Genomic DNA, 57671 nt, shown 5'->3' on the forward strand with positions numbered 1-57671 from the left:
TACGGTCATGGGGTTCTGATCCAGAATGACAAAATCAGCTAATTTCCCAGCAGCCAGTGTACCTTTGCTGTCTTCTTCAAAATATTGATAGGCAGCCCAACTGGTCATGCTTTTCAGCGCAAGATAAGGACTGACACGTTGATCTTCACCTAAAATTTTACCGCTACGGGTCACGCGGTTTACGGTGGTATCCAAAGTCATCATGCTATTTGGAGGAATGACGGGTGCATCATGATGTTCAGTAAATAAAACTCCTTTTCTTAAGGCAGAGCCTGTAGGGGAAATATTTTGAGCGCGTTCTAAACCTAAAGTTTCATGAACGTGCCAATCTCCCCAGTAATAAGTATGTAGTGAGAAGAAAGAAGGAATGAGTTTTAGTTCTTTGGCTTTGTCTAGTTGGTCTTCACGCATGGTTTGTGCATGAATAATCACATTACGTCGATCTTGGATTGGAAATTTAGCAGTAGCTTTTTCAATGGTGTTCAAATACTGATCAATAGCAGCATCACCATTGGCATGCGCTAAAATTTGCCAATTATTCTGGAAAGCCAAGTCAATCAGATTTTGTACTGTGCTCTGTTGTGGAAAAGCGGCATAGCCACGGTAAGATTTTTTTTGACCTTCAGGTGGTATGACATAGGGTTTGGTTAGCCAAGCAGTTTTACCTTGTGGAGATCCATCTAGGCTAATTTTAACGCCCCCAATTCTATAGTGGTGTTTATATTCTCGATTGGTTCCGTGTTGCAGCATATAGTTTTTTTCTGTGCTGATGTCTGGGTAGACCACCAAATCGATAGGTAATTTTCCATTTTGGGCTAAATTGCGCCACATTTCTGAAGTGCCAGCATCGGCTCGGCCTTCCTGAATGGTGGTATAACCATTTTGGGCATAGGTTTGTACCGCAGTGAGTGCCATTTTTTCCATGGTTTCGGGCGGCATATGCTGGAAAATTTGAATCATGGCTTTAAAAACCACACTTTCTTCAAGTACACCATTTGGTTCTTTAGAGTTTGCTTTACGACGGATAACACCGCCAGTTGGGTTTGGTGTTTTGGCATCAATTTTGAGTAGTTCGAGTGCTTTGGTGTTGACCGTAGCCAAATGACCAGATTGATGCAAAATAATGACAGGTTGGTCGGTTGAGATTTTATCTAGTTCAGTCGCGGTAGGGTGGCGCTTTTCAGTTAATTGGGCATCATCATATCCGTTGCCGATAATCCAGCCTGAAGCTTGTTGGATGAAAGTAGGATTATTATTTTTCCATGCTTGCATTGCTTGAATCAGGGAGGGGATGTCTGTAACTTTGCCATCGGGTGGTGAATAAAGATTAGCAACGGTTTGTTGTAATCCAACGCTGTTGGCATGGCTATGTGCATCGATGAGCCCTGGAATAACGGTGTGGTTTTTTAAATTAAAGCGCTGTGCAAGTGGATTGATTTGTTTTGCATTGGCAAGAGTGCCTGTAAATTTGATTACGCCATTTTCGACTAGCATGGCTTCTACGTATGTTGGGGTATCTCCCTGCATTGTAAGAATAGGCCCACCATGTAAAATAAATGTGGAATTCTGTCTAGGGTCTATTTTTTGACCACGATGAGTGTGTTTGGAAATGGAGTAGCTACAAGCTGACAATAAAACCGTACTTAGCAGTGCAAAAGTTTTTAAATGTGAAGTTGTTAAATATTGGGTTGATTTTGTCATTTGATCGTTTTCCCCCACAGGTTGTCGATTTCTTATCTTTTTTAAAATAACATATTAATTAAATTAGAAAATAAAAAAAGCCACTTAAACGTGGCTTTTTGTCAAATGTGTTTTGCACTCGTGAATTAAGAGTTAGGACCTGCAACGCGTTCAATGCTTACTTTTGCTGTCCCTGCATTGGTGATACCAAGTTGTTTAGCAGCACCATAAGAAAGATCGACTACACGGTTGCCATGGAATGGACCACGATCATTCACTTTTACAACCACACTTTTGCCGTTATTTTTATTGGTCACACGAATGTAGCAGTTTAATGGCAGGCTACGATGAGCTGCCGTTAATGCGTTCATGTCAAACGTTTCACCGTTTGCTGTTTTACGACCATGAAACTGACGACCATACCATGAAGCCACACCAGTTTGGCTAAATTGGCGGACAGTGTTGGATGCAACATCATTTAACTTGTCAATGACTGAAGGCTCATTTGCTGGGATTTCGATTTTCGCTGCAATCGTTTCGCGACGAATTTTATCTCCAGAACTCTCAGTAATTGAAAGGCTATTTAGATTTGAAAAGTGAGAGTTAAAGCTCTGAGCATCTTTGTTTAATACACGTGCTGCTAGACGTGAATTATCATTGTCATTGTTTAATGACGATGATTGAACCAATTCGGCCTGTGACTGTGTCAGGGCGAACGTGGTCGCTATGGCAAGAATATATTTCATTGAAGAATGCATAAAATCTCCTAAAGACGGGTTTGCGGAGTAGTAATTCAGCAGTAAAACATTGAATTACAAGCAAACGGGTCGATTTATTCACTTGTGCAACTACATTTGACGAGATGGATAATATTCATGCCGAAGTAAAGGTGTCTAGTCTTTATACCGAAATCTTTACAAAAAGTAGGTAATTAAATTGCTTTGTGATTAAAAAATATACAATATTGTAACATTATGTGTAACTTGATTGTTTTATATACTTTTTTATTAAAAAAAAGATTGACTTATTTGTTTTTGAAAAAAGCTAGCCTTAGCGGCTAGCAATTTCAGTGCCTAATTGCCACACAGCGGTGGCATACATACGGCTCTTATTATAGGTAGTAATCACTTGAAAATTCGGGTAAGTAATATAGTAAATTGAGCCATAATTCTCTTGAAGTTGAATGACGTTAACCATATCTAAATCATCAATTTTTACCACTGGATTGATGGGTGAAATACCCTGCGGTTTTAACACACCATAAGGTGTAGGTTGTTCAAGGTTCTTGGCAATAACGGCATCAGGTGTCGAACCTGTGTAGCGCGCCGCAAAACCAATAGGTTGATTTCTTTGCCAACCATGTTGAGCGAGATAGTTGGCAATAGAACCAATCGCATCGACTGCTGAATTTCTTAGGTCAACATGCCCATTACCATCGTAGTCCATACCGTATTTAGGAATGTTGCTAGGCATGAATTGTGGATAGCCAATTGCACCCGCATAAGACCCTACAATAGAGTTAGTCGGTACACCATCTTTATATGTCCATGCAATCAGTGCAGACAGCTCGTCTTGGAAATAAGCAGCACGACGTTCATAGCCAAATGCAAGGGTTGCTAAGGCATCTCGGGTGATGAAATTGCCTTTATTTGCACCAAAACCTGTTTCTACCCCCAAAATGCCTAAAATCACAGATTGTGGAACACCAAATTGCTGTTCCGCACGGTTTAAGGTATCGGCATATTGATTTTTGAATCGAACTCCACGCTGAATGGTACTTTCAGACATGAAATTGGTTTTATAGTCATACCATGGCTTACTTTCACCAGGTCGGTTCATAATATTGATAATATTGGGAAGATTACGTGAGCCATTCATTGCCCAGTCAACTTGTTCTGCTGTGAGACCATAGCTCCGCATGGTTTTTTCTTTAAAACTGGAATATTGAGGATCATTTGCAAAATCATTGGCTTGGCAAAAACTGGTAGCTGAAAATGTACCAATAAGTAAAAATAAACGCTTCAGTTTTTTATTAATAGACAAATGTGTCATATAGGTTAAATCCTAAAAAATTATCGATGTGTATGAATTGACATCACAACGCCAAAAGTGGCCATTAAAGTAATAATTGCAGTACCGCCATAACTCATAAAAGGTAAAGGCACACCCACCACTGGTAAAATACCACTGACCATGCCTGCATTGACAAAGACATATACAAAAAATGACAAAGCAAAACTGCTTGCCACTAAACGGCCAAAGTTATGAAAACTGTTTAATCCAATTTGAAACGTTCGGCTAATGATCGCAAAGTACAATACAATCAATATGATAATGCCAATTAGCCCAAATTCCTCAGAAAATGCTGCAATAATAAAATCGGTATGACCTTCTGGTAAAAAATGCAGATGAGATTGTGTGCCTAAGAGATAACCTTTGCCTGAAATACCCCCAGAACCAATCGCAGTTTCTGATTGAATAATATTCCAACCTGTACCGAGTGCATCAGCTTCGGGATGGATCAAAGTTAACACCCGTTGTCGTTGATAATCATGCAGTAAAAATTGCCAAGCAATAGGGATAATCAGTACTGCGAGTCCGATTGCAGTTGCAATTAAACGCCAAGACAAGCCACTGAGGAATAAAACAAAAATCCCACTGGAAAGCACCAGTAATGAAGTCCCAAGATCGGGCTGTTCAGCAATTAAAATAAAGGGAATACCAATAAAGATCAGACAAATGCCAATCTGCCCAATTTTTGGAGGCAGAGGGCGTCTTGCTAAAAACCATGCAATCATCAAGGGCATGGCAATTTTCATAAATTCGCTGGGTTGTACACTGCCCAGTCCTGGAATATCAATCCAACGCTGTGCACCTAAACGAACTTCCCCAAAGAGTTTGACCCCAATAAGTGACAACAGTGCCACTATATATAGATAAGGTGCAAAAGATTGATAAACTTTCGGAGGAACTTGTGCCAAACCTAACATGGTGAAAAAACCAATGGTGAAACTAATCGCTTGTTTCGACACTAAACCCCAGTCTTGCTCCGAAGCGCTATACAGCACGGTTAAACCTAATAGGGCTGTAAGCAATAAATAGAGGCATAACCATGGATCGAGGTGTAATTTATGCCACTTCGATGGCAATAAAGTGGTGCTTAAACCATCACGGGGTGCATGTCGTAAGAATTTGGACTGAGGAGGAGTAGTCATGGAAGATATTTGTAGAATAAAGTCTTAGGCCGTATTTTGCGCCTGCTACCTTATACCTGTGTATGGATGCTGTATATCAATATTTTGCAATAAAAAAACCTAGCAAAAGCTAGGTTTCCGATAGTGTAAATTTCTATCAATAATGGAATAGAGTATCGTGATACTCAGCCAAAATAATCAATTCTTCCTTGGTTAAATGTGGGAAGATTTTATCAATTGCGATATGTACGGCTTTAATTACGGCCGCAGAGCCGATATCCGCTGCTTTACGCTTAATCATGCCCAAATCGAGGGTTTTATTAAAATCATTCATGAAATGACGTACAGTGGCTTCTGCGAACTGTTTGTATAATTCGATTAAAACGGCTTTATTGGTATCACCACCTGCACGAATATCAGCAAATGTGGTTTTTAAATTAGTCACCAAGCTGGCATCTAAACTTTCACCTACGCGATATTGACCTTGAGCATCTTTGAACAAGCTTTTTTCAGAAAACTCAATTGATTGTTTCACCACATCATTTGGAGCTTTACTTAAAAGTTGTTTCAATAACACTGCGACAGTTGATTTAATGTAACCTGCTAATTTTTCCGCAGTATCACGTTTATCACTTGGCGGAAAACGACGAACTAACTCCGTTAAAATGGCGTCAATAATTTCATCGTTAATCAATAAAGCAGTTTGATCGCGCAAAGGGTAGAGAGCTTCACTTGAATTTTTTTTCTGCTGACCTGTTTGAATACTATTTAATAGTGTTTCAGAAGGGACAAAACCAAAAAAAGGCATTGTTATTTAACCTCAATATTATTCATTTTATTGTCGCGCCAAGCGAATTGGGCGAGGCATCCATGTTAAATCCGATACACGACAAGGGTTGATATCTAAACCACCTCGGCGAGTATAAGCCGCATAAACCATAAGCTTTTCGGGTTGCAGATTTTGCCAGATATCGGCATAGATCTGTTCCACGCATTGCTCATGAAAGCCATTATGCTGACGGTAGGAGATAATATAGGCTAAAAGTGAGCGATAACAAGGCTTTTTACCCTGATAACGGATAAAAACTGTACCCCAATCGGGTTGACCTGTTACAGGGCAGTTACTGCGCAGTAAATGTGAATAGAGTTGGATTTCCAGATTATCCGTATTTTCACGATCTAAACTGAGTAACGATGCATCAGGTTGATTTTCTAAGCGATCAGGAACCAAGTCATCGATACAGATGCCCTCAGGTTGATCAATAGTCAAAGCATCTACTTGGAACAATTGAATCGTTACTGTAGCGCCCGCAGCTGCGGATAAATCTTTTTCTACAGTGGCGACAAATGCAGATTCAGAATCGAATTGGGTAAAGTTAAGGCTATTAAAGTAAAGCTTGAGTGATTTGGACTCAATTAAATTGGGTGAAGAAGCAGGTAGGGTTAAACGACCAATTGCAACTTGTGGAATACCCTGAGCATTAAGCCAAGAAATTTCAAACACATGCCACCAGTCTTTACCTTGTTGAATGCCCTCAATATGAGCATAGCTTGAACGTGCCTGAGCACGCGCAATTGGAAAAAGAATATCTGGTTGATATGTTGATGGATATTGGGTGTCTTTACCAAGTAAAGAATGTTCTACACTCATTATTCACGCATTCCTGAGCCACGAGAAAGTAAATAATACGCTATACCGTAAAGCACAGCACAACATAAAGTAATCACGGTGAGTGAAATCGAAACGTTCACATCACTATGACCAAGAATTCCGAAACGGAAGGCATTAACCATATAGACAATGGGGTTAATTAAAGACAAATTTTGCCAAAATGGGCTAAGTGCGCTAATCGCATAAAATACACCGCCTAAATAGGTCAGTGGAGTCAGTACGAATGTTGGAATAATAGAAATATCGTCAAAAGATTTGGCATAAACAGCATTAATAAAGCCACCCAATGAAAATAATAACGATGTCACAATGACGGTATATATAGTCACAAACCAATTGGTGATATATAAGTCAGTAAAAAACAGACTCATAGCCGTCACAATAATCCCAACCAAGACCCCGCGACATAATCCACCCAAGACATAGCCCCAAAGAACTAAATGTAAAGGGACTGGGCTCATAATCAATTCTTCAATACTTTTTTGGAATTTGGCACTGAAGAAACTAGACGAAACATTTGCATAGCTATTGGTAATCACCGCCATCATGATTAAGCCAGGCACAATGAATTGCATATAGCTAAAACCACCCATTTGCCCAATACGAGAACCGACTAAGTTACCAAAAATCACAAAATATAGACTCATGGTAATGGCAGGTGGTAATAGGGTTTGTGGCCAGATGCGCATAAAGCGGCGAACTTCTTTATGCACTAATGTGAAAAGAGCAACACGCATTTGAGTCATATTCATGGTGTAGTTCCCTCCAAATTTTTCTCCACAAGTCTGACAAACAATTCTTCAAGGCGGTTGGATTTATTGCGCATACTACGCACTTGAATGCCTTGTGCTTCAAGTAACTGGAATAATTGATTTAAGGTATGCGCTTTGTCCATGGTGACTTCAAGCGTGACAGGATCAATTAAATTGAAGCGAACACCAATAATATCGAGATGCAGTGGTTGAATTGGCTCAGCCAAGTCAAAAATAAAGGATTCTTCGTGTAATTGATTAAGGAAGGCTTTCATTGTGGTATCTTCTTTAATCACGCCCCGGTCGATAATGGCAATACGGCGACACAACATTTCAGCTTCTTCTAAATAGTGTGTCGTTAGAATGATGGATGTACCATTTTCATTCATTTCAGTCAGGAAATCCCACATTGAACGACGCAGTTCAATATCGACACCCGCAGTAGGTTCATCCAGAATCAAAAGTTTTGGTTCATGCATCATGGCACGCGCAATCATCAATCGGCGTTTCATACCACCTGACAACATTCGACCTTGGGTATTACGTTTTTCCCAAAGCCCTAACTTTTCTAAATAATGTTCAGCACGTTGCTCTGCAATTTTACGGGGAATACCGTAATAACCTGCCTGAGTGACTAAAATATCGAAGGTTTTTTCAAACTGCCCAAAGTTAAATTCTTGCGGTACGACACCTAAACATTGTTTGGCCTGAGATGGGTGAGTATCAAGATTATGACCAAAAATTTCGACTGTCCCAGACGTCTTTTTGGTTAAAGAACTGATAATCCCGATGGTCGTCGATTTGCCTGCACCGTTGGGTCCGAGAAGGGCATAAAACTCGCCTTCAGGGACGGTTAAATTGATCCCTTTCAGGGCTTGGAAGCCATTTCGATAAGTTTTGGACAAATCTCTGATCAGTAATGCATCGGTCATGAAGTTCTCACAGCATATAGAGTGTGGCTATTGTGAGCGATCTTGATTAATAAACCAAGTAAATTACAGGGAATACTGCGTTGCATGCTTAGAACATTGATTAAACTCTAAGCATAAAAATGCATGATTTCTATATAGTTGCTTTCACTTCTTTATTTTTTTGCTATGATGTGCACGCGCGGCCATAGCTCAGTTGGATAGAGTACAAGTTTCCGAAGCTTGGGGTCGTGGGTTCGATTCCCGCTGGCCGCACCATTTTTTTATAAAATCAATAATTTAGAATAATTTTGGCGTAAATTTAGTGTATTAGTCTTTCAATGGGATAATTTAAAATTTCTTTAAATCGTATAAGTTGTTCTGAAAATGCTACTTATTTACCAATCGCTGCAAGAACGTTAAAACTATAATTAAATTAAGCCTCCCAGAAAGGCTGAACTAATAAGATCTTTAAAATCTATTCAATCACTTCAATAATGATAAAAAATTAGTGAGCTTAAATTTGTTTATAAATTGAGTATTGAAACCCGAAATTTTGTGATTATGAACCTAATTCAAAGTCATTTTTTTAGGTTCTTTCAAGGGGTTTTATTGGCTGTTGTATTCAGTTGCATATTCTTTTTCTAATGGACACCAAATTTCAAAAACAAATGAACAGAGAGTCGTATCTAACGTGGACACTTTAAATGGGAATAACAACTCAATGTCGTATAAGCACCATTATGTTAACTGAATATAGTTTTTTGAAAATTTTAACTTTGAATCAGAGATTTCATTTTAAATATGATAAAACTCAAGGATAAAGAAGCTTTAGATTTAGGTATGTAATAAGTGAATTTTTCAGGTGATGTAGAAGTTTTTTTATCTTGTCTTGGAACTAAAGAATCAAGTTCAGATATTTTGAAAGCAGTTGTTCTTGTTGCAAGTGATTTTGACAGATCAGAGACTGATTTTTGTGGAGAAAAGCTATCCTATTGGCAATTTTTCAAGAGAGGTGTCACGTTCAGATTTAATGAACATCAGATACTAGATACCGTTTTCATACACGCTAAAGAGAATGAAGAATATTACTCATACCCATTTTTAGAAGATCTTATCATAGGTATTAATCATAAAAGTACGAAGCAATCTGTAGTTAAGCTATTTGGAAATCCAGAAAGAGAAAGTAACAGTTGGCTTAAATATAAAATACTTGATAGCTACTTACATTTTGAATTTGATAAGTCATCAGAGTTAAAGCAAATTACGATGGGAAAATTTTAAAAATAGAATCTGATTTAGTTTAAGATTTCCTAAAATTAACATAATGCACGTTATACGGAATGCTTGAAATTTTCCTTTAAGCATCAATATCTTAGTCAAAGCTGTTCTAGGGTTCAGCGCACTGGAACAGCTTTTTAGTGATTTCTCATGTTCCACGGTCAATAAATAATCAAAACTCCACGGCTTTATGTAGTCTCATTTAACCCTAAAACAGAAAAAAATGTCTAGATAAAATAAGAATAGATGTCTAAGTTGTTATTGATTTTGCATCCAGTCATCAAGCAAGTAAACTTTATGTAGAATTCAACATTTGTTTATAACTGGAACAGATGGAGCTTTTATATTGCACAGACATAATGAGCAAAATTTCTTCTCTAGAATGTAAAGTTCATTAATCAGGCTAAAGCTCCAATCATTTTATCGCTCTAATTTTAGTGATGCCTTGATGCATAGTTGGTGTGAAAATTTTGTGATTTTAATCAAAAAGATACAAATTATTATGATTGTAATTCTGACATTTAGTGCCTAGTATTCTTCTTGAAGTTACTCCATGTAAGCTTCCTTGGTTTCATCCCATACACTTTTAGTATGGGATTTTTTTTAATCTGAGGGTTGTATGAGCATACATTCAAAAGCGTATATTTTTAGAGAGCAGAAGTTACTGGTAGATGAAAATTTTCAATTACCGCAGGTAGAAAGTCTTCAGCATGATTTGAATCTGTCAGAAAATGGCAAGATCATTGCACGGGATTTAAAAGAGGATGAGCCTGTGCCAGAAGGTTATCAGTTGATTCCGATCCGACAATTGGTACAAGTATGGAACCAAAACGAATTTGCAGAAGCTAGCCGCGCAGTACAGTTATTAGAATGGCATCGAAATCACCGTTTTTGTAGTAAATGTGGTCATGCAACCTTTCAACCTACCAATCAGTATGTAATGTGCTGTCCATCTTGTGGTTACAACCAATATCCGCGTGTTAATCCTTGTGTGATTACCATCATTACACGGGGTGAAAATGAAATTTTATTAGCAAAAAATGCGCGTAATAAATCTCAGATGTATAGTTTGATTGCTGGTTTCGTTGAAGTAGGGGAAACCTTGGAAGACGCTGTACGTCGTGAAACTTTGGAAGAAGTTGGGCTTCAGATTAGAAATATTCAATATCTTGCAAGTCAGCCATGGCCCTTTCCAAGCAATTTGATGATGGCATTCAAAGCAGAATATCACTCAGGGGAAATTCAGATTCAGGAAGAGGAACTCAGTGATGCTCAATTTTTCAAGTTTGATAATTTACCTGAGATTCCATTTAAAGGCAGTATTGCGTATGCCATGATTAATCATGTGATAAATGGCACCCCAGTGGCGGATGATACGAAAGAATGGCTTTGAAGGAAAAATGGGCAGAATACCTTTTCTGAAGTGTCAATTATTGAATTTCGTCATCTTATTTTCACACTTAGTTCACATGTAATTTATTTATCATAATCACAGCATCAAGATGAGTGAATTGAAGTTCAGCTTTTGTCTAAAGCTAATATATGTTTTTTGCAAAAGAGAATGACGAGGTGCTACGACTCGGCCTACAGGCTGAGAGTATAAAGTGGAGCTCTAGGCGTATTTTCAAATTACGAGGCATTATGCGTGTAACGACACAGAATTAATCAAAGTATTGTATTTATTTGCTACCCTTTTGCCGAACTGAATATTCTCTCTACAGTTCGGTTTTTTTTATTTCACTTGAAATTAATATCTCACAAGTTTAACTCTAAAGAGAAGGATAGTCATAAGCTGAAATTAGGTGAAATTCTGTTGTAAAGTCTGATGTGATCAAAGATAGTAAATTCAGAATAAAACCGCTAAACATGATGAAAATTACAAAACTCAATGACTGAGATTTTACTTTTTATTCTATTGGATGTGTCCTATCTGGAGGAGATTTAGATAGACATGTTCAGGTTTGTATTTGAATTTATCTGAGTATTTGAACAGCCCAACAAGTTTAATCACGGCATTACTTGGATATCAATATTATTGCCATTGTAATGTCGATAGCCTAAAGAACTTTATTTACCAACACTTGTCTCGGTACAGTTACTTTCACTGTTTATTCTTCTTCTTTAAATAGGTTTAAGCGAATAAAATATGATGATATAAGCGAAAAACCATTCATTGAATATAATTTTTTTAATTTTTTTCTCCAGCCATTAACCAATGAATGATATTCATGACATCACGATTTTCATTATTTTCTCTGACCATTGCATAAAAATTATAGTCACAATAGATAAAACCAAAAGGTGCAATGACCCTGCCATTTAATATTTCTTTTTCTACTAGAATTTGAGGGGCTATGGCAATTCCTAACCCAGACACAGCAGCTTCTATCATCAAATTGAGACTATCAAAATAACGATCATTCGCTTTTGGGGAAAAGTTAATTTTGGACTGATCAAACCATGTATGCCATGCACTTTTATTTGAGTGGGTATGAAGTAATGGATAATTTAAAAGATCATGTTTTGTATGGAGAGGATTTATTTCACGATTACAAATAGGCCCCATGTTATCGGGAAATAAAAGATATTTATTCAAAAAGTTAGGAAGTGTATGGTTTTCATTTATGCTATTGATAAATATGTCAACCTTCTCTTTTTCTAACAATTTTAAGTCATTACATGTCATTAATTTGATATGAATATTGGGATAGATTATTTCGATTTTTTCTAATCGGGGAATCAGCCAATTTGCCATAAAACTATGAGAAGCGCCTATTACAACTTCTACCTCTGATGTTTTATTTGTTAACTCAAAGACGCATTGTTCTAAATTATTAAAAAGTTGCGTACAAACTAGCGATAATTCTTCTGCATCCTTTGTCAGAGAGATGGTAGAGGAATGTCGAATAAATAATTTTTTATCTAACCATTCTTCTAACTGCTTTATTTGATGGCTAATCGCACTATGGGTTACACATAATTCTTCCGCAGCTAAGCTGAAACTTTTATTTCTGGCGACTGCCTCGAATGCTTTTAAAGCATTAAGGGGAGGTAATGTTCTGCGTTTCATGTTGTAAAATTTTCTAACACCATGAGCTCAAAATATATCAATTATCAGAAAAATGAAAATATTTTAAGATCAAACAAGTTTTGATAGTAAAAGAGATATGAGATGACAACCCCTTATACAGGTAATGGTCCTGATGACTTGGGATTTTTTGGTAAATTTGGCGGATGTTACATGCCAGAAAGCTTAATGCCCGCACTTCAAGAATTAGAGCAAGCCTTTAATACTGTTCGGCACAAACCTGAATTTTGGGCTGAATATCAGCAGATTTTAACGGACTTCGTTGGTCGCCCTAGTCCTCTTTTTTATGCAAAAAACCTAACAGCTTATGCGGGAGGTGCTCGAATATATCTCAAGCGAGAAGATTTGAACCATACGGGTGCGCATAAGATCAATAATTGTGTTGGGCAAATCTTATTAGCCAAATTTATGGGGAAAACCAGAATCATTGCAGAAACTGGTGCTGGACAACATGGTGTTGCAACAGCAACTGTTTGCGCACTGTTTAAGATGAAATGTACCATTTTTATGGGAGAAACAGACATTCAGCGTCAACAAATGAATGTTGAACGCATGAAATTACTCGGTGCTGAAATCAGAAGTGTTCAAAAAGGTCGTGGGACTTTAAAAGATGCGATGAACGAAGCATTACGTGATTGGATTCGTCATGTTGATACAACCTATTATCTTTTGGGTACGGGTGCAGGTCCTCATCCATATCCTGTCATGGTCAGAGAATTTCAAAAAATTATTGGTCTAGAAGCCAGAAACCAAATACTCCTCAAAGAAAATAAACTACCTGATGCTTTGGTTGCTTGCGTTGGTGGTGGATCAAATGCATTAGGGTTGATGCATCCTTTTCTACAAGACCCAAATGTCAAAATGTTTGGCGTTGAGGCGGGGGGAAAAGGAACACATACTGGAGAACATGCCGCCTCTATTTGCAAAGGTCAAGTCGGTGTGCTGCATGGCAATTTAACCTATTTATTACAAGATTTAGATGGACAGATTTTAGAGGGGCACTCTATATCAGCGGGCTTAGATTATCCTGGTGTTGGCCCTGAACATGGCCTTCTGTTTGAAACAGGACGTGTGACATATACGGCTATAACCGATCAAGAAGCCGTAAATGCATTTCAGCTTTTAAGCCAACAGGAGGGCATTATTCCTGCTCTTGAGAGTTCTCATGCGATTGCGTATGCGATTCAACTTGCTCAAGAAATGCAGCCAGAACAGATCATTATTGTCAATTTAAGCGGCAGAGGTGACAAAGACTTAAACACGGTCAAAAAATATCTTGCAGGAGCTACAGCATGAACCGTCTAGATCAAAAATTAGAGCAATTGAAACTGGAAAATCGAAGTGGTCTGGTCTGTTATTTTACTGCTGGAGATCCTAATTTCGCAGAAAGTTGTCGTTTGTTAAGTCAATTGGGTCAAGCTGGAGCTGACATCATTGAAGTTGGCATTCCATTTTCAGATCCAGTGGCAGATGGAGAGATCATTCAGGCAGCACATCTTAGGGCTTTAAGTGCAGGTCAAACGGTAAAACAGACCATTGAGTTGGTAAAAGCAATAAGGCTACATGATGACCAGACACCAATAATTTTCATGACTTATTTAAATCCGATGATGCAATATGGTTTTGAGACACTTATAGCCGAAACAGAAAATCTTATAGATGGAATATTGATTTTAGATGCTCCATATGGATATCGAGAAAAATTTGAGGTGCAATTAAATGAAAAAAATATGCATTTAATTGCAATGACAGCGCCGACGACCCCAGTTGAAAGGTTAGAGCAAATTTCAGCGCGCGCGACAGGTTTTTTATATCATGTTGCAGAAAATGGCTTAACAGGAGGAGACTTAAATTTGTCTAACCTTGAGAAAAAGATTGCTGAAATCAAGCCTATTTTTAATATTCCAGTTGCAATTGGCTTTGGGATCAAAAATGAAAGTCATGTTAAAGCATTAGCCAATAAAGTAGATCTTATTGTTATCGGTTCAGCGCTCGTCGATACTTTTTTTAATAAAGGGATGAACGCAACTTTAGAAAAAGTCACAGTTTTTTCACAAATACTTAGAGAAAATAAATAATATCCTGTTTTTAAATCAGTATATTTAAAGTTAATTTATCAAGAACCATATGTGATAAAACCCTCTCCCGTAAGGGAGATGGAACTTTGGATGTGGAGTTTTTTCTTAAAGTGATCACTTTTTAGAAATCACTATTATCATACAGATGTGACATACGTTTTTGCTTCGTCTCTAGATAAGCTTTGTTAAAGATATTTAAACCAACTTTTAAAGGAATCCGCTCAACAACATTAATTCCTAAATCAGTTAAAGATTTAATTTTAAGGGGATTATTTGTAATGAGTTTTACATTCTTTATTTTTAAATAATCTAACATAATGGTACACATATCATATTTACGAGCATCTGCTGGTAAATTTAATAATAAATTGGCATCAAGAGTATCATGTCCTTGGTCTTGGAGTGCATAGGCCCGAATTTTATTGGTTAATCCTATGCCACGGCCTTCTTGGCGCAGGTACAAGATCACACCTTGACCAGCATCATTAATCATTTTCATGGTTGAATGTAATTGGGGGCCACAGTCACATTTCAGTGAAGCAAAAGCATCACCTGTTAAGCATTCCGAATGAATTCTGACGAGTACAGGTTGATTAGAAATAGTATCCATGCCTTTGGCAAGAGCGATATGTTCTTCGCCAGTACTTTGGTCTTGAAATGCTATAATTTCAAAATCGCCAAACGCAGTAGGTAACTTTGATTTGGAAACAAATTCTATAGCCACTGGACTATCCACCTATATCTTGATAATAGATAAAATACGCTGAATTAAACTTTCAGTTAGATAATATTCATTTAATAGTGAATTTTATGTGAAACAGTTTTGTCGAATGAACCAATTTTTTCAGTTGAGTATGAACAATACAATTTTCAGATATAAGCCTAAACAGGGAAAAATTGTACACTGATTAATCGACTTCAATGCAAGCGCCTATTTATTTTTGGTATTTAAAAACTTAATTTCATGAAAATATTTAATAAATTTAGTTATTTATGTTGTTTTTGAATCAAATTATCACAGATGACATGATAGATTCAATATATACAAAAGCTGTTCATGATATGAACTTTTGTGGTCAAAAGATTCCATGTCAGTATGCCAATACAATTCATCTACCAGAAAAGACTGTACAAATAGAAAAGGTGGAGTTCGGTTGAACGACATGTGTTATCAAAAATAGACAAGATACTAGTGTGAACTATATAAATAGGGGGGATCCTTGTCGAAGTTTGTCTCAAGTAAAAATAAATGAGCTTGGCTTATTTGAAGATAAACTTAAGTGTAGGATTTTTAAAGTTAGGATTAATGAGATATATATTTTCGTTTTAAATAGATGGGGAGGATTAGGTAGACTTTATTCCTCCATTTTTCATAAAACAGAAAAACGGTAAACATATTTATTTTCTGAATTTTATACATAAAAGCTACATCTGAAATATTTTCGGATTGAACAGAATAGAATCCTTGAAACTTAGTCGAGTCTGATGTTTATTTTATAGGATAAGATTAATGTAATTAAGAATGATTATTTTTATTAGGTGCTGGATGGTATTTTCTAGTATTTGATTTTTTAAATATTTTAAAAAATTAATTTAAATTTAAGGTCACTTTTGTAAGGTATTAATATCGATTTATATTTTTGAATTTTGGGGTTGTTATGAAAAATAAATATCCTTTTCCAATAATGATTATGCATTGGCTTACACTTTGCCTTGTGGTGTTGGCGTATCTCACAGGTGGAGACCCAACCGTACATCTAAAAAGTGGAGAACTCCATGTTTTCGCTGGGGTATCCGTATTTTTGCTATTTTTTATCAGAATTATAATGATTTTTACTTATAGAAAAGATATTCCGCTGAACAAGCCGATGAGTAAATATCAACGAACTTTATTTTTGATGGTGAAATACACGCTTTATTCATTGTTGTTTTTAATTCCTGTACTGGGCTGGGTTACTTTATCTGGTTTAACAGAGAGTTATCAGTTTTTTGGAATGAGTTTACCTCTCATAAGTAATTCATGGGATGTTGAAAAAATTGGAGAAATCCATGAATTTCTAGGTAATTCTTTCATGGTGCTGATAGGCTTTCATGCATTGGCTGCATTAATTCATCATTATGTATTTAAAGATAACGTTTTGAAAAGTATGCTTTATTTTAAAAAGTGAACCAAGAGCTTGAAAGATTATGATTGAATCAAATATTGATCTTGAGTTAAGGGCGAAAGCTGCTTCAAAGTCAACATGGATCAGTGTTGCTGTGAATATTTTCTTATCGATTGGGCAGATCTGGATTGGTCTGTTTTCTAAATCACAAGGTTTAGTTGCAGATGGTATTCATACTTTAAGTGATTTAGTCGCGGACTTTATTGTATTAGTGGCCAATCGTCATAGTCAAAAAGCACCAGATGACGTTCATCCTTATGGTTATCTTCGTTTTGAGAATGCAGCATCTTTTATACTGGGTTTAATTTTACTGTCGGTTGGGGTCGGAATGCTATGGACGGCAACCCATAAAATTCTTCATCCTGAGCAAATTCCCCAAGTTCATAGCATAGCGCTTTGGGTAGCAATAACAGCATTGATCTGTAAGGAACTCTTGTTCCGCTATATGCTCTCTATTGCCAAAAAAGTAAAATCGAGTTTATTGATTGCGAATGCTTGGCACGCACGTTCAGATGCGGCATCTTCTTTTGTTGTGGCATTAGGGATTATAGGGAATCTTGCGGGGTACCCAATTCTTGATCCAATCGCGGCGTTAATTGTCGGTTTGATGATTGCTAAAATGGGTTTCGACTTTAGCTGGACGGGCTTACATGATTTGATGGACAAGTCGGCAAATGAAGATGAGATTGCTGCTATTAAAGAAACCTTATTGAATAAAGAGGGTATATTGGGCTTACATCAACTTAGAACCCGTAAAATGGGTGATATGATTATTGTGGATGTTCATTTAGAAGTCAGTGGCGAGCAAAGTGTAAGAGAAGGACATAAAATAGCAGTAGATGCCAGAAATGAAGTCCTCAAAAACCATAATGTGATTGATGTGGTTACTCACATTGACCCGATATAATTTGAAAGTAGAAAGAAATAGGCATCAAGAATAAATAAGATTCGAGATGCCTGAATTTAAAAAGATTTATTGAAAATGTCCAATGAGTTCATTTGTTTCAATTAAGCCTCGAATTTGTATTTTTTAAATCATATTTAAATAAAATTCTTTTGTATCACCTCAATATTTCAATCACATGGTGATCACGAAAAGTTTAAGCTCAATTGGGATACTTTTCAGCGCAACTTTCTTTTTTTAATATCCGTACATTGCCTTTTATAGCATTAGATATATGTCTTAAGAGCATTATTTTCATAGATAATAATAATGTGATTATCAATATGTTATTTAAAATTTCCATAGTTTTATGTGGTATTACATACCGTGCTTATGCCATATTATATTGTATGAATTAGAATAATTTTTAGCCTTCAAACTACATGGCTCGATTTGTTAAAACTCTTCGCAAAAGCGTAGCAGACATTGATAACAAAGCCCTGAAACTAGGGTTGATTAGATCAAATATTTTTACAGAGAAGCTGTACTCACAATGATAAAGAAGTTATTGGTCTAGCCTAGAGTTTAGACAAGTTAAACTGAGTTTTCAGTGACCAGACATAAGGACAAAAATAATGAAGTCGAGTCAGGATGTCCTCATCCAGTGTTCTGGTGTGACGAAAGAATATGGTGTCGGTGAAGCGAAAGTGACCGCCTTACGAGGTGTCAATCTTGATGTCTACCGAGGGGAGTTACTTATTCTGGCTGGTCCTTCAGGCTGTGGAAAAACAACCCTGATTTCAATTATCGGGGGAATTTTGAAACGTGATGCAGGCACATGCACCATACTTGGCAAAGACTTGGAAAACATGACTACAGCCGAGCGAGCGCATTTTCGTGGAACTTCTATTGGTTTTGTGTTCCAGACTTTTAACTTGCTTCCTTCATTGACGGCTGCTGAAAACGTTGCCGTGCCTTTATTAATCAGTGGCGAAGAGCGCAAGTTTGCGCTTCAACGTGCTCGAGTCATTCTGGATCAGGTTGGACTTTCGGGACGTGAAGATGCACTTCCAAGCCAGCTCAGTGGTGGGCAACAGCAGCGTGTAGCAATTGCGCGTGCACTTGTGCATGAACCTAAAATCATTATTTGTGACGAACCAACGAGTAGTTTGGATCATGCCACGGGACATGCCATGATGGAGATCTTGCGGAATGTAGCACAAGCTCCAGATCGCGCACTAGTAGTGGTAACACATGACACGCGTATTTATGAGTTTGCTGATCGTATCGCGCATATGGATGATGGGAAGATTGCCGATATAAGCAATCCAGTCGAGGAGACAAAGTACAATGATGCGTAAATATTTGCTCCCAATACTCGCACTGATCGGTCTATTGCTTGCTGTCACGATGGTACTGATTGGCAATAGGCAATCACCTCCATCCCAACCCGTAGTTCAGTCACCCAAATCACCTTTTCCGAGCTATGTGGCTGGCGCAGGTATTATCGAGGCGAGCACTGGAAACATTGTGGTTGGCACGCCTGTGTCTGGTGTTGTGGTCGAACTGTATGTGCACGAAGGCAGCGAGGTGCAGGTTGGCGATAAGTTATTTAAGATTGATGATCGTGAACTTCAAGCCCAACTTCTACCTGCAATGGCGAAAATCAAAGAAATTGCAGCGCGTTTGGCACAAGCCAAGAGCCAATTTGAACTTGCGAACAGCTTATCGGATAAACGTGCGATTAGCGTCGAGGAACTCAACAATCGGCGCTTTGCAGTCCAGCTTGCTGAAGCTGAGCTGGCATCAGCTCAAGCGCAGGTTAAGCAAATTCAAATGGATATTGAGCGCTATACTGTACGTGCTTTAATCCATGGACGAGTATTACAAAACAAGATTCGTATCGGCGCATTCGTGCAAGGTGGTGTGCCTAGTGACTCTTCGATGTTGATTGGTAATGATGATCGGCTATTCGTACGTGCTGACATTGATGAGAATGATGCATGGCGAATCCAGCCAGAGGCACATGCCGTGGCATTTGTGCGGGGTAATCCAAATTTACACACCACACTGAAATTTGAACGGGTGGATCCGTATGTGCTGCCTAAAACCTCACTGACGGGGGATAGCACCGAGCGGGTCGATACCCGTGCCTTGCAGGTCATTTATAGTTTTGATCACACCACCTTGCCAATTTATGTTGGGCAACAAGTTGATGTATTCATTGAGACCACAGTAGACAAATCTTCAAAGAGTAAGCCTTCGCAATCCACAGCAACACCGTCTTCCGCGAAGATTTTGTAATGATCCAGTCCGTCTGCATGCATTAAAAAGGAGTACCAAAATGTTACGTATAGCCTTAAAAATGCTGCTGGGTGATCGTGCCAAATATGTGGGTTTAATCTTTGGTATTACCTTTACATCGTTCTTGGTGACTTTTGCAGCATCCTACTTTGCTGGAATTATGACGCGAGGTTACGCACCTATTTCCGAGAATGGTACTGTAGATGTATGGGTGATGGATCCTGCGGTAACTTCAGTTGAGCAAACCACCAATATGTCTTTGCAAGCATTGGCAAGAGTTCGCAGTGTAGCAGGGGTGCAGTCAGCAGTCCCCTTCATGTTTGCCACGGCAGATGTCCGTTTTCCAGATGGGCGTTACCAGCCCTTTCAGGTGATTGGTGTTGATGATGCAACCTTAATTGGTATGCCGCCCATTCAAAATGATGTGATGCCTAGTTTGCTGAGAGTTCCTGATGCAGTGGTGATTGATGCAGGGGGAACCAATGGTAAGTTGGAAACCACATTGCAAATTTCGGAGCAATTGCCACAAGGTAAAATAGATTTTGATGCGCCAACCCGTGAACTGACCACAGGTGATGAATTACTTCTGAATGATCATAGCTTGCGAATTCTCGGTCAATCGTAAGGACTTCCTAGATTTCCACCACGTCCGTTGCTATATACGACTTTTTCGAACGCGACTCGAATTTTGCCACCAGAACGACGTCAGCTCACATTCGTGCTGGTCAACGCTGCACCGAAGGTAGCGCCCGAAGACTTAGCAGCGCGCATCGAGTCAGCCACAGGTTTACGTGCACGGACATCTGCACAGTTTAAATCGGATACTGTGCATTGGTTTCTGCTGAACTCTGAAGATGTGGGAGACATTGGGGCAATGCTAACCTTGGCAATCTCTGTCGGCTTTGGTGTAACAGGCGTTATGCTTTACATGTTTACAAATGAGAACCTGCGTAATTATGCGGTGCTTAGTGCGATGGGGGCCACACCGAGACTTCTTTTGACCATGGTATTTGCTCAGGCGGGTTTGTGTGGGCTGCTGGGCACAGGTCTTGGGCTAGGACTCTGTGCCATGATTGGGCAGTTGGCAATTATGGCTGGATATCCATTTCGGATGATGTGGTTTACCCCTGTGTTAGGAGCAGTGACTGTTATACTGGTCTGCTTGGTTGCTGCTGCATTGAGCGTGCGGCCTGTATTGAAGATGGAACCAAGCCAAGTATTTTCGGGGCGTTGAAAGGGGCGTACTTACGATGATAAGAACATTGAAATGAGTATGGACTACTGCAGGCTGAGTTTCTAAGAGTGAATGCTAAGAAAACCTGCAGTAATATGATCGATTCAATATAGAGCGTTGCGCATTAGCATTTTGAATTATTTAAACTATTTATTATCAATGCTTTATGCCTGAATTACGGCTTTTTTCTTTTGTGGATGATAGCGGAAGCTAGCTCCTCTATGATTTTCAGGCAACAAAGGACCTTGTCCAAACAGTTTGTCGCGTAAAGTTCCAGTGGCATATTCAGTCTGATAAACACCGCGTTTCTGAAGTTCTGGAACCACAAATTCAACAACATCTTCAAATGTTTTATGCGCCAAGATATAGGCAAGATTAAAACCATCAATACCCGTATCTTCTACCCACTCTTGTAGACGGTCCGCAATCGTTGTTGGTGAGCCGACCAGTACGGGTCCATTACCACCCACACTGATAAATTTAGCAATTTCTTTAATTGTCCAAATACGATCAGGATCAGCTTTTACATAGGAGTCCAGCATAGATTGAATAGCATTGGTCTGAATGTATTCAACCTGATCAGCAGCATTAAATTGTGAGAAGTCGATCCCAGACCAGCCAGAAGCTAAGGTTAATCCACCATGATAACTTCCATATTGTTGATATTCTTTAAATTTAGCTTGAGCTTTTGCATCTGTTTCATCTACAACAATAGACAGCATGGTGTAAATTAAAATTGAAGAAGGATCTTTGCCATTTTCTACAAGTTTAGTGCGGATGGCTTGAACCAGTTTTTTTACTGCTTCTTTGGTTGGTGCAGAAATAAAAACACATTCGGCATTTTGGCAGGCAAAAGTTTGTCCACGGTGTGATGCACCAGCTTGATAAAGAACTGGAGTACGCTGCGGAGAGGGCTCACAAATATGAATACCAGGAACGGTAAAATATTCACCTTCATGATGAATCGGATGCACTTTTTTAGGGTCAGCAAAAATCCCTTTTTCTTTGTCGCGAAGCACAGCGTCTTGCTCCCAAGACCCTTCCCAAAGCTTATACAGAACTTCAAGGTATTCATCGGCAATGTCATAACGATTATCATGGCTGACCTGATTTTTTAAACCTAAGTTTTTAGAACCACTTTCTAAATATGAGGTCACAATATTCCAACCCGCACGACCTTTGGTCAGATGATCCAGCGTGCTCATACGGCGTGCAAATGGATAAGGATGTTCAAAGGAAATAGAGGTGGTCACACCAAAGCCCAAGTGTTTGGTGACAGCAGCCATCGCAGGAACAATTTGTAGCGGATCATTGACAGGCACTTGTACAGCACCACTCAGTGCATGTTCGGCGGATTGATGATAGACATCATAAATTCCCAATACGTCTGCCAGAAAAATGCCATCAAATTTCCCACGTTCTAAAATTTGGGCTAAATCTGTCCAATACTCTAAGTCTTTATATTCTGTAGAGCGGTCTTGCGGATGACGCCATAAGCCAGGTGATTGGTGGGCGATACAATTCATTTCAAAAGCATTAAATCTAATTTTTTTGGTCATATCGGTTTAAGATTTTTAACGAAAATAATAAATAAGCTTAATAAGAAAATATGCAAACTTTCATAATAAAAAAATCAATCTTTATCATAAATAATGTTTATGAAGATGAGGAGTGTTTATTGAAGTTTTGGTGATAAAGGTAAAATAAATTAAAAACTTGTAAATATATAAATTTGAATGTGAATAAAACCATGGATTATATTTTAAAAAATGATTTTATTTTCGGATTAAATTATAAATATAAGAAAAAAATAGTGCTAGCTTAGGTTTTATAACCATCTCACTGAGTTTTTATAATGACTTCAAAAATTGAAATAAAATTGGAAGACGCGCAAAACATTCCAAGGGATTTTTATCAACAAGAGAGTCTGGCTCATGTCATACGCTCAGATGAAGAAGCCATACAAGTTGCTAAAACGCTGGCAGTCGAATTTGCGAAAGAAGCCTCTCAACGTGACTATCAGCGACAATTACCTTTGCGAGAGGTGCAACAATATTCAGCATCGGGTCTTTGGGGCATTACTATTCCTAAGCAATTTGGCGGTGCGGGCGTCAGCTATAAAACGCTTGCAGAAGTGGTCAAAATTATTTCAAGTGCAGATTCATCTTTAGGGCAAATTGCACAAAACCATTGGGCGTTTTTAGAACATATTCGTTTGGATGCTTCATTGGAGCAGCAAGAGTTTTTCTTTGCTCAAGTTTTGCAGGGAAAACGTTTTGGCAATGCATTTTCTGAAAAAGGTTCTAAAACTGTTGCAGACTTAACAACAAAAATTGAATTTAAAGATGGGCACGCTGTTATTAATGGCCAGAAATTTTTTGCCACAGGCGCATTACTCGCCCATTGGATACCTGTAGTGGCTGTAAGTGAAGAGGGTAAGCCGTTTGCTGCATTAGTGCCTCAACATACGCCAGGCTTGACGATTGTAAATGATTGGAGCGGATTTGGTCAGCGTACTACAGTCAGTGGTTCAGTACACTTAAACAATGTTCAAGTCGATTTAAAATACATTGTACCAATTCATCAAGCTTTTGAACGCCCAACCGCAGCAGGGGCAATTTCGCAATTTATTCAATCTGCTATTGATGCTGGCATCGCACGTGGTGCAATTGATGAAACGATTGCGTATGTCCGTGCTCATGCACGCCCGTGGATTGATTCGGGCTTAGAACAAGCATCTCAAGATCCGTACACCATTGCCAATATTGGTGAGTTAAAAATTAAACTACGTGCAGCAGAAGCTGTTTTGGCTTTAGCGGGTGAAGCAATTGATCAGGCGTTGTTGAATCCAACAGAAGAAACTGTGTCTGAAGCAACTTTAATTACAGCAGAATCTAAAGTGCTGACCACAGAGATTGCTTTATTGGCAGCCAATAAACTATTTGAACTTTCGGGTACACGTTCAACACTATCGGAACTGAATTTAGACCGTCATTGGCGCAATGCGCGTACACATACTTTACATGACCCCGTCCGTTGGAAACTGAATATTGTTGGGAATTATTATTTAAATGATGTTCTTCCACCACGTCATGCATGGAGTTAATAGGAAAATATTATGACTATTCAAAATAATCAAAACTTGTCTTTAGGTGCTCATTACGAGCAAGTGGCTGGAAAATTCCGTGCTATTTTTCAGCGCATCGCAGAAGGTGCACTAGAGCGTGAAAAAAACCGAATATTGCCTTATGAACCGATCCAATGGTTAAAGCAGGCGGGTTTTGGCGCGGTACGTGTTCCTGTCGCTTTTGGTGGAGATGGCGTGTCGCAAAGACAATTATTCCAACTCTTAATTGAGCTGGCAAAAGCGGATTCTAATGTGGTTCAGGCATTGCGTGGACATTTTGCTTTTGTGGAAGATCGTTTAAATGCCCATAAGACAGAGCCACAAACCTTATGGTTTGAGCGCTTTGTAAAAGGTGACCTTGTAGGAAATGCATGGACGGAAATAGGCAACGTAGAAATAGGTGATGTCGCCACGCGTGTGACAGAGTCACAAAGTGGAAATCTCGTCGTGAATGGCCAGAAATATTATTCGACAGGGACTATTTTCGCAGATTGGATTGATTTATTCGCTTTCGATGAAACGACAAATCAGCACGTTATTGCTGCTGTTTCAACACAGGTAGAAGGTATTCATATTGTTGATGATTGGGATGGTTTTGGCCAAAAAACCACGGGCAGTGGAACATTAAAAATTGATAATGTACAAATTGCTCGTGACCATATCTTGCCATTTCAAGAGAGATTTAAATATCAAACTGCATTTTATCAAGTCGTGCATTTAGCGACTTTGGCTGGTATTGCACAAAATGCGGTAGAAGTTTTTACGCATGAAGTGCGGAAACGTACCCGCATCTTCAGTCATGGCAATGCAGAGTTGGTTCGTAATGATGCACAAATTTTACAAGTGATTGGCAAAGCCTCTGCACAGGCATATGCGGCTGAAGCAATTGCTTTAAGCACTGCTGATGCATTAGACCAAGCGTATTTGAGTCATTTCCAAAATGATGAAAATACGGAATTACAAGCGAATGACTCTGCTGAACTCGCATCTTCACAAGGACAGGTAGTCATTTCGGAATTGGTGCTAAATTTAACGACAGAACTGTTTAATGCATTAGGTGCATCTGCTAGTACAACAGAAAAGCAACTAGACCGATTCTGGCGCAATGCACGTGTGGTTTCTTCCCATAATCCACTTATTTACAAACAGAAAGTGATAGGAGATTGGGTGGTAAATCAGGCACCTTTACCTTATGTTTGGCAAATTGGAAACAGTCCAGTGCTTAATCAAAAAGAAATTGCTGCTTAAAATATACTGATAAAGAAACCGTATAAATATACGGTTTCTTTATGAGAGTCTTAAGTCATGATAATAAGTGAGTCATTTTTAAATGATATTTTTGATGAAATTGGTTGCACAAACCTGTTGATCATCATTTATAAAATATTCTTAACAATATTAAAAATGAGATAAATTTAAAGCAGCAATTGCAGAATATGGAAAAGATCTATGGTGTGGCTCTTTGCCTATCAGCTACGGTTAATAATGAATGCGTCGGGAATTAATGAGTAGATTAAACTTATAAAGATCTGATTTAATAACTTAGTAGCGAAAGAACATACAATCTATTCAGTGATCAAAAGCAGATAAATACCTTGTGAAACAACGTCATAAAATTCTGGACGCTATCAGACTAACAATAGTTGTCCTGACATAAAACATTAGTTTTCTTTTTCAACTTAAAGATATACCTACTGCATACAGCCCACCTAAGAGTAAACAAAAAGCTGAGCTGATATACCAAAATAAATCACTATTACCAACGAATTTTGATTTCAAAATTGGAAAAGAAAGACCACGTATAAGAAGTATAGCTGCAAAAATTGAGAGTATGGTTTTACTAAATGGTAATAGTGTTATTCCTTTTGCAGCAAAATATGCATACGTTGAGCATAGCAAGAGCATTAAACCTACAGCGATAGTGATTAAATGTGGATATAATTTTCCTCTTTCAACCATATCGACCATGCTTTTACCTGCCCCTAAAAAACGATAACCATTTGCCCCCCAAAGAATACAAATGAAGTGGAGTAGGGCAGCACATAACGTCAATATTGCTGCAAGATATAATGCGATTATTGATAATGATTGCATCAGTATTTATGACTTAAATAATATTTATAGAATTCATTATACATAACTCGAATCGAACATAAGCAATTGACTCGAAAAAGAGAAGGACTAAAGCCATCAGTTGAGTTACCACACTAAACTCATAACTCTAGTCTTTATGTTCCTTGCGTTATATATAGCTCATACCTAATTATTCTGTATCATTGATGATTCCTTTCTAAAATTCGAATCAATTTATTTGAAATTTTAAAAACAGAACTTTCAACACCTAAGACGTCGACCTGCTCAGCTTAGTATTTCTGAAATTATACTTATTGCTGTGTGGTACAAGTGCTATCATTTCAATAATTTCAAGACATTCTTCACATCATTCAAACTGAACAACAACCAATTTTTTAATCAGCTTCGTTATTATTAGCGCATTATACACTTGATTAACCCCCATCAACTGGCTTGACACGTTTTGCATTTCTCTTTGATGAAAGAAAGGAATGACTGCCAAACTATATGCTGATCGTGGCTATATTAGTCAGGAATTAAAGAGCACATTAAGAGTACAAGGTGCTAGGGTGTGTCCTCATTTGGCTTTGCAGCAAATAAATATGCAGGCTATACGGATCATAGATTTATAATTGCGTGCCAGTTTATCAAATCGAGTTGCAATAGCACGGAAATGTTTTAATCTTGCAAAAGCATTTTCAACTAAATGTCTTAATTTATATAGATATTTATCAAATTCCTTATTCGATCTCTTGCTGTTTGATCTCAATGGAATAATGGGTATCATATTCTTGTTCTTAGCACATATTCTAATGTGCTCAGCATCATACCCCTTCTCAGCAATGAGATAAGTTGCTTCGCCTACAATATCAATCAGTTGTTTTGCAACTTGACTGTCGTGGACGTCACCCCCAGTGATTTTAAAATCAATCGGTAATCCATTCGCGTCGGTTGCAAGATGTATTTTTGTTGTTCGTCCACCGCGTGATTGTCCAATTGCTCGTTCGAAACCATGCCGAGCTCCACTTGCATGTTGATGCACGCGTATGTAGCTTCCATCAATGAATACCCATTCCTGATCCAGAATGCCTCGTAATCTAAAAAAAAATTTATCCCATAATCCCTTACTTGCCCAGCGATTAAAGCGATTGTAGGCAGTTTGCCAAGGGCAAAGTTCTTGAGGAATATCACGCCATGTCGCACCCGTACGTAGTTTCCATAAGATAGCTTCCATGATATTTCTACTGTTTTTTGAACAGTAACAACCATGTAATCGCATAGTATCTTGAATTTGCTGCCAAATATCATCGGTGAGAAGAGTACGTGCCATTGAAAAAATATAGAAATGAAAAGAGCCTAAAGGAGGATTTTAAGTATTTAAAAACAATTCTTCAAATGAGGACACGCCCTAATTTAATTACTTATTAATGAAAGAATATGAAGTCTATACAATTATCAAAAATCAGGTAAGCTCCATCTGAAACAACGCAATGAAATAGAAACTTTATTCAGTGTGCTGAAAGGGACTGACAATTTAGTGATAACTAGAGCTAAAAGTGTTGCTGGCTATTTAGCTGGTATTTATGCATCTTTATGTGCTTATCAGATATGTCATCAAAATAAGCCGATGATTCGTATTATGGAAATATCGGCTTAAGCAGGATTCGGGTTATTTATAAAAATTTAATTAAGTGAAAATCTAAAGAATTACCTTGAGCTTGATCAATGTGTAAAGGTGAATAGATAAAGGTTAAATATTAGATCATTTGCTTAATAATTATTCAATGTATTTTTGATATGTTCCTTGTGGCTTAATGTCACAGTGACTTGTCAAAGAAATTGCATCGTCTTATATTAAAACCACAGTAGCTAGCAACACTAAGAGCTACGAAGTAGTTGGACGGATCATTGACAGCTAATTGAATTTGCAACGTAAAGTTCAAATAAAAAATCAGCACTAGCCATCCAACATAAAAGAACTCGCAGAAATGCGAGTTCTTGCTGTATATAGTATTCAATTTTAAACCACAATTTCTTTGCTGGCTTATCTATAACCATATTTTTTCAGTTTATTTCAACTGTAGTTCTACATCATATTTTCCAAACTCTTGAATTAGCTCTTTCAGCATCTTTATAGCAATCAAGTTCTCTGTATCTGGATGCAACTCTATGGCTTGTTCACCATCAAAATAGCTAATTGTTAGGATTTCCCAGTGATGATCAAGCGTACTTTGGTGGATTTCTAAATTCAGTAATTGGATGTTCTGGTTCATCTGCTGTGGAATCACACTACGAATAATCAGTTGCAGTGTTTCACTGTTTTCTCTACGTGTAGGAAAAGTAATCACCCAATTACCAACTTTTTTAAGATGAGCAGGGTGATCCTCTGGGTGAAAAATAAGATGGAGTGGCATCATAGATTGCTTCGAAATTGTTCTATTTCACAGATATTTTGTGCTGAAGCTATAACGCTTAAGTAGAAGGAGTGGCACACTAAACGTTGAGAGAGATATCTAAAATGGAAAAAGTGCGCCAATATTCTAATAAATATAATTTTTTAAAATCAAAAAATATGATGCTAAGTGTTCATTCTACTGAGCTTAAACAAAATTCCTCTTAAAATTTATGCTGGATTGAGCCGTTGCAGTGAAAAATTAATCTGATGCAGAATTCGATTTAGCTCTTTAGGTGGAATACGCGATTCTTGTAATTGGGTAATCCACTGCATTTGGCAGAGTTTTAGAGAACGAATATCTTCTGAGCTTTGAATGCGCAACACCAGTTGCTTCGCCATGAGTCCGCAATATTTTTGTAGTAGCTGAGCCATTAAAAACTTAACATCGTCAAAATCCAACGCGACTAAATCTTCAAATTTAGGCTCTGTGGGTTCTGATGTTGCAGATTGAAAAGTCTGTTCGGCCAACAGTGACGCCGCCTGCTGTTGTGGTTCAGATTTTTCTGCCTGAGGATGTTGGTGTGCTGTTGGCATCAAAATTGAATTTGATGAAGGCTGCTTTACTGAACTTTGTGATTGAGCCGTTGGTCGTAAAGATTGAACTTCAGATTCTGCAAAAGCTTGAGCACTCGATGCCATAATGAGCCCCATTTCGCTCAGTTGTTCAATTAGTTCAGGTGGGGCAAGACGCTGTTTGAAGATTTCGTTCATGGAGTCAAAATCTTCAGTTCCGATCAGAACCAGTAAGCGGCGTTGACGTGCATTTAATGGCAAACTGCGTTGTTTTAGTGCGTCATGTCCTAATTGTGTTTTAGAATAGTGAATCATGTCTTAATTTATTCCATGAGATAAATTAAGCAGACTATACTGCGTGAAAATTACACTATTGTTAAAATTTAATTACAAATCATTGATTTATAATGTGACTAAATTAGCATTTTCTAATGCTTTGCGTAGGTAAGGATCAAGCTCATCTTGGCGAAGTAACCATTGAATATAGTCAGCAGGTAGGTCTGTGATATTGGTACCACGATGCTTGCCAAAATTAATGCTTCGCGGAATTCTCGCATCTTCAGAAGCAGCATAAAGTTCTTCAATACTGTTAATATTCAGCTGATGAACAATGTGCATTAAAATATTGGCAGTCAAAATAATGTCCATATCTGCCCGATGTGCTTTTTTAATCATTTCTCTGGCTTTTTCACTGCCTTTACTGATCATATAAATTAATGCTGAAATATTGTGTGCTTCAGCATCTGGCCAAACGCGGCGTGCCAGTGCTAATGTACAGATTGCCTTAATTGAACTGGTATCGACACCACACTTTTCAATTGCGCGAATATCGTAATCGACATTATGACCAATAATATATTGTGTATCGGTTGGGAGAATAAAAGTACTGTAATGAGGACGATCAATGAGGTCAGATTCTAAAATATGATGCACAGCCATTGCTGCAAAAGAAATTGGCTCATCTACACAATACAGTTGATCAAATAATTTGGACTTGTCTAAAGTGAGTTTGCCATTTTCAACTTCAATAGGTGCATATGCAATTTCGATGGGTTGACCATTTAAGGTGTGTGTTTCTGTATCCAAAATAATGGCTTGCATATGAAAATCCTATGGTGTAGCTGAATGGTTCAATTTAACATTTTCATGTGCAGTGAAACAAATATAAACCAGAAGTTTAATTAGTCCATTTGATCTTTTGTTTTAAAAAACTGATGAATCATGTTTATTAAAATCAATTTAAAAATAAAATTGAACAGAAATAGAAAAAAGCGTAAAAATAAAACGTTGCTGAAAATGAAGCAAAAAACAATAAAAATTGAATAAGGATATAAACGATGCAGAGAAGAATGCTGATCGCTGTTTTGACCAGTACAGCGATGCTATTAAGTGCGTGTCATGATGATGATCATGATTCTTATCATTCAGGGGATAATATTCCCAAAAACAATATTACAAATCCTGTTGTTTCTACACCCACAGCTTATAACCTAACTGATATGTCTGCGACGGCTGGCGAAAGTGTCGTGATGACTTATAAGATGCTCGGCATGAATAATAAAGAAGTACAAGCTACAGCTTTGGTCTTTACACCAAAAACAGCACCGCCTGCTAAAGGTTGGCCAATTGTGGTTTGGGCGCATGGAACGACGGGTGTTGCAGATATTTGTGCACCCAGTCGTAGTCAATTAAATAGCTATATTAAAGCGATGATTGAGGGTTTATTAACTGCGGGCTATGTGGTGGTTGCCCCAGATTACGAAGGTTTGGGTGAACCAGCAAATAATGAATTACATCCTTTCTTAAATGTAAAAAGTGAGGCATTTTCAATTACTGACGCCGTAGTGGCAGCGCGAAATTATTTAGGTAATAAAGTGTCGAATCGCTGGATGACCGTTGGGCATTCGCAAGGCGGGCACGCTGCTTTGAGTGCAGCACAATATCAGTCTAGAGCACAACTGGACTATAAAGGAACTGTGGCGGTTGCGCCTGCATCCAATCTTCAATTGATCTTATTGGCAGGGGAGAGCCTTGCCGCTCAACAAACCGATATAAAGCAAAAAATAGAGACTTTGGCTTCTTTAGATACATTTACAGCTTTAATTACTGCAGGTTTACGTAATACAAATCCAAGCTTGCAATACAGCCAAGTGTTTAAGTCCCCAACCGATAAAATTGCCGACAATGCTGAAACGGATTGTTATATCTCTTTAGAGCAAGAGTTTGGGACAGCTATGAATACCTATGCAGAAGATAATGCAGATGACATTACCAACTACCCTAGAACACAAAGTAATTTTATGACTTTATCTCCTGTGAAAAAGTTCTTAGATACAGATTCACAGCCTCTTCAGGTTAAAATAAGTACGCCTATTATTATTTATCAAGGTGCGATGGATACGACGGTTCCAAAAGTTGCTACAGATACTTTGCTGAGTGGAGATGCTGCTAAAAACTCTCCAATTACCTATAAAACCAATACGACTTGGGATCATGGTACAGCTTATGTGCTAAATATTCCGAATATTTTGATAGATGTACAAACATTAATGCCAATTCAATAAGTTGAGTTGAACAAAAGAAGCTTATGTTTTTTATCGACATGAGCTTTTTTTATGTAAAACAGAGCAAACATCGTTCTCAATATTTGCAAACTTCGTGCTACAATACGCGGCAATCTTAGCACGGCTTAAAAGCCCTAAATACATAGGACCTCGCTAATGTTTGCCAATATCTCTATTGCTGAATTTGATCCAGAATTAGCTCAAGCAATTTCTAACGAAGACGCTCGTCAGGAAGCTCATATTGAGTTAATCGCATCAGAAAACTATTGCTCACCAGCAGTAATGGAAGCTCAAGGATCAAAACTCACTAACAAATATGCAGAAGGCTACCCAGGCAAACGCTACTATGGCGGTTGTGAATATGTCGACATCATCGAACAATTGGCAATTGACCGTGCTAAAGAATTATTTGGTGCTGATTACGCTAACGTTCAACCACATGCGGGTTCACAAGCAAACTCAGCAGTTTATTTAGCTTTACTTAACCCAGGCGACACAGTTCTAGGTATGAGCTTGGCTCACGGTGGTCACTTGACTCACGGTGCTAAAGTAAGCTTCTCAGGTAAAACTTATAATGCAATTCAATACGGTCTAAACCCAGAAACTGGTGAGATCGATTATGAAGAAGTTGAGCGTTTAGCGGTTGAACACAAGCCGCGTATGATCGTTGCTGGTTTCTCTGCTTATAGCCAAATTGTAGATTGGCAGCGTTTCCGTGACATCGCGGATAAAGTTGGCGCTTACCTATTTGTAGACATGGCACACGTTGCTGGTTTAGTTGCTGCGGGTGTTTACCCAAGCCCAGTACAAATTGCTGACGTAACAACGACAACGACGCATAAAACTTTACGTGGTCCACGTTCTGGTTTAATCCTTGCAAAAGCAAATGAAGAAATTGAGAAAAAACTTCAATCTGCTGTATTCCCAGGTAACCAAGGTGGTCCACTAGTTCACGCAATCGCAGCGAAAGCAATTTGCTTTAAAGAAGCGATGGCGCCTGAATACAAAGCATATCAACAACAAGTGGTTAAAAATGCTCAAGCCATGGCTGAAGTTTTAATCGCGCGTGGTTATGACGTTGTTTCTGGTGGTACTGAGAACCACTTGTTCTTGTTATCTTTAATCAAACAAGACATTACTGGTAAAGATGCAGATGCTTGGTTAGGTGCTGCTCACATTACTGTGAACAAAAACTCTGTACCTAATGACCCACGTTCTCCATTCGTTACTTCAGGTATCCGTATTGGTACACCAGCAGTAACGACGCGTGGTTTTGGTGAAGCAGAAGTTCGCGAATTAGCAGGCTGGATTGCTGACATTCTTGATTCAAAAGGTAGCGAAACTGTTATTGCAACAGTGAAAGCGAAAGTTGAAACTGTATGTGCTAAGTTTCCAGTATATGCAAAATAATTAGCAATATGCTTGAGAAGCCTCCCTCAAGGGGGGCTTTTTTTATATCTATACAAAATGCTTATCTTCACCATTCTTCATTTTCTGCTATAAATAATTCAGCATGTGAAAATAAAGAACATACCAAAGCAAAATTTAGAACATGAATTTTTGAGAAGGACGGTTTTATGGACAAACCAACTATTATCATTTCTGAACAAGATCTGAATCGTTTAGAAACTATGTTAGAGCATCAATCAAAATTAACGCCAACCATGGAGCATTTAGAAGATGAATTGGCACGTGCCAATGTTGTTGCTCCGCAAGATGTTCCAGCCAATGTCGTCACCATGAATGCACGTGTGTTGGTCACGATAGCTCCAGATACCTCACCAACGGAAATTACCTTGGTTTATCCACATGACTTTCGTGGCGATAAAGGACAGGTCAATGTGTTGGCACCCGTGGGCGCAGCAATTTTGGGATTGTCTGAAGGACAAGAAATTGAATGGCCGCAACCTGATGGGCATTTAATGAAAGTCAAGATTGAGCGAGTACTGTATCAACCTGAACGAGAAGGTAATTATTTATAAGTACCCCCCAATGAATGTATTAAAATTGGGCAAATCTCATCTGCTGAAAAGCCATCATAATGCTATGATGGCTTTTTTTATACAATTTTAATCTAGGGCTAAATGGATGCTCTATTTAGTCAAGTACAGGTTTTTTATGCGTGGTTTATACCTTATTACCAATGATGATCCTTTAAATCTATTGCTAGAAAAATTACACGCAGCTTTAGCAACAGGTCAGATTGCAATTCTTCAGTATCGCCGTAAGAAAGTGAACAAAACGGATCAACCTGCGGAAGTTGAACAAATTAAAGCGCTTTGCAATCAATATGCTGTGCCATTTGTAATTAATGATGATTTGGCCCTCGCACAGCAATACGGATTGGGTGTGCATTTGGGTCAAGATGATGGTGAAATTGCTGATGCAGTTGCGCGCCTACCGCAAGGCGTCATTATTGGCCGTACTTGTTTAAACTCTATGGAATTGGCTAAAAAGGCAATTTCAGAGGGCGCGACATATGTTGCATTTGGTGCTGTCTATGCAACTGTGACTAAGCCTGAAGCAGGTAATGTGGGAATTGAAGTTATTGCTCAGGCGAAGCAGAAATTTGCGGTGCCGATTTGTGCAATTGGTGGATTAACCGTTGAAAATTCAGCACCTGTGATTACTGCGGGCGCAGACCTTTGTGCGGTAATTAGTGATATATTAGCGTTGAACGTAGCTGACATCCCACCCCGTGTTCATGCATGGGCACAGTTATTTGCTAAAACTGCATAATGTTGTAAGTCGATTATTTTCTATTTAGGTTGAGTAAATTCATGAGTTTATCTCCAAAGCAAGAACAACTATTTAAACAAGCCAGTAAACATATTCCGGGTGGCGTGAATTCACCTGTACGTGCATTTAATAGCGTGGGCGGTACACCCATCTTTATTGAAAAAGCGCAAGGGGCTTATTTGTTTGATGTGGATGGTAAGCGTTATGTAGATTATGTTGGTTCTTGGGGGCCAATGATTCTTGGTCATGCACATCCAGCCATTATTAAAGCGGTTCAAGACGCTGCGGTAGATGGTTTGAGTTTTGGCGCACCGACCGTACATGAAACGACTTTGGCAGATGTGATTTGTGAAATTATGCCATCGATTGAAATGGTACGCATGACCAACTCAGGTACTGAAGCAACCATGACTGCGATTCGTTTGGCACGTGGTTATACAGGACGCGACAAAATCGTGAAGTTTGAAGGCTGTTACCATGGTCATTCTGACTCATTATTGGTAAAAGCAGGTTCAGGCTTATTAACAACAGGTGAAGGGGAAGCGACTTCAGCGGGTGTACCTGCCGATTTTGCCAAACATACCTTAACTTTGCCGTATAACGACATTGCAACCTTAAAAGAGTGTTTTGCTAAATTTGGTGCTGAAATTGCGGGTGTGATTGTAGAACCTGTAGCGGGCAACATGAACTTGGTAAAACCTGTGGAAGGTTTCTTGCAAGCCATTCGTGAAGTGTGTGATGAACATGGTTCGGTATTTATTATCGATGAAGTAATGACAGGTTTCCGTGTTGGACTAGGCGGAGCACAAGCTCATTATGGCGTGACACCTGACTTAACCACTTTAGGCAAAATTATTGGTGCAGGTTTACCAGTAGGTGCTTTTGGTGGTAAACGCGAAGTGATGGAATGTATTGCACCTTTAGGTAAAGTGTACCAAGCGGGTACATTGTCGGGTAATCCACTCGCAATGCGTGCGGGCATTGAAATGTTCAAACATTTACGCCAACCCGGTTTCTATGAAAACTTAACAGCTCAATTAGAAAAGCTTTTGGCAGGGTTACAGCAAGAAGCTGATGCTGCTGGTATTCCTTTCAAAACTCAACAAGCGGGTGCAATGTTTGGTCTTTACTTTACCGATCAAGAAGATATCACCAGTTTCGATTCAATGCTGAAATGTGATGTTGCTGCATTCCGTAAATTCTTCCATGGTATGTTAGATCGTGGCGTGAATTTGGCACCATCGGCATTTGAAGCGGGCTTCATCTCAAGTGCACATAGTGATGAAGATATTGCATTTACGATTCAAGCCGCAAAAGAAACCTTTGCTGAAATGAAAGCATAAGTTGTAGTGAAAGTTCCAAAAAGCCTGTGATCATGTTGCAGGCTTTTTTTTGCAAGGAAAATCCATGAAAACCAAATATTGTTTAGAATTGGCTGATGCCGAATTGATCTTAAATGCAGCCTATGGGTATGCCTTACAGCATGGCTTTGCTATAAGTATTGCAGTCGTTGATGAAACAGGCTGTTTATTGAGTATGAAGCGTATGGATGGTGCATCCCCAATGACTGCACGATTGTGTCACGAAAAAGCACAATGTTCAGCCATCAGTAAACGTCCAACCAAATTATTTGAAGATTTAATTCGTAATGGACAAGACGGATTTTTAACGGTAGAGAGCATTACGGGCATGCTTGAAGGTGGAGAACCCATTTTATATCAAGGGGAACTCATTGGGGCGATAGGAATTTCAGGTGCTAAAGCATTTCAAGATGCTGAAATTGCACAGTATGCCATTGAGCAGTTTTTGACACAGGTTCGGCTTTAAGCTTTCTCACCATTTCTTAAAATGATCCGATTTAAATTTTTAAAGAGAAATCAACGCTGAGCTTTACACAAGATTTTTAGTCATAGATTTTCCCGAGCCAACAATTTTCAGTTAGGTAAAGATTTAACTGAGAATTAAAGATTCAGTGCTAAATTCTAATCGCTAAAGGATTGGACATGCCTATTTGGGATTTAGACCGAATATATTGGGTTAGAACTCTTGGATAAGACACAGCCCGCGTTGATATATTTTAGGGATGGATAAATTTATATTGTGTGCATTGTTTATTGAGATAAGGGGGAGTGGGTAAATTTTCGAATGAAGTTTGGTTTAATATATGCTTTAAAAAGCCTATGTTGTTGATTCTATAGCGGTAATACCTCTAGCAAAATAATGACCTGCTGATGCGGCTCATGTTCTAGAGGAAGACGTCAAGCAAATCACAAATTTCAAAAAAATGATTCAGTCTCAGAAACACAATTCGTATTGTGGGTTAAATCAGAACTTTTTTGAACAAAATCGTAAAAAACGCTGACTTTTATTGATTTTTGCATTGTAATTTATAAGGGAGCTTCTTATTATTGCCCGCTTGTTTGCACAGTCAGCTTGGAATATCTCTTGAGTCAATTTCTGAATGAACATCTGATCCACCGTGATGAGGATTTTATGGTAATCCATAAACCCGCGGGGATTCTTACAGTGCCAGGAAAAACGGCTGACTTGCAAGATTGTGTGATTAATCGGTTACTTCAAGAAGAGCCGAGAACCTTGCTGATTCATCGTCTAGATCGAGATACCTCAGGTATTTTGGTCTTTGCACTTTCTAAATTCGGACAAAACCGAATTTCGCGTCAGTTCCAAGAGCGCCAAACGTCAAAAATATATCAAGCTGTAGTCGCTGGGCATTTGCAAGGTGAAGGAACAGTGGATGTACCTGTGGTGTACGATCCGTCACGTCCACCTTTACACATTGCAGATCCGAGTTACAACAAGCCTGCCTTGACACACTGGAAAGCGACTGAACATTTTGAAATTCAAGGTCAAGCCGTAACTCGTGTTGAACTGACGCCTATTACAGGTCGTTCGCATCAGTTACGTGTACATATGCAGTACCTAGGCCATCCAATCGTAGGGGATACGCTGTATGCCGCACCCGAGCAGCTATTGTTGGATCGTTTATGTCTACATGCAGAGCGTTTGAGCTTTCAACATCCTCAAACAGAGCAGTTAGTTGAATTCTATTGCCCAGTACCGTTTTAAGGCGAAAAAAATACGCTTCAGATTCGAATAAGCCCACTTTTTTAGTGAGCTTTATGTCAAAATATATTGCTTAAAGCCATGAAATTTTGTTCAAATAATATTCTCTTTTGAGCAATTATTTCTTGGTCTACATTTGAGATAAAGGTGGAAAAATTGCAGCAGTTTGCTATTGGTCAACGTTGGTTATCTGACACAGAAACAGAGCTTGGCTTAGGGGTATTAATTGACGTTGATGAACGATCGATTAGCATCTTATTCCCAAAAAGCGACGAAACGCGAGTATATGCCCGAAACAATGCCCCTTTATCTCGTATCGTATTTAATACGAATGATGAAGTGCATGATCAGGAAGGAACACAATGGCTGGTCGAGTCATTGGAACATCATCATGGTGTGGTACGTTACGCTGTCGTGCGTAGCTTAGAAGATGGTACGCAAGAACGTAAAACCCTGAATGAGACTCGTATTGGCGCTCAAATTCAATTATCTAAGCCTTTAGATCGTTTATTGGCAAGCCAAATTGACTATAAAGAGTGGTATGACCTGCGTATTGAAGCAATGCTGATGCAAGCCAATATGCAAAGCAGTCCATTACGTGGTTTGGTGGGTGCGCGCGTCGGTTTAATTCCGCATCAACTTTATATCGCACACGAAGTAGGTAAACGTTTTGCACCGCGTGTTTTATTGGCCGATGAAGTAGGGCTAGGTAAAACCATTGAAGCGGGTTTAATTATCCACCAACAACTCAAAACAGGTCGTTCTGAACGTATTCTGATTTTAGTGCCTGATTCATTACAGTATCAGTGGATGATTGAAATGCGCCGCCGTTTCAATTTAGCCTTCTCTATTTTTGATTTAACACGTACCGCGTCTATTAAAGAACACGACCCTGAACTCAATCCATTCTTGACTGAGCAATGCATTATTGCCAGCGTTGACTTGATGATTGACCATGACGACTTGCGCGAACAGGCGTTGGAAGCTGGTTTTGATCTGTTAGTGGTAGATGAAGCACATCACTTGATGTGGAATGAGGAAGAAGGTGGCAATGATCGTTATGATCTGGTCGAAGAGTTGGCTGAGCAAACACCAGGCGTGTTATTGTTGACCGCAACACCAGAACAACTAGGTGTTGAAAGCCACTTTGCGCGTTTACGCTTGCTCGATCCGCAACGTTTTAGTTCATTAGATCGTTTCTTGGATGAAGAAGAAAAGTATCAACATACTGCAAAAATTGCAGAAGTGTTGATGTCAGATTTACCGTTAGAAGATAGCCATTTAACTGCAATTGAACAGTTATTGGGTCACCGTATAAAGGATGAACCTGAACAACGTTTCCGTGCCATCCATGAGTTGTTAGACCGTCATGGTACAGGGCGTATTTTATTCCGTAATACCCGTGAAGCGATTCAAGGTTTCCCTGGTCGTGATTGTCAGCCTGCGCCATTACCTGCACCAGAAAACTGGTCGAAAGATGGCAAACTACGTGAGCAAATGTGGCCTGAAGAAGCACAGCTTGATGGTTCGTGGATGGAATCTGACCCACGTGTGGGTTGGTTGATGGAAATGCTGCGTACCCAGTTAAAACACAAAAAAGTGTTGTTGATTGCGCGTAGTGGTCCTGTGGTCGAAGCATTAGAAAACGCTTTACGTTTACATGCAGGTATTCGTACAGCCATGTTCCATGAAGGCATGAGCTTGCTTGAGCGTGACCAAGCTGCGGCATATTTTGCTGAAGATTCTTATGGTGCACAGATTTTACTCTGTTCTGAAATTGGTTCAGAAGGGCGTAACTTCCAGTTTGCTTCTGACTTGGTGTTATTTGACTTGCCTGCCAATCCAGACGTATTGGAACAGCGTATTGGTCGTTTAGACCGTATTGGTCAAGAAAACCGTATTCAGATTCATGTGCCATATTTAGAAGGTACAGCGCAAGAGCGTATGTTCCGTTGGTATAACGAAGCGTTGAATATTTTCAGTAATATTTCGCCAACCGCACAAACCTTGCAAGAAAACTTCATTGTCAATTTAAAAGATTGCTTGCTTACCGATATGGGGCAACAGTTTGAAGATTTGCTTGAAGAAGTCAGCGTACAACGTGAAGCTTTAGAGGCGGAATTACAAGCAGGTCGTGACCGCTTACTCGAATACAACTCATGCCGACCAATCGTTGCGCAAGAAATTGTACAAGCGCTTGAAGATTATGATGACAATACCACTTTGCCAATGTTTATGAAGCGCTTTATGGCGTCGACTAACATTGATTTTGATGAGCAAAGTAATGGTACAGTCATTATTAAACCGACAGATCAAATGCAAGTTCAGGGCTTAACCTTGGATGAAGAAGGCATGACCGCGACATTCTACCGTGATCAAGCTCAAGTCCGTGAAGATGCGCAATATCTGACTTTAGAGCATCCATTCACTGAAAGTGTGATGGAAATGATCAATACGCAGGCCTTTGGTAGTACCAATGTCGCGATTTTAAAGTCGAATGCATTAAAACAAGGCTCAATTTTATTAGAGGTTTGGTTCAAGGTCGATGTGATTGCACCAAAAGCATTGAACTTGCCTTCAAGCTTGCCGCAGCAATTGATTCGCGTATTACTCAGTGAAACTGGGCAAGATCTATCGATGAAGATTGAGCCAAGTATTCTGAAGCCATATTTACATCATTTAGACAGTAATAGTTGCCGTCAGGTGGTGAAAGCGCGTCGTGATGTGATTGAAGAGCGCTATCAACAAGCCTTGAATATTGCCAAAACTGCTTTGCCTGAAATGAAGCAGCAAGCCAAAGAAATCTATGGTGGCAAATGGCAATATGAAATTGACCGTTTAAGTTATTTAAAGCAATTTAATCCAAGTATTCGTGAAGATGAAATTACACGCTTACAAAAATTGCAGAAGGAAGGCATTGCCTTGTTGGATGGTTTATCTGTAACGCCAGAAGCTATTCAAGTGTTGGTGGTCGTTAAGCCTTAAGGTTTAACTTTCAACCCAGCAATAAAAAAGCACCATCTGGTGCTTTTTTATTGGGAGTTTTAACTGTCAATCTGTTTAACGAATTTGTGATTCATCCAAATGACGAGCACCTTCCAAAATCATACGAATCATAATCATGGTTTGCTCTGCCATAGCTTTACGTTCTTCATTTGGTAAATCAATCACTTTGGCCCCCATATTAAATACCAGTTGCGTAATGGCTTTCGCTGCTAAGTCGGGGTGTGCCATTTTGCTGTGATTGAGGCGTTCTAAACGAATCAGGTCATCTTTCAGTTCTTGCTGGAAATAGTTAAGCTGTCGATCTACCGCAAGTTTATATGAGGCAGAACCTGTATAACCCTCGCGGAGTAATAGACTTAAATTTCCTTCATCCGTATTTAACTGTTCAATAAATACTTCGACCGAACTACGAATAATGCTGCTTTGCTTGATCGCTTTTAAACGTGCTTCATGCAAAATTTGGCGTAACACAATACCTGAACGGTCTATCAGCTCAATGGCAAGCTCATCTATATCTTTGAAATGTCTATAGAAACTATTTGGTGCAATACCTGCTTCACGCGCAACTTCACGTAGACTTAAAGAGGCAATGCTTTTTTGCGGTCCAATCAGTTTGAGCGCTGCTTGGAATAATTCATCTTTCGTAATGGTAGCTTTACGACCGACAGAACGAACTACAACTGGTTCATGCACCGTTTTAAGGTCATGAGTTGTAGTGTCGTGTTTTGTTTTGATCGAAGGCTGGTTCATATTTTTCAATAGATTAAATGCTTTTTTGCATTATAGCCTTTACTGCCTGTGATGTGAAATGAATAAAAAAGGACGAATATATATACAAATATATATACATGTGTATAATAATTAAAAGTCAATTGCGTGGTCTTAAAGATGTTCATGCTAAAAAAATCAAATTCTCCCCTTAATTTTTTAGTCGAAAGTGTTGTAGATCAACACTCTTTGAATTTTTGGTTGCAAAAGGTCAATCCACTTTGGTCGGTTGATCAAGCTCTAGGTAAGATTGTTCAAAAGGACAATACTGCTGAAGAAATGGTAAGTTTGACGATTGAAGTCAACCGTCATTTCAAAATGGGTCAAGCAGGTCAGCATCATCCTGTCATGGTAGATGTTCAAGGTGCGCGTTATGAGCGTACCTACAGTTTGACTCAGATTGATGCGCAACATGTGTTGCTCAGTGTTAAAAAAGTAGAACAAGGTAAAGTCAGTAACTGGTTAATCAACCAAGCTCAAATTGGTGATGTACTTGAATTTGGTCAGCCTTATGGTGATATGTTGTTGCCTAAACAAAATCAACCGATGATATTGTTGGCCGCAGGCAGTGGTATTACTCCAATGTACAGTTTATTGACTGCTTTAACACAGTCAGAGCAACTACGTGAGCGTAAAGTTCATGTGATGTACTGGGTGAAGCATTATGCGGATTTCGCGTTCAAATCTTATTTTAAACAGTGGGCAAAGCAATATCCGCAATTTTCTTATCAAGTGTTTTATACCCAAGAAGAAAATGCAGATGCACGTTTAAATGTGGCTCAGGTTGATGTCTTGACCGATATTGATCAGTCAATAGTGTATGCCTGCGGTCCTTCAGGTTTCGTTCAGCAAGCAGAGCAATTGTTTGCTCAAGCGCAACTATTCCAAAGTGAAGCGTTTAGCATGACGCCTGTAGCAAATGATGATACGGGCTTTGTAAATGTGACGTTAAGTAAGTCCAACAAAGTAGTTGCAATTCCACGCGGACAATCGATTTTGGTTGGTCTAGAACATGCCAATGTGAAACCGACTTATGGTTGCCGTATGGGGGTTTGCCATAAATGTGTATGTAATAAAGTACAAGGCTCAACGCAAGACATGCTCAATGGTCAACAAAATAGCGAGCCAAGTAATCCATTAAAACTGTGTGTAAGTTCTGCCAAAACAGATCTTGTGATTGATTTATAAGAGAGTTCAATATTATGAATATGCCAGTAAAAGCACAATATTTTAAGAACCCAAAAAATCGTGAACTTACTCAATTTGAGTTAGATGAATTGGCGCGTGAATTGGATGCGATCAAACAAGAAGTGTTGGATGATATTGGCGAGAAAGATGCCAAATATATCCGCCGTGTTTATTCAACCGTACAGTACGCTTCAATTGCTGGTCGTGCTTGCTTATTTGCAGGTTGGTTTCCGCCAGCTTGGATTTTGGGGACGGGTTTATTAGGCTTTGCCAAAATCATGGAAAACATGGAATTAGGGCACAACGTCATGCACGGTCAATATGACTGGATGAATGATCCTAAATTCAGTGGGCAAAACTACGAGTGGGATATTGTGGGGACTTCTGATAACTGGCGTCAAACCCATAATTATAAACATCACACCTATACCAATATTAAAGGTATGGATGATGATATCGGTTATGGTTTATTACGTTTGTTCCCAGAACAACGCTGGAAACCAGGGTTTTTATTACAGCCTTTGTATAGCATTCCATTCTGCTTGCTGTTTCAGTGGGGCGTAGCCATTCAGAATCTTGAAATTGGTAAAGTTTGGTTTGGTCGTAAATCTAAACAAGAACTGAAAGAAGAGTGGAAACCGTTACAACGCAAAATTGGCAAGCAATTGTTCAAAGATTACGTCTTCTTCCCATTGATTGCTGGTCCTGCGGCATTACCTGTATTTACAGGTAACCTTGTAGCGAATGGTATTCGTAATATCTGGACTTTCAGTGTAATTTTCTGTGGTCATTTCACTAAAGACGTAGAAGTGTTCCCGAAAACAGTTTTGCAAAATGAAAGCCGTGGTCACTGGTATATGCGTCAAATTCGTGGTTCTTCGAACTTAACGGGTTCAGAAGCCTTCCATATTTTGACTGGACATTTAAGTCATCAAATTGAACATCACTTGTACCCTGATGTACCTGCACGCCGTTACCGTAAAATGGCGCCTAAAGTACAAGCAGTGTGCGAAAAATACGGCTTAAATTACAATAATGCCAGTTTGGTGAAGCAATATGGCAGTGTGATTAAGCGTATCGTGAAGTATGCGTTTCCATTCAAGAAATAATTGAAAAAAAAAACCACTTCTTCGGAAGTGGTTTTTTTATGTCTCCTCAGGTCCAGTCTTTTGCTGGATAGTTTTGAATTAGATCAGAATAAAAATACAACATCCTCTATAGATTAAATTTCCAAATCGGGTTGAATCATTTAGCATGAGACATCATAGATTATTGTAGAGCCCAACGATGTTAGAACGTGGTATTTATCAACATTATAAAGGTCAGTTGTATCAGGTATTTTCTGTCGCAACACATAGTGAAACAGAAGAAAAGTTGGTGGTCTATCAATGCTTATATGGCGATTATTCTTTATGGGTGCGTCCTTTAAGCATGTTTACCGAGCAAGTCACTTTAGAAGATGGAAAAACTGTTCCTCGCTTTAATTTGATACAAAAAACTGCTATATGAATAGAACATGAAATAAAAAATGAAATTTAACGTATAGCCAATTTAAAAATGGAATGTCTCGATGAGTATGAGTCAACAATTTAAAGCAAGAATAAATGATTTATATGTTTCTTTTAAAAAGCATGATGACACTCAAAAAGATCGATTACAGCGTTACCGCAATATTGAACCTGATTCTGCTCACTTTTTAGCGATGCAGATTCGAATTCAGAAATCGAAGAAAGTCTTAGAAATAGGAACATCTACGGGTTATTCGACCTTGTGGCTGGCAGATGCCTTACAAGTTACACAAGGACAGCTTACTACCTTAGAAATTGATGCTGTACGCAGTCAACAGGCGCAGCAGTTTGCGCAAGAATTTGGTTTGGACCCATTAATCCAGTTCTGGGTAGGAGATGCCAAAGATTATTTAGCAGAATGTACCGAAAAATATGATTTGATTCTACTTGATGCAGAACGTGATGCCTATGTGGACTATTGGTCTGATTTAAAACGATTGTTATCTAAACAAGGCGGCATTTTAATCGTTGATAATGTCATTTCACATGCAGAAGAAGTAAAAGCATTTACCCATTTGGTAAAAGAAGAAGGTAACTATTTATTATCCACCTTACCTTTAGGTGCAGGTTTATTGGTTATTACTGCAAAAGATTATGATGTTTAAGCGAACATGCAGACTTCGTATGAAAAATCAGGGCTTACCCTGATTTTTTTATTGTTATTTATTGGATGGTAATGCGTGTGAAGTGCAAGTCGTATTCTAGGTATTTGTGTACAAAAGCGGCTTTATCACTACAACGTAGCATGTTGGCGTAAACAAATTGGGGCACAGGGTGGTAGAGTTCTCCAGAACCATTATTATAAAAAATTTTTAAGTATCTTGAAGTCGCATTGTATTTCCAAGAAGTCACGGCAAGCATTATTCCCATACATACCTCCTTGAATTTGTGAATAAACTCAATAGACCTTTCTGTTTAATTCAAGGTAAATAAAACAAAAGGCTTACTTCAATGTATAGCAGAAATTACAGGGACTTCAAATATTTTCTAAATAAAATTACATGAAATTCAATTGTAAAAAAACCACGCTTAAGGCGTGGTTTTTTTGATTCAATCTAATTTTTAAAAATTAGATTTTACCTACTAGGTCGATAGACGGAGCAAGAGTTGCGTCGCCTTCTTTCCATTTAGCAGGGCATACTTCACCTGGGTGAGCGTGAACGTATTGAGCTGCTTTAACTTTGCGAAGAAGTTCTTGAGCGTCACGGCCAATACCACCAGCGTTGATTTCAACGATTTGGATTTTGCCTTCTGGGTCGATTACAAAAGTACCACGGTCAGCAAGACCAGCAGATTCAATTAATACTTCGAAGTTTTTAGCAAGCGTCCAAGTTGGGTCGCCAACCATTGGGTATTCAATTTTCTTAATTTCAGCAGAAGAATCGTGCCAAGCTTTGTGTGTGAAATGCGTGTCAGTAGAAACTGCATAGATTTCAACGCCTAATTTTTTGAATTCTGCGTAGTTGTCAGCAAGGTCACCAAGCTCAGTTGGGCATACAAAAGTGAAGTCTGCTGGATAGAAGAATACTACAGACCATTTGCCTTTAAGATCAGCTTCTGTAACTTCAATGAACTGACCGTTCAAGTAAGCTTGTGCTTTAAATGGTTTAACTTCGGTATTAATTAAGCTCATCATTGTCTCCATGATTGAGGTTAGTCTTTGAATTTGGAAGTAGAATATCGAAATTTTAATTATTGCTGAAACAGTATTTTTACATTACAAGCATCGGAAAAACCGAATGAGTAATTTAAATACCATTTCACTCAATATCATCATCATGTATTACAAATGAAACAGATGATGAAAAAATGACAATACGTCACAATCAAATTGTCGTATTTAAATCGTTATTCAACATGCAGTCATCTGGCTCGAATTTCAAGGCTAAAATTGAAAAAAGATATTTTATATAGATGTAGTTGCTTATTTTTCTGACAAATTCAAGTCTGCAATCTCGCAATAAACTATGCTTCACCTCTATATTCAGGTTTTTACCTTAGATATGAAGGTATGAAATGGAGTGAAATATAACCATATTTCATGGGCAGATTGGCGATCACATTGAAGAGGCTTTCTCTATGACCGCTTAAGGCGTAAAATGAGCGATTGAAATTTTTATTGGGATAAATCATCTGTGCAAAGTCATTTAAATATCGATCAATGGGTTATGGCCCGCGACCGTCATCGTTTAAATCGACTACGCCGCAGCAAAGATGGTGATCCACAGCAATACCAAGAGCTGTTTGAACAGTCTAATCTTAAAGTACGTGCGCGTTTTGCACGTCTGCCTCAAATTAAACTGAACCAAGACTTACCAGTTACACAGTCTGCTGAACAATTGATGGCTGCGATTCAACAGCATCAAGTTATTATTGTCGCGGGGGAAACGGGTTCGGGTAAAACCACACAGTTACCGCAAATTGCCATGCTGGCAGGGCGTGGTTTAACTGGCATGATTGGTCATACCCAACCACGACGTTTGGCAGCGCGAAGTGTGTCACAGCGTATTGCCGAAGAAGTTGGTGAAAAGCTGGGTGAATCGATCAGCTTCAAGGTTCGTTTTAACGAACAAGGTTCACAAGACTCAATTGTACGCCTGATGACGGATGGTATTTTGCTGGCAGAGCTGTCCAATGACCGTTATTTAAGTAAGTACGACACGATCATTATTGATGAAGCGCATGAACGTTCACTCAATATTGACTTTATCATGGGTTATTTAAAGCAATTATTGCCAAAACGCCCTGATTTAAAAGTGATTGTGACTTCTGCAACCTTAGATGTGCAACGTTTTAGTCAATATTTTCATGGCGCGCCAATTTTTGAAGTCGAAGGGCGTAGCTTTCCAGTCGAAGTGCGTTATCGTCCAATTTCCGAGTTGAGCATTGGCGGCAGTGATGATGATGAATTTGATGATTTTGAAGAGAATCTGCCACGTGCTGTAGTACAAGCGGTAGAAGAATGTTTTCAAGATGCGCAGGAAAAAGGTCATCCTGAGCATGCTGATATTCTGATTTTTGTCAGTACAGAGCAGGAAATTCGAGAATTACAAGAAACTTTACAGAAGCATGGCCCACGCCATACCGAAATTTTACCGCTCTATGCGCGTTTGGCTTTGGCAGATCAACAAAAGATTTTTAATTCTTCAGGTGGTGGTCGACGTATTATTATTGCGACCAACGTAGCCGAAACAGCTTTGACTGTCCCGAATATTCGCTATGTGATTGATAGTGGTTTTGCCCGTATTTCACGTTATAACTATCGCTCTCGTGTGCAGCGTTTACCTATTGAAGCAATTTCACAGGCGGCAGCCAATCAGCGTAAAGGGCGTTGTGGACGTATCGCACCTGGGGTCTGTATTCGTTTATATAGTGAAGAAGACTTTTTAAGCCGTCCTGAATTTACTGAACCCGAAATTAAACGCACCAACTTGGCTTCGGTGATTTTGCAAATGCAAAGTCTGGGTTTAGGTTCACTCGAAGCCTTTGATTTTATTGAACCGCCAGATCACAGGCTTGTGAATGACGGTCGTAAGCTCTTGGTTGAATTGGGTGCAATGACTGAAAAAAATGCGCCTAAAACCTCGGTTGATCAAGAAGGACCTGAAAAAGCCGCTCTTTCTAAAAAAGGCGCTGGGGGAGACTCTCTCACCAAAATTGGTCAACAAATGGCAAAAATGCCAATTGATCCTCGTTTAGCCCGTATGATTTTGGGCGGAGCACATTTTGGCGTTTTAAATGAAGTGTTGATTATTGTGGCGGCTTTGGCGGTACAAGATCCACGTGAGCGCCCTGCGGATAAGCAAATGCAGGCAGATCAAAAGCATGCATTATTTCGTGAAGCGGACTCTGACTTCCTGTTTTATTTAAAGTTGTGGGAAGCGATTCATGATCCTGTCGAGTCAATGAGTGAGAACAAGCGTCGTACTTTTGCTCGTCAGCATTTTTTGAGTTGGTTGCGTTTACGTGAGTGGAAAAAAACTCATGAGCAATTACTGGATTTGGCGAAAGGTCTTAATCTTTCCTTTAATGATAAAAAAGCCAGTTATGAAAACCTGCATCGTGCTTTATTGACAGGTTTATTGTCGTTTATTGCTAATAAAACAGATGAGCGCAACGTTTTTATGGCAGTTCGTCAACAGAAAGCACGCGTATTTCCTGCTTCAACCTTACACAAGAGCAATACGCCGTGGATTATGGCGTTTGAAATGGTGGAGACCTCGCAGGTTTATTTGCGTACGCTGGCAAGGATTGAACCTGAGTGGATTCTCTTGGCTGCACGTGATTTGCTGAAATACCATTATTTTGAACCGCACTGGTCGAAAAAAGCAGGTATCGTGAATGCCTATGCGCAGATTTCATTGTTTGGTTTGATTATTGAGCCAAAACGAATGATCAATTATGAAAAAGTTGATCATCTCGCTGCCCATGAAATTTTTCTTAGAGATGCTTTGACGACAGGTAATCTGGGCATACTTCCGCCATTTTTAAAACATAATTTATTAAAATTGGAAGAGGTAGAGCGGGTCGAAGACAAATTGCGTCGACGTGATTTGGTCGTAGATGAAGAAACGATTTATCAGTTCTATGCGGCAAAAGTACCTGTTGAAATTGCCAGCCGTCGTAGTTTTGAAGATTGGCGTGCAACCATTGAGCCAACACAGCCACGCTTCTTGTATGTAGAAGACGATGCGCTATGGCTGAATGATCGTCCAACGACACAACAGTTCCCAGATTATTTGCATAATGGTGAGTTGCGTTTAGCCGCGAGTTATCGTTTTGACCCAAGCCATGATGAAGATGGGGCTACGGTTAAAATACCTGTGCAGGCTTTACCACAAGTAGATGAAAACATTTGGTCTTGGGGAATTCCAGGTTGGCGACAGGACTTAATTGAAGCCTTATTAAAAGCGTTGCCAAAAGATAAACGCCGTAATCTGGTTCCAATACCAGATACTGCGAAAAAAATCATGCAGCGTATAGATGCGGTACATCTACGTGAGCATTTATTTAGCTTTTTGGCATTTCAACTCCGTGGCGAACAGATTACCGAAAAAGATTTTTCTTTTGAAAAAATTGATCAATATTTGCTGCCTTTCATTAAAGTGATTGATGAAAAAGGACGTGTGATTGAAAAAGGGCGTAATTTAGCTGAATTAAAAGCGCGTTGCCGTACAGAAACCCATAGCCCTGTCAAGCAAACCAAAGGACAGTTCCAAAGTTTCCCTGAAGATTTTGTATTTGAAGCTTCGCACAAGGTTACAGGTGTTGTGGTTAAACAATATCAAGCACTGGTTCCTGTTAAAGTTTTTGCAAAGTTAGATGTTAAAGATGATTCGGGCATTGTGATTCAGACCTTCAATGATCAGAGTGAAGCGATTAAGCAGCATCGAGAAGGGATTATTCGTCTGATACATTTGCAATTGGGGGATTTGGCTCGTCAATTGAAAAAGCAAATTTCCAAGCCGATGGCATTAGCATATTCGCCATTGGGAGACAAAGCACAGTTGGAACAGATGCTGGTCTATGCAACGCTGCAATTGTCCATTACGGAGCTGCCAATTAATCAAGCTGAATTTCAGCAATTACTCTTAACGGTTAAGCAAAACTTTTTAACGCAGGGTCAACACGCGTTAAAAATTATGAGTGATATTTTTATTCAGTGGCAGAGCATACGTCAGAAATTATTAATGCTAGATGCTGATATTTTTGGCCGTAGTATGGATGATATTGAAGATCAGCTAGACTTAATGCAGTTGGCGAATTTTGTCTATAGCAAACCCGTCGATGTGTGGACTGAGTATCCACGTTATTTAGCCGCTTTGCTATTGCGTTTGGAGCGTTTGCCCAATAATCTACAGCGAGATGTTACTGCCATTGGGCAGATTGATCCGTGGATGGATAAATTATTTCAATTTAAAAATGACGTTCGTTTGAAAGAATTGTATTTCATGATCGAAGAGTTGCGTATTTCGCTGTTTTCTCAACCGATGAAAACCAAGATGCCTATTTCTGCGACACGGCTACAAAAGCTATGGGAACGTCTTAGTATCGGTTAAAATTGAGCGAATTCAGAGAAGGAGTTTTACATGGGCATCCGTATTACAGGTACAGGCTTGTTCCACCCGGAACACGTCATTACCAATGAAGAGCTAGTCGAAAGTCTAAATGCTTATGTGGAACAGTATAACCAAGACCATGCTGAACAAATTGCAGCAGGCGAGTTAGAAGCACGCCGTGGTTCTAGTGCCGAATTTATTGAAAAGGCATCTGGTGTAAAACGTCGTTATGTGGTTGAAAAAACAGGTGTACTTGATCCAACCCGTTTACGTCCACGTTTAGAAGAACGTAGTGATGATGAGTTATCTCTTCAAGCAGAGTGGGGTGTGATTGCTGCAAAGCAAGCGATGGAAAATGCAGGTGTCACTGCAGAAGACATCGATGTGGTGATTTTAGCATGTTCAAATTTACAACGTGCTTATCCAGCCGTTGCCATTGAAATTCAGACGGCACTGGGTATTCAAGGTTATGCCTATGATATGAATGTGGCGTGTTCAGCAGCGACGTTTGGTTTGAAACAAGCTTATGATGCCATTAAGTCTGGCGCACGTCGTGTATTGTTAGTGAATGTTGAGTTAACTTCGGGTCATACCGATTTCCGTTCACGTGATTGTCACTTTATTTTTGGTGATGTTGCAACAGCTTCAATTGTTGAAAATACAGAGACGAAAACAGGCTTTGAAATTTTAGATACAGATTTGTTTACGCAATTTTCGAATAACATTCGTAATAACTTTGGCTTCTTGAACGGCTCTGAACTCACTTCACGTGATGATAAGCAATTCCGTCAAGATGGTCGTAAAGTATTTAAAGAAGTTTGTCCACTTGTGGCGAAAATGATTTCAAATCAGCTAGAGAAGAATCAGATTAAACCTGAGCAGGTGAAACGTTTCTGGTTACATCAAGCCAATCAGAATATGAATGAACTGATTCTGAAATTAGTTGTAGGTAAAGAAGCGGCTGAAGCGGATCCAAGTTTAGTTCCAATTATTCTAGATGAGTTCGCCAATACTTCTTCTGCGGGTGTGATTATTGCATTACATCGTTCAGCTCACGAAGTGAACGATGGTGAATATGGCGTGCTATGTTCATTTGGTGCGGGCTATTCTGTAGGATCAATTTTGGTTCAAAAGCACGTCGCTTAATGTTGTAGCCTAAAAGCCTGCATTTTTAGCTTAGCTTTATAAATTCGAAAACATCCTTTCATATTTAGGGTTATTGGCTTGAATAATGAGAGGATGTTTTTTATGTCGAATTAAAATAGAAACAAGCAATTGTGTTTTAAATAAATGAAATAAGTTTAAGAATGAAAAACCATCAAGCCGTTTTAGTCACTTGATGGTTTTTAGATTCACATAATGAATTATTTAAAATTTCTTTTCTACGCTGAACAATACACTAGGAATGGCTTGACTTGTACGTGCTTCATACAGACTGCCATCAGATTGATAATTCAGACGTTCTTTGTAGTCAGTACTGAGCAGGTTACGCGCGCTTAATGTAGTCGCCCAACCCTTTTTAAAGCGTTTAGTTGCACTGATGTCCAGATTGACTCGTTCGTTACTGGTACGATTATAAGGTTGATTTTCTAAAGCGCGGGTAAACTCTGGGGTATAGCTGAGATTGGCACTGGTCGAAAGTTGCCATGGCTGATAGTTATAAGAAAGCCCCATACTGGCTGAATAAGGTGCAACATCACTGACTAAACGATCTTGATGCGTCATATCATCTTCGACTTTGGCGCGAATAGTTGAGAGTTGACCGTTAAGCATCCACGAATGCCCTTGAGCAGTTTGTTTTAGTGCATAACGTCCAGAGAGCTCGACACCATAGGTGGTTGCATGATCTTGGTTCTGTGGACGTTTAACATATCGTCCATTTTCTTGTTCAATGACGGACTCAATATAGTCATCAATTTGACGATAGAAGCCCGTTACATTAACACCACCCGCAGGGGTATTAAAGCCTAAAGTGGACTCATATGCTGTGATTTTTTCTGGGCGTAGAAATGGATTGCCGCCACGGTCAGGGTTATTTAAGCTGCCTGCATCACTGTCTGTAGAAATAGATACTGCGGGTAATAAATCATCCGCTTTCGGACTACGAAATGCTTGACTGATATTGGTTTGAAGTGACCAATGATCATCAAAATCATAACGATGTGCAACCACTGGGCTAAGGTTTTGGTCGTCATAATCGACTAAACCTGTACGATGTATCCATTCTTGACGTAAACCAACGGTCAAAGTTTGTTGATCGGTAAAACGCCAACTGCCTTCGCTATACAGAGCATAACGCTGTTCATCTAATGTATCGGCTGTATTGCTTTCTAAGCTGCTTGAACGTGTATCTAAGCCAAACTTAATTTGACGATGTTCATCAAATTGGCGGACACCGTCATATGCTAAACCTAGTTCTTTAATCTGCTGATCTATATACAGCGAAGAAAGTGAAGAGCGAGTAAGTTCAGTTTCATTTTGTTTTTCATAAGACAGACGGACTTTGTCCGAGTTCTTATTCACTTGACGTTCGAAGCGCGTATTTAGGCGCATACTGTCATTTTTGTCCTGTTGAACTTGGTCCGAACGTGATCCATCTCGTTCATAATTGCGGTAAAATAGCTCTGCCACGACTTTCTTTTCGTCATCAATTTCATACTCAAGACGTGGACTGATCATCGATCCTTTACGTTCAGTGATATTTTTTTGTACACGAGTTTGGTTTGCTGTTTGAGTTTCCGTTACTGAAGTGCTGTCATCCCAATTTTGATTGGCAGATAAGCTATATAACCAAGGGCTATCACGCCCATCCATCTGTAAAGTGACATTCTTGCGCTCTTCTTCTGAGGCTCCAGAGTGGTTAAATCCATAGCTCATTCGAGCTGTTCCACCAAGACGCGAATTTTGTAATGGTTCTTTTAAAATAATATTAATGATGGCAGAGGCAGCGACCGAGGCTTGTGTAACGCTTGGTTGCTTGGTAATTTCAATACGCTCAATCATGTCTGGCGTTAGGGTGTCAATAATAGACATACCCCCACGAGGCCCGCCTTGTATAGGTTCACCATTGATCATGAAAATAGGCGCACCGCCGCCACGGAAGCGCATACCTGATGCACCGCCTGGACCACGCGGGCCAGTAGCAGATGGCATTTGAAAACCTGCTGCGCGTCTTAAAGCATCACTGACAGATTGATCGCCATATTTCAGCATTTCTTCACGATTGATAATGGTTTTGGCAATGGCACTAATATCGTTATTCTTATTTGCTGAGGAGTCTGCTTGGAGCTTTAATGTCTTTAGAACTTGTACAGTTTCTGCTGTAGCGACTTGTGCGTTATCGGCAGCCCAGCCTGTAATTGAGACACCCAAAAGAGCGAAAGTAAGTGCACTAAACTTCCAAGAAGGCTGTAACGCATCCATAACTTTATGTTTCCAAATGTAATGTTGCGTAAGATTAAACTAAAATTATGGAGAAAGATTGTGGAGTTATTGAATTATTCTCTTGGCGAATAAAAAGTTACCCAGTTTGATAAATATATAAGTTTAGCTTGTTGTTATTTTCGGAGAATGGCTTTTTTTAACTGATTGTAATTTATTTATTGTTTATTTTAGATCCTGACAATTGGCTGCTTTACCTTGATATAAAAAATACAGAGTTGATAATTTTAATGGCTATGTTAAAACAGAGATGTACTGGTCATGATCTAAATTGCAATGCAAGTTACTGAACTGATTCCTTTATCTGAAATAGAGGTCAATCGACAGGACATTTTAGCTATTCAACGGAATGAATTGGTGCTGATTTTTGATAATCCGGCATTATTGGTGAATTACGCTGAACAGATTGTTCAAGCTCAGGCTGTGTTGTTGCAGGGCATTGATCCATTGCTCACACAACAGTTCAGGCAAAGTATTGAAGAGCTTATTCAAGCCTTATCTCAATCGAATAAATACCTAAAAAAACGCAGATTTAATGCTTTGCAAAAGTGGCTTGGTATAGACATTGAGCATGGTTCAGGACAAATCGATTACTATAAAAATCTTGATATGTTGTTGGACCGTTGCCAGCATTTAAGTCAAAAATTACGCTTAGAAATACAAAAGTCACAATCAAGATTTCAGCAATTACTGGGCTTACGGTTAAGAATGGCAAATTATGTGGTTGCGGCACAAGAGTTTGTACATGAGTATCCGAAAATGCTACGTAAGCAGCATCCCTTAGATCAATTTTCTGATCGCTTATCCAAGAAAATTCATAGCTTGCAAACTGTACAGGCCAGTAATGATATTGCCATGCAGCAAATACAGCTTTCTCAGCAACTGTCTTTAGGTTTACTTGACCGTTTTACTGAAGCGCAACAGGTGTTAATTCCCGCTTGGCAATATCATGTCAAACAAAGTCAACAGACAGACTCGACTTCCGAGCTATTAAAGCTAGATAATAGCCGTGAAAAACTGATTAAAACTTTAAGAAAATCATTAGAGAAACCTTCGGGCAACTCTTCATAAAATTAGGTGAATTATGACCAATTCTGAGCAAAATCATTTAACTGTTGCCATGACACCAGAAATGGCGGAACAACAGTTTCAGCAACTTAATTTAAAAGAGCTAGGTTTGCAGCCTTCAGATTTGGCTGAGGTGATGACTGCAACCAAGGAATTGGAAGATATGAGTCATCAGAGTGTTGCTGAATACGGTAAGCACATCGCGACTCAAACGTCGACGTATACAGATGAATTGCTGAATTTGGTGCAAAACAAAGATTTAGATGCTACGGGACAAAAGTTGAATCAAGTTGTACAAGTGGCACAGCAATTAAATAGCAGCAGTATTCTGAATCAGTCTAAAAATTTAGGCTTTTTGGGCAGTATTTTAAGTAAATTCAAAGGTGCGAAGCAAAGTTTTGATCAGCACTTTAATACCACCAAGGAGCAAATTGATGCTTTGGTTAAAGAAATTGAAGCCTCACAATCTGGTTTAAAAGACCGAGTTAAAACACTCGAATACATGTTTGACTCGGTACAAGATGAATATAAGCAATTAGGCGTTTATGTGGCTGCGGGCAAGATTAAGCAGCATGAAGTTCAGCAGCAAATTGCTCAACTCACTTCACAAGAACAAGATCAGACCATTACCCAGAAAATTTATGATTTGAATCATCTATGGAATAATCTGGAGAAACGCGTCAGTGATTTGCAGGTATTACAGCAATCTGCAATGCAGACTTTACCAATGATTCGAATTATCCAGTCCAATAATTTAATGTTGGTGGATAAGTTTTATGCCATCAAAAACATTACATTACCCGCATGGAAAAACCAAATTAGTTTGGCTATTTCCTTGCAAGAGCAAAAGAATAGTGTGCAGTTGGCAAATACCATTGATGATGCGACCAATGACTTGCTGCGCCGTAATGCCGATTTACTCCATCAAAATTCAGTCGATACTGCGCGTGCCAATCAGCGTTCTGTGATTGATATCGACACCCTTGAGCATGTCCAAAATACCTTAATCCAAACGGTGAATGACGTACTTCAAGTACAAAAAGAAGGGATGCAGAAGCGAGAAGAAGCAGCACAGCGGTTACGTAATTTACAAAGTAATTTGAGTCAGTTGGTATTAGAGTCAAATCAACGCTAAATCCTTTTAGTCTGTTGTAGGAGGTCACTTGTCCAAGTTAGAAGATGAATATGCAGTCAATACCGCCAATATTCAGCAAGGTGTGCAGATTTTAAAGCGTCGGCAAACACATCTGATGGGGTGGTGTATATTCACAACCAGTTTGGCACTTGTGGCTTTGATCAGTTATTTTCTACAACAGGAGATACTTTACAGTTGGTTTGGTATTAGCCTTGAGGTTAAACAACTGCATATTCCTGTATCGGCAGATCGTACTTTGATGCAGTTTGGGCAAGCACCAAATTACTTTTTTAATTTATTGTCTTGGTTTGGTTGGTTGTTCTTAAAAATAACCAGTGCTTTTATTGGTGCTTTTTTTGTTATTCATTTTCTTAAGAAACTTCGCTTCTTTGCGATTCGTTTTCAGTCTTTTGTCTTAAAATTTGTAGGCTGGATCATCGCATTTATATGTATTTGGTCAACTCTAACTTATGTTCAATATGACTGGAATGATGAAGCAGAGGATCCTTATGCAACTGCAATAGAGTATAAAAACAGTTTGCATGAAAGTGAATTGGCACAATATTTAGATCACACCCAATTAGCACCGCCTGTCAAAGCTTACGTACTGGCGCAAATTGCCTTATTACATTCGCCTGCTGATGAAAATGCTGCGATTCCTTATGTGTTGACTTTGGTCGATGCCGAGAAAAACGACCCTAATTTTATTCAATATGGTTTTAGTGCTTCACAATTATGGTCGATGCAGCAACAGCTTTATGGTAAGGCTATAACGCCTTTAGCAAAATCTATTTCTCCAAAAATTGAACAGGCTCAAAAGTGGGAAAATGTTTTGCAAATTATTATTATTTCATCATTTATTGTAAGTTCTATTTTAAGCTTAATGCTTTACTTATTATCACGGTACTTTTCTGCAAGAACACGTAGAATTGAGCAAAATTTAAAAAATACTGGGTAAGTCATTCATGTTATGTAAGATTTTGAACTGTTATCTAATAATTCGATTGTATTTATAAATACAAACTGTTTTACCAATTTTATGTTTTTTACTATGATGTCTTCGTCAACTTAATTATCTCTCCACTGGAGTCGTTAGCAATGTTAGATCAAAATACTTCTGCGCAATTAAAAACACTTTTAGAACGTCTTGAAAGCCCAATTGAAATTATCGCGTCTTTAGATGCTTCAGAAAAATCTGAAAAAATTAAAGAGTTGGTGACTGAAATTGCGCTGTTATCAGACCAAGTGACAGCACGCTTTGATGGTGAACATTCACGTCGTCCAAGCTTTGCAATTGCCAAAGCAGGAGAGCAACCTCGTGTACACTTCGCGGGCTTGCCAATGGGACACGAGTTTACCTCACTCATTCTTGCATTGTTACAAGTATCAGGTTACGCACCAAAAGTTTCTGAAGAGGTGTTAAATCAGGTTAAAGGTTTAAATATTCAATCGAACTTTGATGTGTTTGTATCTTTAAGCTGCCACAACTGTCCAGATGTCGTGCAAGCTTTGAACCTGATTGCCATCTATAATCCAGGTTCAACTGCAACCATGATTGATGGTGCATTCTTCCAAGACGAAGTTGAACAACGCAAAATTATGGCTGTACCAATGGTTTTCCAAGATGACCAGCATATCGGTCAA

49 protein-coding genes, 1 tRNA gene and 3 pseudogenes (2 of these 53 cut by a window edge) are annotated in these 57671 nt (G+C 38.9%); 33 read left to right on the forward strand and 20 right to left on the reverse strand.

The window, feature by feature from the left end:
• The 8 genes from I593_RS09750 to I593_RS09785 form a co-directional block, all read right to left on the reverse strand.
• Nucleotides 1-1701, reverse strand: the 5' portion of a protein-coding gene (locus I593_RS09750) for an amidohydrolase (RefSeq protein WP_016167402.1). It extends 78 nt beyond the left edge of the window; the window shows 1701 of its 1779 coding nt (coding positions 1-1701); it begins with the start codon at nucleotides 1699-1701; the stop codon falls past the left edge of the window.
• A gap of 125 nt (nucleotides 1702-1826) precedes the next feature.
• Complete coding sequence (locus I593_RS09755; RefSeq protein ID WP_016167403.1) at nucleotides 1827-2438, reverse strand: septal ring lytic transglycosylase RlpA family protein; 612 nt, start codon at nucleotides 2436-2438, stop codon at nucleotides 1827-1829.
• 292 nt (nucleotides 2439-2730) lie between these two features.
• Nucleotides 2731-3732, reverse strand: coding sequence for a lytic murein transglycosylase B (mltB, locus tag I593_RS09760; RefSeq protein WP_016167404.1), 1002 nt, complete (start codon nucleotides 3730-3732; stop codon nucleotides 2731-2733).
• Between the two features lie 20 nt (nucleotides 3733-3752).
• Nucleotides 3753-4895: a rod shape-determining protein RodA gene (gene rodA / locus I593_RS09765; protein WP_016167405.1), complete on the reverse strand. Its 1143-nt coding sequence runs from the start codon at nucleotides 4893-4895 to the stop codon at nucleotides 3753-3755.
• A gap of 136 nt (nucleotides 4896-5031) precedes the next feature.
• The gene (locus I593_RS09770) at nucleotides 5032-5682 is read right to left on the reverse strand and encodes a hypothetical protein (protein WP_016167406.1); all 651 of its coding nucleotides are present in this window, start codon (nucleotides 5680-5682) and stop codon (nucleotides 5032-5034) included.
• 27 nt (nucleotides 5683-5709) lie between these two features.
• Nucleotides 5710-6525, reverse strand: coding sequence for an NADPH-dependent 7-cyano-7-deazaguanine reductase QueF (gene queF / locus I593_RS09775; RefSeq protein ID WP_016167407.1), 816 nt, complete (start codon nucleotides 6523-6525; stop codon nucleotides 5710-5712).
• On the reverse strand, nucleotides 6525-7298 hold the full coding sequence (locus tag I593_RS09780) for an ABC transporter permease (protein ID WP_016167408.1): 774 nt from the start codon (nucleotides 7296-7298) through the stop codon (nucleotides 6525-6527). The genes queF and I593_RS09780 overlap by 1 nt, the downstream gene beginning before the upstream one ends.
• A complete protein-coding gene (locus I593_RS09785; protein WP_016167409.1) occupies nucleotides 7295-8230 on the reverse strand; it encodes an ABC transporter ATP-binding protein in 936 nt (311 codons plus the stop codon). Before I593_RS09785 ends, I593_RS09780 begins: the two co-directional genes overlap by 4 nt.
• A gap of 178 nt (nucleotides 8231-8408) precedes the next feature.
• Here I593_RS09785 and I593_RS09790 point away from each other — a divergent pair.
• From I593_RS09790 to nudC, 3 genes are all read left to right on the forward strand, one after another.
• Nucleotides 8409-8485 (forward strand) — tRNA-Arg (locus I593_RS09790).
• Between the two features lie 573 nt (nucleotides 8486-9058).
• Nucleotides 9059-9490, forward strand: a complete 432-nt coding sequence (locus tag I593_RS09795; protein ID WP_016167410.1) for a hypothetical protein — start codon at nucleotides 9059-9061, stop codon at nucleotides 9488-9490.
• A 616-nt stretch (nucleotides 9491-10106) separates the two neighbouring features.
• On the forward strand, nucleotides 10107-10880 hold the full coding sequence (gene nudC / locus I593_RS09800) for an NAD(+) diphosphatase (protein ID WP_016167411.1): 774 nt from the start codon (nucleotides 10107-10109) through the stop codon (nucleotides 10878-10880).
• Nucleotides 10881-11675: 795 nt separating this feature from the next.
• Here the strand turns inward: nudC and I593_RS09805 are convergent.
• Complete coding sequence (locus I593_RS09805) at nucleotides 11676-12557, reverse strand: LysR family transcriptional regulator (RefSeq protein WP_016167412.1); 882 nt, start codon at nucleotides 12555-12557, stop codon at nucleotides 11676-11678.
• A gap of 102 nt (nucleotides 12558-12659) precedes the next feature.
• On the opposite strand from I593_RS09805, the gene trpB reads away from it, so the two are divergent.
• Both trpB and trpA read left to right on the forward strand, forming a co-directional pair.
• Nucleotides 12660-13871: a tryptophan synthase subunit beta gene (gene trpB / locus I593_RS09810; RefSeq protein ID WP_016167413.1), complete on the forward strand. Its 1212-nt coding sequence runs from the start codon at nucleotides 12660-12662 to the stop codon at nucleotides 13869-13871.
• Entirely contained in the window at nucleotides 13868-14653 is a 786-nt protein-coding gene (gene trpA / locus I593_RS09815; protein ID WP_016167414.1) for a tryptophan synthase subunit alpha, read from the forward strand. The genes trpB and trpA overlap by 4 nt, the downstream gene beginning before the upstream one ends.
• 121 nt (nucleotides 14654-14774) lie before the next feature.
• Here trpA and ribA read toward each other — a convergent pair whose 3' ends face one another.
• Nucleotides 14775-15377 carry a GTP cyclohydrolase II gene (gene ribA / locus I593_RS09820; RefSeq protein WP_016167415.1) on the reverse strand — a complete coding sequence of 201 codons (603 nt, stop codon included), beginning with the start codon at nucleotides 15375-15377 and terminating at the stop codon, nucleotides 14775-14777.
• 934 nt (nucleotides 15378-16311) lie between these two features.
• Here ribA and I593_RS09825 point away from each other — a divergent pair.
• The 6 genes from I593_RS09825 (at nucleotide 16312) to I593_RS20850 (ending at nucleotide 21239) form a co-directional block, all read left to right on the forward strand.
• Nucleotides 16312-16821, forward strand: coding sequence for a cytochrome b (locus I593_RS09825; protein ID WP_016167416.1), 510 nt, complete (start codon nucleotides 16312-16314; stop codon nucleotides 16819-16821).
• Nucleotides 16822-16840: 19 nt separating this feature from the next.
• On the forward strand, nucleotides 16841-17725 hold the full coding sequence (locus tag I593_RS09830; protein ID WP_016167417.1) for a cation diffusion facilitator family transporter: 885 nt from the start codon (nucleotides 16841-16843) through the stop codon (nucleotides 17723-17725).
• A gap of 611 nt (nucleotides 17726-18336) precedes the next feature.
• On the forward strand, nucleotides 18337-19062 hold the full coding sequence (locus I593_RS09835; protein ID WP_016167418.1) for an ABC transporter ATP-binding protein: 726 nt from the start codon (nucleotides 18337-18339) through the stop codon (nucleotides 19060-19062).
• Nucleotides 19052-20005, forward strand: a complete 954-nt coding sequence (locus I593_RS09840) for an efflux RND transporter periplasmic adaptor subunit (protein ID WP_016167419.1) — start codon at nucleotides 19052-19054, stop codon at nucleotides 20003-20005. The genes I593_RS09835 and I593_RS09840 overlap by 11 nt, the downstream gene beginning before the upstream one ends.
• Before the next feature lie 40 nt (nucleotides 20006-20045).
• Nucleotides 20046-20630 carry an ABC transporter permease gene (locus tag I593_RS20845; RefSeq protein WP_016167420.1) on the forward strand — a complete coding sequence of 195 codons (585 nt, stop codon included), beginning with the start codon at nucleotides 20046-20048 and terminating at the stop codon, nucleotides 20628-20630.
• A 63-nt stretch (nucleotides 20631-20693) separates the two neighbouring features.
• On the forward strand, nucleotides 20694-21239 hold the full coding sequence (locus tag I593_RS20850; RefSeq protein ID WP_228130577.1) for an FtsX-like permease family protein: 546 nt from the start codon (nucleotides 20694-20696) through the stop codon (nucleotides 21237-21239).
• A gap of 164 nt (nucleotides 21240-21403) precedes the next feature.
• On the opposite strand, the gene I593_RS09850 is transcribed toward I593_RS20850, so the two are convergent.
• Nucleotides 21404-22798, reverse strand: coding sequence for an LLM class flavin-dependent oxidoreductase (locus I593_RS09850; RefSeq protein WP_016167422.1), 1395 nt, complete (start codon nucleotides 22796-22798; stop codon nucleotides 21404-21406).
• 365 nt (nucleotides 22799-23163) lie between these two features.
• Here I593_RS09850 and I593_RS09855 point away from each other — a divergent pair.
• A pseudogene (locus I593_RS09855) lies at nucleotides 23164-24345 on the forward strand (SfnB family sulfur acquisition oxidoreductase); the annotation flags it as partial.
• Nucleotides 24346-24357: 12 nt separating this feature from the next.
• Nucleotides 24358-25614, forward strand: coding sequence for an acyl-CoA dehydrogenase family protein (locus I593_RS09860; RefSeq protein ID WP_016167424.1), 1257 nt, complete (start codon nucleotides 24358-24360; stop codon nucleotides 25612-25614).
• Nucleotides 25615-26040: 426 nt separating this feature from the next.
• On the opposite strand, the gene I593_RS09865 is transcribed toward I593_RS09860, so the two are convergent.
• Complete coding sequence (locus tag I593_RS09865; protein ID WP_016167425.1) at nucleotides 26041-26460, reverse strand: hypothetical protein; 420 nt, start codon at nucleotides 26458-26460, stop codon at nucleotides 26041-26043.
• A gap of 178 nt (nucleotides 26461-26638) precedes the next feature.
• On the opposite strand from I593_RS09865, the pseudogene I593_RS20855 reads away from it, so the two are divergent.
• Nucleotides 26639-26893 (forward strand): annotated as a pseudogene (locus I593_RS20855) (IS982 family transposase); the annotation flags it as partial.
• 123 nt (nucleotides 26894-27016) lie between these two features.
• Here I593_RS20855 and I593_RS20065 read toward each other — a convergent pair.
• The gene (locus tag I593_RS20065; protein WP_016167426.1) at nucleotides 27017-27769 is read right to left on the reverse strand and encodes an IS5 family transposase; all 753 of its coding nucleotides are present in this window, start codon (nucleotides 27767-27769) and stop codon (nucleotides 27017-27019) included.
• A gap of 101 nt (nucleotides 27770-27870) precedes the next feature.
• Here I593_RS20065 and I593_RS20860 point away from each other — a divergent pair.
• Nucleotides 27871-28096, forward strand: a pseudogene (locus tag I593_RS20860) (IS982 family transposase); the annotation flags it as partial.
• Between the two features lie 412 nt (nucleotides 28097-28508).
• Here the strand turns inward: I593_RS20860 and I593_RS09875 are convergent.
• The 3 genes from I593_RS09875 to I593_RS09885 all read right to left on the reverse strand — a co-directional run bounded on the left by I593_RS09875 (nucleotide 28509) and on the right by I593_RS09885 (nucleotide 30508).
• Entirely contained in the window at nucleotides 28509-28856 is a 348-nt protein-coding gene (locus I593_RS09875) for a hypothetical protein (RefSeq protein ID WP_016167427.1), read from the reverse strand.
• 206 nt (nucleotides 28857-29062) lie between these two features.
• Entirely contained in the window at nucleotides 29063-29722 is a 660-nt protein-coding gene (locus I593_RS09880; RefSeq protein WP_016167428.1) for a hypothetical protein, read from the reverse strand.
• 87 nt (nucleotides 29723-29809) lie between these two features.
• Nucleotides 29810-30508, reverse strand: coding sequence for a DUF3820 family protein (locus I593_RS09885; protein WP_016167429.1), 699 nt, complete (start codon nucleotides 30506-30508; stop codon nucleotides 29810-29812).
• A 236-nt stretch (nucleotides 30509-30744) separates the two neighbouring features.
• On the opposite strand from I593_RS09885, the gene I593_RS09890 reads away from it, so the two are divergent.
• The 8 genes from I593_RS09890 (at nucleotide 30745) to rapA (ending at nucleotide 40779) form a co-directional block, all read left to right on the forward strand.
• Nucleotides 30745-31971, forward strand: coding sequence for an alpha/beta hydrolase (locus tag I593_RS09890; RefSeq protein WP_016167430.1), 1227 nt, complete (start codon nucleotides 30745-30747; stop codon nucleotides 31969-31971).
• Between the two features lie 156 nt (nucleotides 31972-32127).
• On the forward strand, nucleotides 32128-33381 hold the full coding sequence (gene glyA / locus I593_RS09895) for a serine hydroxymethyltransferase (RefSeq protein WP_016167431.1): 1254 nt from the start codon (nucleotides 32128-32130) through the stop codon (nucleotides 33379-33381).
• Between the two features lie 167 nt (nucleotides 33382-33548).
• Nucleotides 33549-33953, forward strand: coding sequence for a nucleoside diphosphate kinase regulator (gene rnk, locus I593_RS09900; protein WP_016167432.1), 405 nt, complete (start codon nucleotides 33549-33551; stop codon nucleotides 33951-33953).
• Between the two features lie 136 nt (nucleotides 33954-34089).
• Entirely contained in the window at nucleotides 34090-34710 is a 621-nt protein-coding gene (thiE, locus tag I593_RS09905) for a thiamine phosphate synthase (RefSeq protein ID WP_016167433.1), read from the forward strand.
• 41 nt (nucleotides 34711-34751) lie between these two features.
• Nucleotides 34752-36053: a glutamate-1-semialdehyde 2,1-aminomutase gene (gene hemL / locus I593_RS09910; RefSeq protein WP_016167434.1), complete on the forward strand. Its 1302-nt coding sequence runs from the start codon at nucleotides 34752-34754 to the stop codon at nucleotides 36051-36053.
• A 64-nt stretch (nucleotides 36054-36117) separates the two neighbouring features.
• Entirely contained in the window at nucleotides 36118-36537 is a 420-nt protein-coding gene (locus I593_RS09915; RefSeq protein WP_016167435.1) for a GlcG/HbpS family heme-binding protein, read from the forward strand.
• A 618-nt stretch (nucleotides 36538-37155) separates the two neighbouring features.
• On the forward strand, nucleotides 37156-37797 hold the full coding sequence (locus tag I593_RS09920; protein ID WP_081401263.1) for an RluA family pseudouridine synthase: 642 nt from the start codon (nucleotides 37156-37158) through the stop codon (nucleotides 37795-37797).
• A 144-nt stretch (nucleotides 37798-37941) separates the two neighbouring features.
• Nucleotides 37942-40779 carry an RNA polymerase-associated protein RapA gene (gene rapA, locus I593_RS09925; protein ID WP_016167437.1) on the forward strand — a complete coding sequence of 946 codons (2838 nt, stop codon included), beginning with the start codon at nucleotides 37942-37944 and terminating at the stop codon, nucleotides 40777-40779.
• Nucleotides 40780-40854: 75 nt separating this feature from the next.
• Here the strand turns inward: rapA and fabR are convergent, their stop codons facing one another.
• A complete protein-coding gene (gene fabR / locus I593_RS09930; protein WP_016167438.1) occupies nucleotides 40855-41550 on the reverse strand; it encodes an HTH-type transcriptional repressor FabR in 696 nt (231 codons plus the stop codon).
• A 138-nt stretch (nucleotides 41551-41688) separates the two neighbouring features.
• On the opposite strand from fabR, the gene I593_RS09935 reads away from it, so the two are divergent.
• The 4 genes from I593_RS09935 to I593_RS09950 all read left to right on the forward strand — a co-directional run bounded on the left by I593_RS09935 (nucleotide 41689) and on the right by I593_RS09950 (nucleotide 44929).
• Nucleotides 41689-42756: a ferredoxin reductase gene (locus I593_RS09935; RefSeq protein ID WP_016167439.1), complete on the forward strand. Its 1068-nt coding sequence runs from the start codon at nucleotides 41689-41691 to the stop codon at nucleotides 42754-42756.
• A 14-nt stretch (nucleotides 42757-42770) separates the two neighbouring features.
• A complete protein-coding gene (locus I593_RS09940; protein WP_016167440.1) occupies nucleotides 42771-43865 on the forward strand; it encodes a fatty acid desaturase family protein in 1095 nt (364 codons plus the stop codon).
• 178 nt (nucleotides 43866-44043) lie between these two features.
• On the forward strand, nucleotides 44044-44265 hold the full coding sequence (locus I593_RS09945; protein WP_016167441.1) for a DUF1653 domain-containing protein: 222 nt from the start codon (nucleotides 44044-44046) through the stop codon (nucleotides 44263-44265).
• A 61-nt stretch (nucleotides 44266-44326) separates the two neighbouring features.
• A complete protein-coding gene (locus I593_RS09950; RefSeq protein ID WP_016167442.1) occupies nucleotides 44327-44929 on the forward strand; it encodes an O-methyltransferase in 603 nt (200 codons plus the stop codon).
• A 58-nt stretch (nucleotides 44930-44987) separates the two neighbouring features.
• On the opposite strand, the gene I593_RS09955 is transcribed toward I593_RS09950, so the two are convergent.
• Entirely contained in the window at nucleotides 44988-45194 is a 207-nt protein-coding gene (locus I593_RS09955) for a KTSC domain-containing protein (RefSeq protein WP_016167443.1), read from the reverse strand.
• A gap of 199 nt (nucleotides 45195-45393) precedes the next feature.
• A complete protein-coding gene (gene ahpC, locus I593_RS09960) occupies nucleotides 45394-45957 on the reverse strand; it encodes an alkyl hydroperoxide reductase subunit C (RefSeq protein WP_016167444.1) in 564 nt (187 codons plus the stop codon).
• Between the two features lie 502 nt (nucleotides 45958-46459).
• On the opposite strand from ahpC, the gene hrpA reads away from it, so the two are divergent.
• Together hrpA and I593_RS09970 are read left to right on the forward strand one after the other, a co-directional pair.
• Nucleotides 46460-50383: an ATP-dependent RNA helicase HrpA gene (gene hrpA, locus I593_RS09965; protein WP_016167445.1), complete on the forward strand. Its 3924-nt coding sequence runs from the start codon at nucleotides 46460-46462 to the stop codon at nucleotides 50381-50383.
• A gap of 30 nt (nucleotides 50384-50413) precedes the next feature.
• The gene (locus tag I593_RS09970; RefSeq protein WP_016167446.1) at nucleotides 50414-51529 is read left to right on the forward strand and encodes a beta-ketoacyl-ACP synthase III; all 1116 of its coding nucleotides are present in this window, start codon (nucleotides 50414-50416) and stop codon (nucleotides 51527-51529) included.
• A gap of 222 nt (nucleotides 51530-51751) precedes the next feature.
• Here I593_RS09970 and I593_RS09975 read toward each other — a convergent pair whose 3' ends face one another.
• The gene (locus I593_RS09975; RefSeq protein WP_016167447.1) at nucleotides 51752-53806 is read right to left on the reverse strand and encodes a TonB-dependent receptor plug domain-containing protein; all 2055 of its coding nucleotides are present in this window, start codon (nucleotides 53804-53806) and stop codon (nucleotides 51752-51754) included.
• Between the two features lie 294 nt (nucleotides 53807-54100).
• On the opposite strand from I593_RS09975, the gene I593_RS09980 reads away from it, so the two are divergent.
• From I593_RS09980 to ahpF, 4 genes are all read left to right on the forward strand, one after another.
• A complete protein-coding gene (locus I593_RS09980; RefSeq protein ID WP_016167448.1) occupies nucleotides 54101-54895 on the forward strand; it encodes a hypothetical protein in 795 nt (264 codons plus the stop codon).
• A 13-nt stretch (nucleotides 54896-54908) separates the two neighbouring features.
• On the forward strand, nucleotides 54909-56027 hold the full coding sequence (locus I593_RS09985) for a toxic anion resistance protein (RefSeq protein ID WP_016167449.1): 1119 nt from the start codon (nucleotides 54909-54911) through the stop codon (nucleotides 56025-56027).
• Between the two features lie 28 nt (nucleotides 56028-56055).
• Nucleotides 56056-56985, forward strand: coding sequence for a hypothetical protein (locus I593_RS09990; protein WP_016167450.1), 930 nt, complete (start codon nucleotides 56056-56058; stop codon nucleotides 56983-56985).
• Nucleotides 56986-57125: 140 nt separating this feature from the next.
• On the forward strand, nucleotides 57126-57671 hold the 5' portion of the coding sequence (gene ahpF, locus I593_RS09995) for an alkyl hydroperoxide reductase subunit F (protein ID WP_016167451.1). 1020 nt of this gene lie beyond the right edge of the window; the window shows 546 of its 1566 coding nt (coding positions 1-546); it begins with the start codon at nucleotides 57126-57128; its stop codon lies beyond the right edge, outside the window.

The sequence above is a fragment of the Acinetobacter tandoii DSM 14970 = CIP 107469 genome (assembly GCF_000400735.1).
GTDB lineage: Bacteria > Pseudomonadota > Gammaproteobacteria > Pseudomonadales > Moraxellaceae > Acinetobacter > Acinetobacter tandoii.

Coding starts and splice junctions, on each gene's coding strand:
- I593_RS09865 (WP_016167425.1), bottom strand. CDS start 26,460: ATGCAATCATTATCAATAATCGCATTATATCTTGCAGCAATATTGACG.
- hemL (WP_016167434.1), top strand. CDS start 34,752: ATGAGTTTATCTCCAAAGCAAGAACAACTATTTAAACAAGCCAGTAAA.
- I593_RS09980 (WP_016167448.1), top strand. CDS start 54,101: ATGCAAGTTACTGAACTGATTCCTTTATCTGAAATAGAGGTCAATCGA.
- I593_RS09840 (WP_016167419.1), top strand. CDS start 19,052: ATGATGCGTAAATATTTGCTCCCAATACTCGCACTGATCGGTCTATTG.
- I593_RS09975 (WP_016167447.1), bottom strand. CDS start 53,806: ATGGATGCGTTACAGCCTTCTTGGAAGTTTAGTGCACTTACTTTCGCT.
- trpA (WP_016167414.1), top strand. CDS start 13,868: ATGAACCGTCTAGATCAAAAATTAGAGCAATTGAAACTGGAAAATCGA.
- trpB (WP_016167413.1), top strand. CDS start 12,660: ATGACAACCCCTTATACAGGTAATGGTCCTGATGACTTGGGATTTTTT.
- I593_RS09755 (WP_016167403.1), bottom strand. CDS start 2,438: ATGCATTCTTCAATGAAATATATTCTTGCCATAGCGACCACGTTCGCC.
- nudC (WP_016167411.1), top strand. CDS start 10,107: ATGAGCATACATTCAAAAGCGTATATTTTTAGAGAGCAGAAGTTACTG.
- I593_RS09770 (WP_016167406.1), bottom strand. CDS start 5,682: ATGCCTTTTTTTGGTTTTGTCCCTTCTGAAACACTATTAAATAGTATT.
- I593_RS09780 (WP_016167408.1), bottom strand. CDS start 7,298: ATGAATATGACTCAAATGCGTGTTGCTCTTTTCACATTAGTGCATAAA.
- I593_RS09945 (WP_016167441.1), top strand. CDS start 44,044: ATGTTAGAACGTGGTATTTATCAACATTATAAAGGTCAGTTGTATCAG.
- glyA (WP_016167431.1), top strand. CDS start 32,128: ATGTTTGCCAATATCTCTATTGCTGAATTTGATCCAGAATTAGCTCAA.
- fabR (WP_016167438.1), bottom strand. CDS start 41,550: ATGAACCAGCCTTCGATCAAAACAAAACACGACACTACAACTCATGAC.
- ahpC (WP_016167444.1), bottom strand. CDS start 45,957: ATGAGCTTAATTAATACCGAAGTTAAACCATTTAAAGCACAAGCTTAC.
- thiE (WP_016167433.1), top strand. CDS start 34,090: ATGCGTGGTTTATACCTTATTACCAATGATGATCCTTTAAATCTATTG.
- I593_RS20845 (WP_016167420.1), top strand. CDS start 20,046: ATGTTACGTATAGCCTTAAAAATGCTGCTGGGTGATCGTGCCAAATAT.
- I593_RS09880 (WP_016167428.1), bottom strand. CDS start 29,722: ATGATTCACTATTCTAAAACACAATTAGGACATGACGCACTAAAACAA.
- rodA (WP_016167405.1), bottom strand. CDS start 4,895: ATGACTACTCCTCCTCAGTCCAAATTCTTACGACATGCACCCCGTGAT.
- I593_RS09885 (WP_016167429.1), bottom strand. CDS start 30,508: ATGCAAGCCATTATTTTGGATACAGAAACACACACCTTAAATGGTCAA.
- I593_RS09825 (WP_016167416.1), top strand. CDS start 16,312: ATGAAAAATAAATATCCTTTTCCAATAATGATTATGCATTGGCTTACA.
- I593_RS09985 (WP_016167449.1), top strand. CDS start 54,909: ATGACCAATTCTGAGCAAAATCATTTAACTGTTGCCATGACACCAGAA.
- I593_RS09950 (WP_016167442.1), top strand. CDS start 44,327: ATGAGTATGAGTCAACAATTTAAAGCAAGAATAAATGATTTATATGTT.
- mltB (WP_016167404.1), bottom strand. CDS start 3,732: ATGACACATTTGTCTATTAATAAAAAACTGAAGCGTTTATTTTTACTT.
- I593_RS09860 (WP_016167424.1), top strand. CDS start 24,358: ATGACTATTCAAAATAATCAAAACTTGTCTTTAGGTGCTCATTACGAG.
- I593_RS09850 (WP_016167422.1), bottom strand. CDS start 22,798: ATGACCAAAAAAATTAGATTTAATGCTTTTGAAATGAATTGTATCGCC.
- I593_RS09955 (WP_016167443.1), bottom strand. CDS start 45,194: ATGGGAATAATGCTTGCCGTGACTTCTTGGAAATACAATGCGACTTCA.
- I593_RS09940 (WP_016167440.1), top strand. CDS start 42,771: ATGAATATGCCAGTAAAAGCACAATATTTTAAGAACCCAAAAAATCGT.
- queF (WP_016167407.1), bottom strand. CDS start 6,525: ATGAGTGTAGAACATTCTTTACTTGGTAAAGACACCCAATATCCATCA.
- I593_RS09785 (WP_016167409.1), bottom strand. CDS start 8,230: ATGACCGATGCATTACTGATCAGAGATTTGTCCAAAACTTATCGAAAT.
- I593_RS09835 (WP_016167418.1), top strand. CDS start 18,337: ATGAAGTCGAGTCAGGATGTCCTCATCCAGTGTTCTGGTGTGACGAAA.
- I593_RS20065 (WP_016167426.1), bottom strand. CDS start 27,769: ATGGCACGTACTCTTCTCACCGATGATATTTGGCAGCAAATTCAAGAT.
- I593_RS09970 (WP_016167446.1), top strand. CDS start 50,414: ATGGGCATCCGTATTACAGGTACAGGCTTGTTCCACCCGGAACACGTC.
- I593_RS09875 (WP_016167427.1), bottom strand. CDS start 28,856: ATGATGCCACTCCATCTTATTTTTCACCCAGAGGATCACCCTGCTCAT.
- I593_RS09915 (WP_016167435.1), top strand. CDS start 36,118: ATGAAAACCAAATATTGTTTAGAATTGGCTGATGCCGAATTGATCTTA.
- I593_RS09890 (WP_016167430.1), top strand. CDS start 30,745: ATGCAGAGAAGAATGCTGATCGCTGTTTTGACCAGTACAGCGATGCTA.
- rnk (WP_016167432.1), top strand. CDS start 33,549: ATGGACAAACCAACTATTATCATTTCTGAACAAGATCTGAATCGTTTA.
- I593_RS09805 (WP_016167412.1), bottom strand. CDS start 12,557: ATGAAACGCAGAACATTACCTCCCCTTAATGCTTTAAAAGCATTCGAG.
- I593_RS09830 (WP_016167417.1), top strand. CDS start 16,841: ATGATTGAATCAAATATTGATCTTGAGTTAAGGGCGAAAGCTGCTTCA.
- I593_RS09935 (WP_016167439.1), top strand. CDS start 41,689: ATGTTCATGCTAAAAAAATCAAATTCTCCCCTTAATTTTTTAGTCGAA.